The sequence below is a fragment of the Lutibacter holmesii genome (genome assembly GCF_042679665.1).
GTDB classification, from domain to species: domain Bacteria; phylum Bacteroidota; class Bacteroidia; order Flavobacteriales; family Flavobacteriaceae; genus Lutibacter; species Lutibacter holmesii.
The window spans coordinates 115,344-173,014 of record NZ_JBHTMV010000006.1 but is presented as its reverse complement, the minus strand read 5'-3'; the positions used below and the strand labels follow the sequence as shown (position 1 = coordinate 173,014).

Annotated in this window: 61 protein-coding genes (2 of these 61 cut by a window edge); 26 read left to right on the top strand and 35 right to left on the bottom strand. The window is 30.5% G+C overall.

What is annotated here, in order from left to right; all coding sequences use genetic code 11:
* From ACFQ5N_RS12465 to ACFQ5N_RS12445, 5 genes are all read right to left on the bottom strand, one after another.
* Nucleotides 1–292, bottom strand: partial view of a glycosyltransferase family 4 protein gene (locus ACFQ5N_RS12465; protein ID WP_386809925.1) — the 5' portion only. It extends 986 nt beyond the left edge of the window; only the first 292 of its 1,278 coding nucleotides appear in the window; it begins with the start codon at nt 290–292; its stop codon lies beyond the left edge, outside the window.
* Nucleotides 293–296: 4 nt separating this feature from the next.
* Complete coding sequence (locus ACFQ5N_RS12460; RefSeq protein WP_386809924.1) at nt 297–1,478, bottom strand: glycosyltransferase; 1,182 nt, start codon at nt 1,476–1,478, stop codon at nt 297–299.
* A 5-nt stretch (nt 1,479–1,483) separates the two neighbouring features.
* Nucleotides 1,484–1,999, bottom strand: a complete 516-nt coding sequence (locus tag ACFQ5N_RS12455; protein ID WP_386809923.1) for a methyltransferase — start codon at nt 1,997–1,999, stop codon at nt 1,484–1,486.
* A gap of 97 nt (nt 2,000–2,096) precedes the next feature.
* A complete protein-coding gene (locus ACFQ5N_RS12450) occupies nt 2,097–4,529 on the bottom strand; it encodes a YfhO family protein (protein WP_386809922.1) in 2,433 nt (810 codons plus the stop codon).
* Nucleotides 4,530–4,532: 3 nt separating this feature from the next.
* Nucleotides 4,533–4,799 (bottom strand): DUF4834 domain-containing protein, encoded by a 267-nt coding sequence (locus ACFQ5N_RS12445; RefSeq protein WP_386809921.1) that lies wholly within the window; start codon nt 4,797–4,799, stop codon nt 4,533–4,535.
* A 103-nt stretch (nt 4,800–4,902) separates the two neighbouring features.
* Here ACFQ5N_RS12445 and ACFQ5N_RS12440 point away from each other — a divergent pair, with 103 nt between their 5' ends.
* From ACFQ5N_RS12440 to ACFQ5N_RS12415, 6 genes are read left to right on the top strand one after another with little or no spacing between them, the layout of a single operon-like run.
* The gene (locus ACFQ5N_RS12440) at nt 4,903–5,877 is read left to right on the top strand and encodes a transporter (RefSeq protein ID WP_386809919.1); all 975 of its coding nucleotides are present in this window, start codon (nt 4,903–4,905) and stop codon (nt 5,875–5,877) included.
* A 19-nt stretch (nt 5,878–5,896) separates the two neighbouring features.
* Nucleotides 5,897–7,012, top strand: coding sequence for a GTP cyclohydrolase (locus tag ACFQ5N_RS12435; protein WP_386809918.1), 1,116 nt, complete (start codon nt 5,897–5,899; stop codon nt 7,010–7,012).
* Complete coding sequence (locus tag ACFQ5N_RS12430) at nt 7,012–7,719, top strand: 16S rRNA (uracil(1498)-N(3))-methyltransferase (protein ID WP_386809917.1); 708 nt, start codon at nt 7,012–7,014, stop codon at nt 7,717–7,719. Before ACFQ5N_RS12435 ends, ACFQ5N_RS12430 begins: the two co-directional genes overlap by 1 nt.
* A gap of 4 nt (nt 7,720–7,723) precedes the next feature.
* Complete coding sequence (locus tag ACFQ5N_RS12425; protein WP_386809916.1) at nt 7,724–8,416, top strand: DUF4159 domain-containing protein; 693 nt, start codon at nt 7,724–7,726, stop codon at nt 8,414–8,416.
* Between the two features lies 1 nt (nt 8,417).
* Nucleotides 8,418–9,323: a bile acid:sodium symporter family protein gene (locus tag ACFQ5N_RS12420; RefSeq protein ID WP_386809915.1), complete on the top strand. Its 906-nt coding sequence runs from the start codon at nt 8,418–8,420 to the stop codon at nt 9,321–9,323.
* A 2-nt stretch (nt 9,324–9,325) separates the two neighbouring features.
* Nucleotides 9,326–10,381 (top strand): lysophospholipid acyltransferase family protein, encoded by a 1,056-nt coding sequence (locus ACFQ5N_RS12415; protein WP_386809914.1) that lies wholly within the window; start codon nt 9,326–9,328, stop codon nt 10,379–10,381.
* Here ACFQ5N_RS12415 and ACFQ5N_RS12410 read toward each other — a convergent pair.
* The 9 genes from ACFQ5N_RS12410 to ACFQ5N_RS12370 all read right to left on the bottom strand — a co-directional run bounded on the left by ACFQ5N_RS12410 (nt 10,368) and on the right by ACFQ5N_RS12370 (nt 20,683).
* Nucleotides 10,368–13,289 carry a glycoside hydrolase family 3 N-terminal domain-containing protein gene (locus ACFQ5N_RS12410; RefSeq protein WP_386809913.1) on the bottom strand — a complete coding sequence of 974 codons (2,922 nt, stop codon included), beginning with the start codon at nt 13,287–13,289 and terminating at the stop codon, nt 10,368–10,370. The genes ACFQ5N_RS12415 and ACFQ5N_RS12410 overlap by 14 nt on opposite strands.
* Before the next feature lie 21 nt (nt 13,290–13,310).
* Nucleotides 13,311–13,799 carry an ABC transporter ATPase gene (locus ACFQ5N_RS12405; RefSeq protein WP_386809912.1) on the bottom strand — a complete coding sequence of 163 codons (489 nt, stop codon included), beginning with the start codon at nt 13,797–13,799 and terminating at the stop codon, nt 13,311–13,313.
* A gap of 2 nt (nt 13,800–13,801) precedes the next feature.
* A complete protein-coding gene (locus ACFQ5N_RS12400; RefSeq protein ID WP_386809911.1) occupies nt 13,802–14,620 on the bottom strand; it encodes an exonuclease domain-containing protein in 819 nt (272 codons plus the stop codon).
* 109 nt (nt 14,621–14,729) lie between these two features.
* Nucleotides 14,730–15,578: a PPK2 family polyphosphate kinase gene (locus ACFQ5N_RS12395; RefSeq protein WP_386809910.1), complete on the bottom strand. Its 849-nt coding sequence runs from the start codon at nt 15,576–15,578 to the stop codon at nt 14,730–14,732.
* A 14-nt stretch (nt 15,579–15,592) separates the two neighbouring features.
* Complete coding sequence (locus tag ACFQ5N_RS12390; protein ID WP_386809909.1) at nt 15,593–16,756, bottom strand: sigma-54-dependent transcriptional regulator; 1,164 nt, start codon at nt 16,754–16,756, stop codon at nt 15,593–15,595.
* 91 nt (nt 16,757–16,847) lie between these two features.
* Nucleotides 16,848–17,678 (bottom strand): mechanosensitive ion channel family protein, encoded by an 831-nt coding sequence (locus tag ACFQ5N_RS12385; RefSeq protein WP_386809908.1) that lies wholly within the window; start codon nt 17,676–17,678, stop codon nt 16,848–16,850.
* A 3-nt stretch (nt 17,679–17,681) separates the two neighbouring features.
* On the bottom strand, nt 17,682–18,998 hold the full coding sequence (locus tag ACFQ5N_RS12380; protein WP_386809907.1) for an ABC transporter permease: 1,317 nt from the start codon (nt 18,996–18,998) through the stop codon (nt 17,682–17,684).
* A complete protein-coding gene (locus ACFQ5N_RS12375; RefSeq protein ID WP_386809906.1) occupies nt 18,991–19,920 on the bottom strand; it encodes an ABC transporter ATP-binding protein in 930 nt (309 codons plus the stop codon). Before ACFQ5N_RS12375 ends, ACFQ5N_RS12380 begins: the two co-directional genes overlap by 8 nt.
* A gap of 70 nt (nt 19,921–19,990) precedes the next feature.
* Complete coding sequence (locus tag ACFQ5N_RS12370; RefSeq protein WP_386809905.1) at nt 19,991–20,683, bottom strand: hypothetical protein; 693 nt, start codon at nt 20,681–20,683, stop codon at nt 19,991–19,993.
* A gap of 128 nt (nt 20,684–20,811) precedes the next feature.
* Between ACFQ5N_RS12370 and ACFQ5N_RS12365 the strand changes: the two genes are divergently transcribed.
* The 5 genes from ACFQ5N_RS12365 (at nt 20,812) to ACFQ5N_RS12345 (ending at nt 27,240) form a co-directional block, all read left to right on the top strand.
* Nucleotides 20,812–21,264 (top strand): MarR family winged helix-turn-helix transcriptional regulator, encoded by a 453-nt coding sequence (locus tag ACFQ5N_RS12365; RefSeq protein WP_386809903.1) that lies wholly within the window; start codon nt 20,812–20,814, stop codon nt 21,262–21,264.
* Nucleotides 21,265–21,276: 12 nt separating this feature from the next.
* Entirely contained in the window at nt 21,277–23,676 is a 2,400-nt protein-coding gene (locus ACFQ5N_RS12360; protein ID WP_386809902.1) for a 3-hydroxyacyl-CoA dehydrogenase/enoyl-CoA hydratase family protein, read from the top strand.
* 3 nt (nt 23,677–23,679) lie between these two features.
* On the top strand, nt 23,680–24,864 hold the full coding sequence (locus ACFQ5N_RS12355; RefSeq protein ID WP_386809900.1) for an acetyl-CoA C-acyltransferase: 1,185 nt from the start codon (nt 23,680–23,682) through the stop codon (nt 24,862–24,864).
* A gap of 18 nt (nt 24,865–24,882) precedes the next feature.
* The gene (locus ACFQ5N_RS12350) at nt 24,883–26,676 is read left to right on the top strand and encodes an acyl-CoA dehydrogenase family protein (protein WP_386809899.1); all 1,794 of its coding nucleotides are present in this window, start codon (nt 24,883–24,885) and stop codon (nt 26,674–26,676) included.
* Nucleotides 26,677–26,835: 159 nt separating this feature from the next.
* Nucleotides 26,836–27,240 carry a hypothetical protein gene (locus ACFQ5N_RS12345; RefSeq protein ID WP_386809898.1) on the top strand — a complete coding sequence of 135 codons (405 nt, stop codon included), beginning with the start codon at nt 26,836–26,838 and terminating at the stop codon, nt 27,238–27,240.
* Nucleotides 27,241–27,259: 19 nt separating this feature from the next.
* Here ACFQ5N_RS12345 and ACFQ5N_RS12340 read toward each other — a convergent pair whose 3' ends face one another.
* Nucleotides 27,260–27,811 (bottom strand): hypothetical protein, encoded by a 552-nt coding sequence (locus tag ACFQ5N_RS12340; RefSeq protein ID WP_386809897.1) that lies wholly within the window; start codon nt 27,809–27,811, stop codon nt 27,260–27,262.
* Nucleotides 27,812–27,889: 78 nt separating this feature from the next.
* On the opposite strand from ACFQ5N_RS12340, the gene ACFQ5N_RS12335 reads away from it, so the two are divergent.
* Nucleotides 27,890–28,660: an MBL fold metallo-hydrolase gene (locus tag ACFQ5N_RS12335; protein WP_386809896.1), complete on the top strand. Its 771-nt coding sequence runs from the start codon at nt 27,890–27,892 to the stop codon at nt 28,658–28,660.
* On the opposite strand, the gene ACFQ5N_RS12330 is transcribed toward ACFQ5N_RS12335, so the two are convergent.
* Nucleotides 28,657–29,928 carry a DUF2851 family protein gene (locus ACFQ5N_RS12330; RefSeq protein WP_386809895.1) on the bottom strand — a complete coding sequence of 424 codons (1,272 nt, stop codon included), beginning with the start codon at nt 29,926–29,928 and terminating at the stop codon, nt 28,657–28,659. The genes ACFQ5N_RS12335 and ACFQ5N_RS12330 overlap by 4 nt on opposite strands.
* A gap of 116 nt (nt 29,929–30,044) precedes the next feature.
* Here ACFQ5N_RS12330 and ACFQ5N_RS12325 point away from each other — a divergent pair, with 116 nt between their 5' ends.
* From ACFQ5N_RS12325 to ACFQ5N_RS12275, 11 genes are all read left to right on the top strand, one after another.
* Nucleotides 30,045–30,677, top strand: a complete 633-nt coding sequence (locus ACFQ5N_RS12325) for an NAD(P)H-dependent oxidoreductase (RefSeq protein ID WP_386809893.1) — start codon at nt 30,045–30,047, stop codon at nt 30,675–30,677.
* A gap of 20 nt (nt 30,678–30,697) precedes the next feature.
* A complete protein-coding gene (locus tag ACFQ5N_RS12320; protein WP_386809892.1) occupies nt 30,698–32,155 on the top strand; it encodes an aminoacyl-histidine dipeptidase in 1,458 nt (485 codons plus the stop codon).
* A gap of 121 nt (nt 32,156–32,276) precedes the next feature.
* Nucleotides 32,277–33,059, top strand: coding sequence for a ParA family protein (locus ACFQ5N_RS12315; RefSeq protein WP_386809891.1), 783 nt, complete (start codon nt 32,277–32,279; stop codon nt 33,057–33,059).
* On the top strand, nt 33,043–33,942 hold the full coding sequence (locus ACFQ5N_RS12310) for a ParB/RepB/Spo0J family partition protein (RefSeq protein ID WP_386809890.1): 900 nt from the start codon (nt 33,043–33,045) through the stop codon (nt 33,940–33,942). Before ACFQ5N_RS12315 ends, ACFQ5N_RS12310 begins: the two co-directional genes overlap by 17 nt.
* Nucleotides 33,942–34,520: a DUF5683 domain-containing protein gene (locus ACFQ5N_RS12305; RefSeq protein ID WP_386809889.1), complete on the top strand. Its 579-nt coding sequence runs from the start codon at nt 33,942–33,944 to the stop codon at nt 34,518–34,520. Before ACFQ5N_RS12310 ends, ACFQ5N_RS12305 begins: the two co-directional genes overlap by 1 nt.
* Before the next feature lie 66 nt (nt 34,521–34,586).
* A complete protein-coding gene (gene dapB, locus ACFQ5N_RS12300) occupies nt 34,587–35,291 on the top strand; it encodes a 4-hydroxy-tetrahydrodipicolinate reductase (protein WP_386809887.1) in 705 nt (234 codons plus the stop codon).
* Between the two features lie 18 nt (nt 35,292–35,309).
* Nucleotides 35,310–36,839, top strand: a complete 1,530-nt coding sequence (gene lepB / locus ACFQ5N_RS12295) for a signal peptidase I (RefSeq protein WP_386809886.1) — start codon at nt 35,310–35,312, stop codon at nt 36,837–36,839.
* A gap of 59 nt (nt 36,840–36,898) precedes the next feature.
* Nucleotides 36,899–37,513: a WbqC family protein gene (locus tag ACFQ5N_RS12290; RefSeq protein ID WP_386809885.1), complete on the top strand. Its 615-nt coding sequence runs from the start codon at nt 36,899–36,901 to the stop codon at nt 37,511–37,513.
* Nucleotide 37,514: 1 nt separating this feature from the next.
* On the top strand, nt 37,515–37,829 hold the full coding sequence (locus ACFQ5N_RS12285; RefSeq protein ID WP_386809884.1) for a DUF6122 family protein: 315 nt from the start codon (nt 37,515–37,517) through the stop codon (nt 37,827–37,829).
* Nucleotides 37,830–37,977: 148 nt separating this feature from the next.
* Entirely contained in the window at nt 37,978–38,535 is a 558-nt protein-coding gene (locus ACFQ5N_RS12280) for a YiiX/YebB-like N1pC/P60 family cysteine hydrolase (protein WP_386809883.1), read from the top strand.
* Nucleotides 38,536–38,545: 10 nt separating this feature from the next.
* Nucleotides 38,546–38,950 carry a hypothetical protein gene (locus ACFQ5N_RS12275; RefSeq protein ID WP_386809882.1) on the top strand — a complete coding sequence of 135 codons (405 nt, stop codon included), beginning with the start codon at nt 38,546–38,548 and terminating at the stop codon, nt 38,948–38,950.
* A gap of 74 nt (nt 38,951–39,024) precedes the next feature.
* On the opposite strand, the gene ettA is transcribed toward ACFQ5N_RS12275, so the two are convergent.
* From ettA to ACFQ5N_RS12250, 5 genes are all read right to left on the bottom strand, one after another.
* On the bottom strand, nt 39,025–40,716 hold the full coding sequence (ettA, locus tag ACFQ5N_RS12270) for an energy-dependent translational throttle protein EttA (protein ID WP_386809881.1): 1,692 nt from the start codon (nt 40,714–40,716) through the stop codon (nt 39,025–39,027).
* Between the two features lie 50 nt (nt 40,717–40,766).
* Nucleotides 40,767–40,943: a CAL67264 family membrane protein gene (locus ACFQ5N_RS12265; protein WP_386809879.1), complete on the bottom strand. Its 177-nt coding sequence runs from the start codon at nt 40,941–40,943 to the stop codon at nt 40,767–40,769.
* A 233-nt stretch (nt 40,944–41,176) separates the two neighbouring features.
* Nucleotides 41,177–41,617, bottom strand: coding sequence for a MarR family winged helix-turn-helix transcriptional regulator (locus ACFQ5N_RS12260; protein WP_386809878.1), 441 nt, complete (start codon nt 41,615–41,617; stop codon nt 41,177–41,179).
* Between the two features lie 2 nt (nt 41,618–41,619).
* Complete coding sequence (locus ACFQ5N_RS12255; protein ID WP_386809877.1) at nt 41,620–42,150, bottom strand: NADPH-dependent FMN reductase; 531 nt, start codon at nt 42,148–42,150, stop codon at nt 41,620–41,622.
* A 2-nt stretch (nt 42,151–42,152) separates the two neighbouring features.
* On the bottom strand, nt 42,153–42,521 hold the full coding sequence (locus tag ACFQ5N_RS12250) for a DoxX family protein (protein WP_386809876.1): 369 nt from the start codon (nt 42,519–42,521) through the stop codon (nt 42,153–42,155).
* 133 nt (nt 42,522–42,654) lie between these two features.
* On the opposite strand from ACFQ5N_RS12250, the gene ACFQ5N_RS12245 reads away from it, so the two are divergent.
* The 3 genes from ACFQ5N_RS12245 to ACFQ5N_RS12235 all read left to right on the top strand — a co-directional run bounded on the left by ACFQ5N_RS12245 (nt 42,655) and on the right by ACFQ5N_RS12235 (nt 45,443).
* Nucleotides 42,655–44,283, top strand: a complete 1,629-nt coding sequence (locus ACFQ5N_RS12245; protein WP_386809875.1) for an acyl-CoA carboxylase subunit beta — start codon at nt 42,655–42,657, stop codon at nt 44,281–44,283.
* Nucleotides 44,284–44,391: 108 nt separating this feature from the next.
* Entirely contained in the window at nt 44,392–45,108 is a 717-nt protein-coding gene (locus ACFQ5N_RS12240) for a YebC/PmpR family DNA-binding transcriptional regulator (RefSeq protein ID WP_386809874.1), read from the top strand.
* A gap of 2 nt (nt 45,109–45,110) precedes the next feature.
* Nucleotides 45,111–45,443, top strand: a complete 333-nt coding sequence (locus tag ACFQ5N_RS12235) for a hypothetical protein (RefSeq protein WP_386809873.1) — start codon at nt 45,111–45,113, stop codon at nt 45,441–45,443.
* Here the strand turns inward: ACFQ5N_RS12235 and ACFQ5N_RS12230 are convergent.
* The 14 genes from ACFQ5N_RS12230 to ACFQ5N_RS12165 all read right to left on the bottom strand — a co-directional run.
* Nucleotides 45,427–46,506: an AMP-binding protein gene (locus tag ACFQ5N_RS12230; protein WP_386809872.1), complete on the bottom strand. Its 1,080-nt coding sequence runs from the start codon at nt 46,504–46,506 to the stop codon at nt 45,427–45,429. The genes ACFQ5N_RS12235 and ACFQ5N_RS12230 overlap by 17 nt on opposite strands.
* A 27-nt stretch (nt 46,507–46,533) precedes the next feature.
* Nucleotides 46,534–47,493 (bottom strand): CPBP family intramembrane glutamic endopeptidase, encoded by a 960-nt coding sequence (locus ACFQ5N_RS12225; RefSeq protein ID WP_386809871.1) that lies wholly within the window; start codon nt 47,491–47,493, stop codon nt 46,534–46,536.
* A 3-nt stretch (nt 47,494–47,496) separates the two neighbouring features.
* Complete coding sequence (locus tag ACFQ5N_RS12220) at nt 47,497–48,534, bottom strand: o-succinylbenzoate synthase (RefSeq protein WP_386809869.1); 1,038 nt, start codon at nt 48,532–48,534, stop codon at nt 47,497–47,499.
* A 64-nt stretch (nt 48,535–48,598) separates the two neighbouring features.
* Entirely contained in the window at nt 48,599–48,871 is a 273-nt protein-coding gene (locus ACFQ5N_RS12215) for a zinc ribbon domain-containing protein (RefSeq protein ID WP_386809867.1), read from the bottom strand.
* A 3-nt stretch (nt 48,872–48,874) separates the two neighbouring features.
* Complete coding sequence (locus tag ACFQ5N_RS12210) at nt 48,875–49,399, bottom strand: SRPBCC family protein (RefSeq protein ID WP_386809866.1); 525 nt, start codon at nt 49,397–49,399, stop codon at nt 48,875–48,877.
* A 38-nt stretch (nt 49,400–49,437) separates the two neighbouring features.
* A complete protein-coding gene (locus ACFQ5N_RS12205) occupies nt 49,438–50,118 on the bottom strand; it encodes a metal-dependent hydrolase (protein ID WP_386809865.1) in 681 nt (226 codons plus the stop codon).
* A 105-nt stretch (nt 50,119–50,223) separates the two neighbouring features.
* Nucleotides 50,224–52,494: a TonB-dependent receptor domain-containing protein gene (locus tag ACFQ5N_RS12200; protein WP_386809864.1), complete on the bottom strand. Its 2,271-nt coding sequence runs from the start codon at nt 52,492–52,494 to the stop codon at nt 50,224–50,226.
* 236 nt (nt 52,495–52,730) lie between these two features.
* Nucleotides 52,731–53,117 carry a hypothetical protein gene (locus tag ACFQ5N_RS12195; RefSeq protein ID WP_386809863.1) on the bottom strand — a complete coding sequence of 129 codons (387 nt, stop codon included), beginning with the start codon at nt 53,115–53,117 and terminating at the stop codon, nt 52,731–52,733.
* A 52-nt stretch (nt 53,118–53,169) separates the two neighbouring features.
* Nucleotides 53,170–54,081 carry a 1,4-dihydroxy-2-naphthoate polyprenyltransferase gene (locus ACFQ5N_RS12190; protein ID WP_386809862.1) on the bottom strand — a complete coding sequence of 304 codons (912 nt, stop codon included), beginning with the start codon at nt 54,079–54,081 and terminating at the stop codon, nt 53,170–53,172.
* Nucleotides 54,082–54,107: 26 nt separating this feature from the next.
* Nucleotides 54,108–54,887 (bottom strand): (Fe-S)-binding protein, encoded by a 780-nt coding sequence (locus ACFQ5N_RS12185; RefSeq protein ID WP_386809860.1) that lies wholly within the window; start codon nt 54,885–54,887, stop codon nt 54,108–54,110.
* A 15-nt stretch (nt 54,888–54,902) separates the two neighbouring features.
* Nucleotides 54,903–55,349 (bottom strand): LNS2 domain-containing protein, encoded by a 447-nt coding sequence (locus tag ACFQ5N_RS12180; RefSeq protein WP_386809859.1) that lies wholly within the window; start codon nt 55,347–55,349, stop codon nt 54,903–54,905.
* Nucleotides 55,350–55,378: 29 nt separating this feature from the next.
* Nucleotides 55,379–56,683, bottom strand: coding sequence for a 4Fe-4S dicluster domain-containing protein (locus ACFQ5N_RS12175; protein ID WP_386809858.1), 1,305 nt, complete (start codon nt 56,681–56,683; stop codon nt 55,379–55,381).
* Nucleotides 56,684–56,692: 9 nt separating this feature from the next.
* Nucleotides 56,693–57,298 (bottom strand): carboxymuconolactone decarboxylase family protein, encoded by a 606-nt coding sequence (locus tag ACFQ5N_RS12170; protein WP_386809857.1) that lies wholly within the window; start codon nt 57,296–57,298, stop codon nt 56,693–56,695.
* An 8-nt stretch (nt 57,299–57,306) separates the two neighbouring features.
* Nucleotides 57,307–57,671, bottom strand: partial view of an MlaD family protein gene (locus tag ACFQ5N_RS12165; RefSeq protein WP_386809856.1) — the 3' end only. 601 nt of this gene lie beyond the right edge of the window; the window shows 365 of its 966 coding nt (coding positions 602–966); the start codon falls outside the window, past its right edge; it ends in the stop codon at nt 57,307–57,309.

Below are 57,671 nucleotides of genomic sequence, written 5' to 3'. Positions count from 1 at the left end.
TGCCCACAAAAGTAGGGTTCGGATTTAAAAAACCAGCACTTTCTGTTTTCTTCTTTCCAAATAATGACAGCAAATTGTTAGGTTCCCAAATTGGCTGTTTTATAACTTTTACACCTTTCGGAATTTCATTTTCTAGTGAAGTATCAATTATTGGGTAATTTGGTTTTTTAACCGTATAAACAATTGGCTCTACACCAAATTCCCTAAAGTATTTTACAAATTTTAACCAACGCTGTACACCAGAACCTCCGGCGGGCGGCCAATAATAAGTTATAACAAGTACTTTTTTCATTTGCTTAATTATGGTATAAAGCTATTAATTTTTTGGAAGTTAACTCCCAACAAAACTCGTTTTCAATAAAGGTCTTTCCATTTTCACCTAATTCTTTTTGCAAACCTAAATTATTAAAAAGCTCTAAAACTTTTAAACTAAAATCATTACTATTTTCAGCCTTGTGAACCAAACCTGCAACGGCTTTTTCAACAATATTTTGTTGTGAAATAGCGTTGCTAACCAACAACGGTTTTGCAAAACTCATATATTGAAATATTTTATTTGCATACGTTGTATCATGGTGTAAATTACGCTTTAACGGTGAAATACAAATGGAACTTGCTTTTATATATGATGGAAATAGCGTTTCATTTTTCCAACCTTCAAAATCAACAAAAGCTTCAATTCCTAAATTTTTAACCTGATTTTTTAAAACACTATCAGAAGAATTACTGCCTACAATAACTAATTTAATTGAAAGTATTTTATCTTTTACTAATGAAATACTTTCTATGGCTGTTTGTAAACCTCTTCGTAAACCAGTGTCTCCAACATATAATAACACAAAATTAGATTTATATTTCTCTATAATTTCTGGCTGAAGATCCGCGTTTTCAAAATATACCTTGTGCACTGTATTTGGCACTACTACAATATTTTTTGAAGGCTTTCCTACCCTATTTATAAGCTCTAATTTTGCTTCTTCTGTAACCACAACCACATTGGTGGCTTTTTTTACAAACCCCTCTTCTTTGCGCTTCCACTTTTTTGAGGAGATTAAAAATTTCCCAGGCAATTTTTGCAAATGAGGATAAAACTTCATTATTTCTGGTCGGTTTTCATGTAAATCAAGCGTAGTTTTTAATTTCAACTTTTTGTTTGCCTTAAAAACTGCACTAGCAATTTGAATGTCGTGCATATGAATAACATCAATACTATTGAACTTTAAAAAATGTTCAATTTTTTTTGACATTATTGAAGAATAAAAAGGAAGCGTATACGCTAAAGCTGATAATTTATATAATAATTTTGAAGACTTGTATCGCTTTACCTGAATACCTTTTATAGTTTCATTTGTTTTTTCGTTTTGGTATTTTAAACAAAATAAGAAAACTTCGTGCCCATTTTCAATTAATGATATAGCTTCATTTGCCACTCTGGGATCAGGTGGAAACGTTTTGTCTAAAATCATTCCTATGCGCATAGCAATTATTTTTCTGCGTAAATAGCGTAATAGCGTGGTGTAAATTTTCGTAAAATTGGACGAAACCCTATTTTATTAATTGGGCTAGTCCATTTTTGTTTTCTCTTAATTGTCCAATTTGTTTTTTCAACTAACCAATCAAATTGCCAATCTTCAAATTCATGATAATGCCTATCACGCATATCGGTTTTACTTCTATATGCAGATGCAAACCATAATTTTAACGGTATTGTAGCTATTAATTTGGGCGCTTCAATTTCTTTTAAAACTTGATATGGCGCCAATAAATGTTCAAAAATTTCAAACGCAGTAACTGCATCAACTTTATGTTTTTTTACAATTTCTGGAACCTCATCTAAATCTTCACCCAACGTATTAAAAACAGTGTACCCATTTTGTTCCATTATTTCTGAAAATGGATTGCGAACACCTAAATCTAAAATAGTAGCAGGCGCAGGCAACACATCTTGCAAAAATGCTAAAGTATGCTGATATCTTTTTTTTGGTAATTTATTATACATAAATACTATTGATAATTTTTGTTGAACTCTTAATTAAACAATTTATTTTGCTGAATAAACGTCAACAAACATTACTTTACATTTGCAATTAAATAGCCTATTTCTTTTCCTTTTTTCTTTGAGCTACAAATAAACCTATTGGAATTAATAGCATTAATAAATATGATGCCAATGCAATTGTACTTCCTTGTTTTATAACTGTTGGTTCAAATTTAAACTCAACATTATGTTTTCCCTTAGGAATTTCCATTCCTCGCAACACGTAATTTACATTGTAATAAGGTGTTAAAACTCCATCAACATAAGCGTTCCAACCATCTTTATAATAAATATCTGAAAATACAGCAAACTGATCTTCATTAGCAGAAAACTCATACTTTAATACATTTGCTTTATATGATACTAATTGAATGGTTGCTAAAGAATCAATTCTATAAGTGGTTTTAAAATCACTTGAAACCGTATTCGCATTTATTACCGCAGTTGATTTTGTATTTAAATTATTTAAAGCTGTTATTTCTTCATTTGCAGAGTCTACCACATTAATTTCAGCTACAAACCATGCGTTTCCGTTCGCTTCATCATTTACAGTTAAATTATTTTTCCCTGATTCATCTGGAGTTATTAAATATTTTGTATTCAACATATTAAATACTTCCATATTCCCTTTTGCTAACTGAAAATCGTACAACTCTTGATAACGACGAGGTTTTGCCGCGTGATATCCTCCTACTGAATTATGAAAATATGACGTAGAACCATCGGCCATTATATTTTTAGATAAATCAGCAACTCTGTAATAGCTTTTGTCTTTTAAAATTTCTTTGTCAATTGCAGAAGCTTTAAAAGGCTTGTCTACATTTCTTGCCGAAGTAAAATAGTCGTTATTTACGTAGCGCTTATCAACATTTACCAAATCAAATAAAACAATAGCTCCAAAAGAAATGATTAAAACTATACGCTTTATTTTTTTATTTAAATATGCATAAATAATTGCTGCAAAAAGGGAAACAATAATTAATGAACGTACACTATCGCCAAAAAACAAGCTTTGCCTGTCTGCAACAACAGCATCTAAATAACCCGCAATTTGTTCATCTATTTGCAAATCCATTTCAGTTTCAAATGAAAACAACCCTGTCCCTGCAACAGTAAATAGCAACGCCAAACCACCAACAATAATAGTTGACCATTTTAACGCATGAAGTTTTGTTTCTTTGGTTATTTCTGAATTTAAAATTTCTTTCAAACCTAAAATTCCTAATAAAGGAATGGTCAATTCAGCAATTACCTGGATTGAAGAAACCGCTCTAAATTTATTGTACATTGGCACATAATCAATAAAGAAATTGGTTAAAACCTCCAAGTTTTTTCCCCAGCTTAATAAAATTGAAAATATAGTAGCAGCAAGCAACCAATTTTTCAATTTCCCCTTCACTAAAAACAGCGCTAATACAAATAAGAAAATAAATAACGCACCAATATATGCCGGAGCAGCCACAATAGGTTGATCTCCCCAATACATAGATGATATTTGCATTAAATAATTGGCATCATTCGCACTTAAACCTTTACGAACAGAAGCTTGTAAAAAGTTACGCAGTTCACTATCTTCAACAACTTCATGACGCGTACCTCCTTTAAATCTAGGAATAAACAAATTAAAAGTTTCACTTTTTCCGTAACTATATTCTGTAATATAATCTTTAGATAAACCGCTTACCGCTTCTTTAGGCGATCCATCTGCATTAATAGTTAACTCACTTTTACTACGCGTACTGTGTTTTGCATATTCTTGTGTAGCCAACAAACCTGTTGCATTTACACCAATTGCTAAAACAACAGCAACCGTTAAAATGGCTATATTTTTAAAGAACAATGGTATTTCTTTATGCTTAACAGCTTCAATTAATTCTACAATTCCAAAAATTAACACTAAAAACAACAAATAATATGTCATTTGAATATGACTTGCTGCTATTTCCAACGCCATTGCCAAAGCAGTTACAATAAAACCGCTTAAATACTTTTTTTGAAACACCAATAAAATTCCAGATAAAACCAATGGCATATAGGCTATTGCGTGCGCTTTTGCATTGTGACCAACACCTAAAATTATAATTAAATAGGTAGATAACCCAAAGCCGAGTGCTCCAAAAACTGCCAACTTCCAATCAACTTTTAACACCAAAAGAAGTACAAAAAAACCTAAAAAGTATAAAAACAAGTAATTTGCCGGATGCGGTAAAAAACGTAACGCTGTATCTATTTTTTTGATAAAATCATTTGGGTAGTAGGCGCTTACTACATAGGCAGGCATTCCTCCAAATGTTGCATTTGTCCAATAAGGTTCTTGCCCAGTTTCTTTTCTAAAGTCTTTAATTTCTTTTGAAGAACCTATAAATTGTGTAATATCACTTTGCTGAATTTTCTTCCCTTCTAAAACAGGAGAAAAATACGCTAAAGACACAAAAATAAACGAGGCTATTGCAATTATATAAGGTACTACTTTTTTAAATGAAAAACTCATAAATTAATCTTCTTTTACCTCTTCAAAATCTACATATTCACCAACTGTTTTATTTCCTTCTTTTTGATTTGAAGGTTTTTTTGCAATTACAGTTTCTCCTACTTTTCCGTCTGTTGCTGGATTTTGATATTGCTCTTGTTGCGCTTTATATTTTTTTTCTACATTACTAATTACCTTTTTCAAGAAAATTGGAGCAATATATCTGCTAAAAAACTTGAAAGCATAATAAATAATGATAAATATTGCGATTGTTTTTAATAATCCTACCAAAATAAAATATGTTTTTATATAATTTTCAAAAATAACAATTTGACAGTAACTAAAACGTTTAATTATATAAAATCTTATATTTACACCATAATAAACGCAATTTATGAAAAGAGTTTTTTTTGCATTCCTTATTTTAATTAGCTTTCAAAATATACATGCACAATACACTGATATTATTAACTCTAAAAGACCAGGTTTTTCAGAAAGTCCGTATAGCGTTGGTACAAACGTTTACCAATTTGAAACAGGACTTTTTTACCAAGACAGCAATACCAAAAATTTACTTGAAAGCACCAATACTTTTGGTGGTGAACTTTTTTTTAGGTTTAGTAAATTTATTGAACGTTTAGAAGTAAACTTACATGTAGCTTATCAAAAAGATGATATCAATAACTTAAAAGATATTGTTTCACATATTGACCCGTTAGAAGAATTTAATAATAGTACTCCAAGATTCACAAGCTCAATTAAAGGAATTAGCAGGTTTACAATTGGTGCAAAATATTTAATTTACGAACAAATATTTGAAGATAAATCTAAAGAAATTAGAAGCTGGAAAGCTAGAAATGCCTTTGATAAAAAACGCCTAATTCCATCAGTTGGTATTTATGGTGGTGTAAACACTAACTTTTTAAGCGATGATTATAAAAAAGAAGGCTTAACGTTTAAAGGAGCCGTTTTATTACAAAACGACTTTTCAGATAGACTTGTTGTACTTACCAATTTAATTGTTGATGATATTACTGCAGAAAACATGTTGTATTCATACATTGTAACTATGACTTATGCCATTAACAGAAATTGGTCTTTTTTTATTGAAAACGTAGGAGAATATCAAAACACATTTTCACCAAATTATCAAATAGGAACTGGTGCAGCCTATTTATTTTCTCCAGATTTACAAATTGATGCTTCTGTACGTACAAATTTGTTTCAAGAGTACTCGTATGTTTTTGCTTCTGCAGGAATTTCATGGAGATTAAACAAACATCAAGATGCATTAATTGAAAACAATTCGCCAAATTATAAAGCAAAAAACAAAAAAGGATTCTTCTCTAGATTATTCGGGAAAAATTAATAAAATCACAAAAAGTAGCATGATTACAATTAAAGAAATGGTTACAACAAAGGAAATGAAAGCATTTGTAAAATTTCCTTTTAAATTATATAAAAATAACCCTTATTGGGTTCCACCATTAATAAACGGACAACTAGATGCCTTTGACAAAAACATAAATCCTGTTTTTGAAAGTTCAACAGCTCGGTTTTTTGTAGCGCTTAAAAACAATGAAATTGTTGGTAGAATTGTTGTTATTATCAATAGTTTAGATTTAAAAGAACAAGTTAACAAAGTACGTTTTGGCTGGTTTGATTTTATTGATGATATAAATGTATCACAACTATTGCTACAAAAAGCCAAAGAAATTGGTAAAGAAAATAACTTAGAATATATGGAAGGTCCAATGGGTTTTTCAAATCTTGATGAAGTTGGTTTTTTAACTAAAGGATATGAAGAAATTGGCACTATGGCTTCTTGGTATAATTTCCCGTATTATATTGACCATATGAATAAATTGGGTTTCACTGTGGAAAAAGAATATGTTGAAAACAGGTTTTCTTTTGAGAATGTTGAAAACAAAAAACTTAAAAGAGTAAGCGCAATGGTTGAAAAAAGATACGGATTTAAACCACTTAACTTTACTCGTACAAAAGATGTGATGCCGTATATTGATGAAATGTTTGATGTATTTAACGAAAGTTATGCTTCATTAGAATCCTTTGTTCCAATTACACCAAAACAAAAAGAATATTTCAGAAAAAAATACATTCAATTTATAAACCCTGAATTTATAAAATTTGTAACAGATAGTGATGATAAATTGATTGCTTTTGCCATAACAATGCCCTCTTTTTCAAAAGCTTTACAAAAAGCTAAAGGAACCTTATTTCCGTTTGGATGGTACCATTTATTAAAAGCAAAAAACGCTAGTAAAGACATGTTATTCTTTTTAATTGGAACGGTTCCAAAACACCACAACAAAGGAGTTCCGTCAATTATTTTTAATGAATTTTACAAAACCTTTAAAAAGTTAAATGTAAAAAACTGTATAAGAACGCCTGAACTTGCAAATAATAGTGCTGTAACAGCATTATGGAGCGGCTTTGGACAAGAAACATATAAAAGACGATGTACATTTAGAAAAGACATTTAATGCAGTTATTTTTTAATTCAAACATAGAGCCAACCACGCAACAGTTTACTTTTGATAAAACCGAAAGTAGACATATTGTACGCGTACTAAGAAAACAACAAGGTGACACGGTATTTATTACCAATGGAAAAGGAGAACTTTTTACTTCGGAAGTACAAATAGCAAATGACAAAAAGTGTTTGGTTAAAATTATAAAGGTTGAATCTCAAAAAAAACCTTGGGATTATTATCTACACATAGCAATTGCTCCCACAAAATTAAATGACCGGTTTGAATGGTTTTTAGAAAAAGCTACTGAAATTGGAATTGATGAAATAACTCCCATAATTTGTGCACATTCTGAAAGAAAAGTGATTAAAAAAGATAGAATGGAAAAAATAATTCATTCAGCAGCCAAACAATCATTAAAATATCATTTTCCAAAGTTGAATGATTCCATTACTTTTAAAGAATTTTTATACTCAAATTTTGATGGTCAATTATTTATTGCACACTGCGAAGAAACCGATAAAAAATCTTTAAAAAACGAATTACAACCCAACAAAAAAACAACTGTACTAATTGGTCCAGAGGGTGATTTTTCACCTAAAGAAATTGAGCAAAGTTTGGTTCATAACTTTATTCCTGTATCTTTGGGACAAAGCAGATTGAGAACTGAAACTGCCGGAGTTGTTGCAGTTCATAGTGTTGCATTTGTAAATGAATGAATTGATGAAAATACTTCATATATTAAAATTACCACTTCTTAACAAAACCAATACAAAAGCACTATTAATGTTGGTGTTTTGTATTTTAGGAATACACCAAATAACAGCGCAACAAGTAGCTGTTTTAAAATACAATGGTGGTGGTGATTGGTATGCAAACCCAACAGCTTTACCCAATTTAATTGAATTTTGTAATGACGCTATTCATACTTCAATAAAAGAAAACCCTGAAACTGTTGAAATCAACAGCATAGATATTTTTAACTACCCTATTGTTTTTATGACAGGGCACGGAAATATTGTTTTCTCAGAAGAAGATAAAACTAACCTGAGGAATTATTTAACTGCTGGTGGATTTTTACATGTCTCAGATAATTATGGCTTAAACACGTATTTAAGACGAGAAATGAAATTGTTATTTCCAACATTAGAATTTCAAGAAATTCCACACAATCACCCCATTTTTCATCAAACCTTTTCTTTTGAAAATGGAGTACCAAAAATTCATGAACACGATAATAAAACACCACAAGCTTTTGGGCTTTTTTATAAAGGCAGATTAATTTGTTTTTATGATTATGAAAGTGACTTAAGTGATGGATGGGAAGATGCAGAAGTACATAATGACGATTACGAAACTCGAGAAAAAGCATTAAAAATGGGTGCAAATATTATAGAATACGCCTTTAAAAACTAATATGGAAGAAAATTTAGATTCGCTTAAAATAAATTTTGATACGGAAGGGCTTTGGGCTTTAAACATTACGTTAGCAATAATAATGTTTGGCGTTGCTTTAGGAATAACAACTAATGATTTTAAACGTTTATTCAAAAACCCTAAAATACTATTTACAGGAATTATTTCTCAATTTATACTACTGCCGTTGGTGACATTTATTTTTATAAAAATAATAAACCCAATGCCAAGTATAGCACTTGGAATGATGATGGTTGCCGCGTGCCCAGGAGGAAATATCTCAAATTTCATGACGCAATTAGCAAAAGGAAATGCAGCGCTTTCTGTTAGCCTTACAGCTTTTGCCACACTAGTTTCATTAGTAATGACACCTTTTAACCTACATTTTTGGGGAAATTTGTACGCGCCAACAGCTCAAATATTACAAACTGTTGAATTAGACCCGTATGAATTAATAAAATTAGTTTTGTTAATATTAGGAGTTCCTTTAATTCTAGGTATGTATGTAAGAAAAAACAAACCTAATTTAGCAGATACGTTAATGAAGTTTTTAAAACCACTTTCATTAATTATTTTCTTAATTTTTATAATTGTGGCTTTTTATGATAATTTAACCATTTTTAGTAAATACATTCATTATGTATTACTAATTGTAATTGCTCATAATATTTTAGCTTATTTAACTGGGTTTTACTTTGCCAAAACAATGAAACTTTCATACAAAGATCAAAAAACATTAGCGATAGAAACCGGAATTCAAAACTCAGGACTTGGTTTATTGTTAATTTTCAGTTTTTTTAATGGCTTAGGTGGTATGGCTTTATTAGTTGCTTTTTGGGCAATTTGGGATATATTTTCAGGAATAGCTTTGGCTACATTTTGGTCTAAACAAAAAGTAAAAGAATAGCAATGATAAAAACAATTTGGTATCAATTTGTAAAAGGTTACGTAAAAGTTGGACTGTTTTTTCTAATGAAAAAAATTACAGTTTACGGAAAAGAAAACATACCTAAAAAGGGAGCAGTTATATTTATTGCAAACCATCAAAATGCGCTTATTGATGCTATTTTAATTCCAACTACAAACAATAGAAACACTCATTTTTTAACAAGAGCAGCTGTTTTTAAAAACGATAAAATTGCCAAAATTTTTGACTCATTAAACATGCTTCCTATTTACAGAGTACGAGATGGACTAAATACCATTGAGAAAAATTTAGCCATTTTTGAAAAGTGTTTCAACATATTAAACAAAAAAAAGGGACTCGAAATTTTTGCTGAAGGTGAACACCATATTGAAAGAAGAATTATTCCTTTAAAAAAAGGCTTTGGAAGAATTATTTTAGGAACACTACAAAAACACCCTGATTTAGAAATTCAAATTGTACCTGTAGGCTTAAATTTTGATTCGCATTTAGTTTACCCGTGCAGTGCTACTATTTACTATGGAAAGCCAATAAGAGCAAATGATTATTTAAATGTTAAAAATCACGATAGCAAATTCTCAGATCTTATTTCTGTAGTTTCAAAAGCAATGAAACAACTAACTTTACACGTAGATGATTTTAAAAATTACGATGCAATTATTGAAAAGTTAGAAAACAATAATGTTGATTATTTGAATCCTACAGCTGCAAACGAACTTTTAAAAAATATTGATGCATTGCCTGAAAAAGACTCACGCAAAAAGCAACCAACTAACTGGTTTTATCCGTTGCAATTATTATTTAAAATAAATAGTTTTATTCCGCTTTTTATTTGGCATAAATTAAAAGGAGGCATTAAGGACGTATTGTTTACAAACACATTTAGGTTTGCATTAATTACAACATTATTTCCTTTAATTTATTTGCTTCAAGCAATAATTGTTTATTTTATTTTTGATTTAAAATACGCACTTTATTATTTGGCTGCTTGTGTTTTTTTAGGCGTTGTTTCAACAAAAACCACTCCTATTCCTCAATAATAGCGTCTTGAATAAATTGTTGAATATCTGTTCTAATATTTTTTCTTACCAATCCCATATTGCTGGCTGTAGGAAAAATTCTATTTGATAAAAACACATACACAATTTCTGACTCAGGATCAGCCCACGTGTAAGTACCCGTAAAACCACTATGCCCAAAACTTGAATCAGATACACAACCACAAGTTGCTTTTTCTTTTTCTTTTATTTGTGGCTTATCAAAACCTACACCTTTTCTAACCTTGTTTTCTGCATAATACCGATGATTAAACTTATCTATTGTCTTAGGTTGAAAATAGCGTTTCCCTCCGTAATAACCTTTTTGCAAATACATTTGCATAATTTTAGCAATATCATTCGCATTTGAAAATAAACCTGCGTGGCCTCCAATTCCTCCTTGCATTGCAGCGCCCATATCGTGCACATAACCATGTACTAATTGAAATCTATAATAATCATCTTTTTCAGTAGGGACAATTTCACTTTTTGCAAATTTATTCAACGGTAAATACGTTGTTCTATTCGCACCTAAGGATTTATAAAAATGAGACTCTGTAAGTTTTGCTAAATCTTTTTTATAGTAACCCTCTAAATAATCTTTAAAAATATAATACGACAAATCACTGTACTTGTACCCTATTTTTTTTCGTTGATCTTCTTTTGCAATAATATTTAGAATTGTGTCTTTATAATCACTTCTTAAATACAAGTGATCAGCAACTTTTAACGCATAATTCTTTGACCTTTGCTCACTATAATATTCATGAGAAGGCTTTTTTGAGATACTATCTAATGTATGAATATAAAAAGGAATCCAAGCGTGTAAACGACCATAATGAGACAATACTTCTTTCACCGTTAGTGTATCCTTATTAGTATTTTTAAACTTAGGTAATAACTGCCCTATGGTACTTTCTAAAGAAATAGTTTCTTGCTCTTCTAACTCCATTATTAAAGGTAATGAAGCCAAAATTTTTGTTAAAGATGCAATATCATAAACATCACTATTTTTAACTAAAGTTTTCTTTTCTAAAGTATGATATCCAAAACTTTTATTATAAACTACCTTCCCTTTTCTGGCAACCAACACTTGCAAACCGGGAGCCATTTCATCCTTTAAAACAATATTTGCAATAGAGTCTATTCGTTTTAACTTTTCACTACTAAGCCCAACATCTTCTGGAATAGAATATCCTAACCTATTTAATGATAATGATGTGAGTCCGTGACCTTCAGAAAAAGATTTTTTTATAGAAACCGGTAACTTACCTTTAGCTTCAACAGCACCAAAAATCATTTGTGCTGAAATTTCTTGCGAAACCTTACTATTTTGATAAGACACTACTAAACCTTCAATATTTTCAAAGGTTTTTATTTGCAACAAACTATACGGACTTGCAAAAACATCTAAAATTATATTATTTGATCTGGCAATTTCTTGCAACCATACTAAGTCACGATCTTTAAATTTATAATTTTTCCAAGGATTTTTATTAGACTTATGAAAACCAACAATTACTAAATTATACGGTTCTAATTTTACAATTAGCTCATCTAAATTAGTTGCTGTAACAACGTCAACTTTTTCATAATTGTTTAACATTGTTACAAAAGAATCATTATCAGCATCACCCAACTTTACATAGGCAATCTTTTTTTTATCTAAATTCTGAACAGGAAAAATAACTTCCTCATTTTTTAATAAAGTAATTGAATTTTCGACCAATTCACGGTGTAACAACTCATCTTCTACTGTATTTAAATCTTCAATTAAATGTTCAATTTCAATAGGTTTATAATTGTTTAAACCGGCCCAATATTTTGTTTTTAAGATTTTTCGAACAGAATGATTTAAGCGCTCTTCTGTTAATTCACCTGAAGCCAATGCTTTTTTAAAACGCTCAACAGTTTCAGGAATATTTAAAGGTACATCTAACAAATCATTCCCCGCCAAAATAGCTGCTAAATTAATTTCTTGTGATGATGAAAAATTTGCCGACGCTTTCATATTCATAGCATCAGTAATCACCAAACCATTAAAACCTAATTCCTGTTGTAATAAACCTGTAACAATTGGTTTAGATAGTGATGAAGGCAATGCCTTATTTGGCTCTAAATTTGGAACACATAAATGCGCCACCATAATTCCTGCAACACCTTCATTAATAATTTGTTTAAATGGATATAATTCTACAGAATCTAACCTTTCTTTTGTGAAATCAATTACAGGTAATGCCAAATGCGAATCTGTTTCTGTATCTCCGTGTCCAGGAAAATGCTTTGCACTTGCCAATACATTTAAACTTTGTAATCCTTTGCTAAAAGCAATTGACTTTTGCGCAACATTCTCTGGGTTTTCACCAAAAGAACGATTTCCAATTATTGGATTGTTTGGATTGATATTTACATCAACAACCGGTGCAAAGTTCATATGAATTCCCATTCTGTTACAATGCTTTGCAACTTGAACACCAAAATCTGTGATTAATGAATTGTTTTGCACTGCGCCTAAGGTCATATTCCAAGGAAATCTAAATGTGCTTTTTAAACGCATATTTAATCCCCATTCTCCATCAATTCCAACCAATAAAGGATATTTTGATAACGCTTGGTATTTATTGGTTAGTTTTGCCTGTTTTAAAGGCTGATCTTGAAAAAAAATAAGTGCACCAATGTGGTATTTTTTTATCAAGTTTTCAATGAATTTTTCATGTACTACATCTTTATTTGAATAGGCTGCAACCATAAATAATTGTCCTATTTTTTCTTCAACAGTCATTGAATCAATAATTGAATTTACCCATTGTGTTTGGGCAATAGAATCTAATGTTTTTAAAGGATCAACATTTTGAGCCTTTAAAAAAACACCATTCAATAAAATGATTAAGAATAGAAATTTTTTAAACATGAAAAAATAAACTTATTTATATTAAGAAATTAAAAATCGTTTGTGCCAACTTTTATTAGCTGGAACTTCCCAAGTTGACTCAAATTCACTTTTAGTTTGTATCATATTGTTAAAAACAATGGTGTTTGAATTTATCTTTTCAAGCTTGGCATATTTTTGAAAATCGGCCATTGGCACCACATTTATATTGGCAGCATCTTTAAACGAAATATTTAACTTATTTGTTAAATCAACCGAAAATTCGGTCTCAATATTTTTTATAAAATTTACTGAAGCATCAATAGAACACCCTGAAACATTTTGAAATGTTTCATCAACAGCAAGTACAATAAAATGATTGTATTTTATACAAAATGAAGCTTTTAAATCATCACCGTGACGTTGCCAATTTTCAACAAAATCTTTTAATTTTAAACTAATATTTTTCACTTCATTTTCAGAAAACTCTCTATTTGATTGGTAAATCCAAACTCTTGCTGCACCATCTAAATTTTCAAAATTAACAAACATACTTATATTTTTTGATTGAATTTATTTTGCAAATCTGCCAATGAATTTTCTGTTTTTCTAGGGAAAACCTTTTCTCTAATTTCTTTCAATACTTTTTTAGTATACAAAGGGAAATCGGCATTTTGAATCCAAGAAAAATACCCTTTATCTTTCTTTAAAATTTCAGCAACTTTTTGACCTTTGTATTTTCCAAAAGTAAAAATTTCATCTTCATCATCATCAAACTGAATAAAACCGGCAAAATCTGCTCGTTTTTTAAATGTTGAATACTCACTTAAAAAGTTAACATTATTTTCAACATCATCATATTTTTCTAATTGCGCCTTTAAAATTTCATAGGTAGCCATCGTATCAGCTTCAGCTGAATGGGCATTTTCTAAACTTTTTCCACAATAAAATTGATAACCTGCACTTAAAGTACGTTCTTCTTTTTTATGAAATATTACTTGCACATCAACTGCAACTCTATTTTTCATATCAAAATCAACATTGGCACGTAACATTTCTTCAGCTAACAATGGAATATCAAATCTGTTTGAGTTAAAGCCTGCTAAATCACAGCCTTCAATCATTTCACTAACTTTAACTGCTAATTCATTAAATGTAGGTTCTGTTACTACTTTTTCATTAGTAATTCCGTGAATATCTGAAGCTTCTTTTGGAATTTCCATTTCAGGATTTACCAACCAAGTTTTACTTTCTTTATTACCGTTTGGTAACACTTTTAATATTGAAATTTCTACAATTCTATCTTTAGCAATATTAATTCCTGTAGTTTCTAAATCGAAAAAAATAATTGGTTTCTCTAACTTTAATTCCATAGTTTTTTAAATAAATTTAAGCTGTAAATATACAACTTGTAATTTACGATTTATGGAATATTATGAGAGTTTTTCTTTAATTTTTAACAAAAATTTAAAGCTAAAAATATTACTCGTTTTCTAGTTGAGAACGGTATTCATTTAAATGAATTTTGTATTTACTTGGTAATTCAGGTTCTTTAAAATTGTATTTTTTTAAATTTTCTAAAATAATTTCAGCAACTCTTAAACGCGCTGTAGGCTTATCATCGGCCGGAATTACAAACCAAGGTGCATGTTCTTTTGATGTTTTATTTAACAACTCTTGATAGCAAAACTGATATTGACCCCATAATTTACGTTCTTTTAAATCTCCTGCTGAAAATTTCCAGTTTTTTTGCTTTAAACGCAATCTTCTTAACAATCTGTTTTTTTGTTCTTCTTTTGAAAGGTTTAAAAAGAATTTTAAAACTATGGTGCCGCTATTAACTAAAAACGATTCGAAATTATTAATTTCTTCCATTCTATTGTTATAGAAATCATTATTTAAATCTTCAACACTTTTAATTGATGGAATATTCTCACTTAATACAAACTCTGGATGCACGCGCGTTACCAAAACATTTTCATAGTGAGTTCTATTAAAAACACCTATTTTTCCCTTTGCAGGTAATGCAATATAATGTCTCCACATATAATCGTGACTCAACTCTTCTTCAGTAGGCACTTTAAAACTGTGCACCTCAACTCCACGAACATTTACTTGTTTAAATACCTCACGAATTAAACTATCTTTCCCGGCAGTATCCATACCTTGTAAACAAATTAAAGCAGCATATTTACCTTCAGCATACATGGTATCTTGAAGTTCTCCTATTTCTTTACGAAGCTTTTTTAACTTCTTTTTTGCTTTTTGGTCAACTTCTTTTGTGATAGAAGTACTTAAATCAATTGTATTTGTTACTTGGTATTTATTCATTTTAATAGCTTTATTTATTTACTTGCAAACATTTGCACATCAGACTGTGAAACTTGTTTTTCACCTAAAATAATTAAACGTTCAACTACATTTCTTAATTCTCTAATGTTACCTGTCCAATCATAATCTTGCAACAATTTTATAGCTTCATTTGAAAATGTTTTTATTGCTATTCCTTGTTCTTCGGTTATTTGTTTTGCGAAAAAATTAATTAAATGTGGAATATCACCACGTCTATCATTTAAGGCCGGTACATGAATTAAAATTACAGCCAATCTATGGTATAAATCTTCTCTAAACCTACCTTTTGAAATTTCCTCTTTCAGGTTTTTATTAGTTGCCGCAATAACTCTAACATTCACTTTAATATCCTTATCACTTCCAACTCTTGAAATTCTATTTTCTTGTAAAGCTCTTAACACCTTTGCTTGAGCTGACAAGCTCATATCTCCTATTTCATCTAAAAAAATAGTTCCGCCGTTTGCTGCCTCAAACTTTCCTGCTCTATCTTTATTCGCTCCGGTAAAAGAACCTTTCACATGTCCAAACAACTCACTTTCAATCAATTCTGAAGGAATTGCCGCGCAATTCACTTCAACCATTGATGCTTTTGTACGTTCGCTTTTTTCATGCAACCAATGTGCAACCAATTCTTTACCAGTACCATTTGGACCCGTAATTAAAACACGAGCATCAGTAGGAGCAACTTTTTCGATCATATTTTTAATATGAGTTATGGCATCGCTTTCACCAATCATCTCATATTTTTTACTTACTTTTTTCTTTAGTAATTTATTCTCAACTACTAACTCTTTTCTATCTAAAGCATTTCTAACCGTATTTAGTAATCTATTTAAATCTGGTGGTTTTGAAATATAATCAAATGCTCCTAAACGCATTGTATTAACAGCTGTATCTAAATCTCCATGACCAGAAATCATAATAACCGGAATCTCAGGTTTTAGTTTTTTAATTTTTTCCAACACCTCAACACCATCCATTTTGGGCATTTTAATATCGCATAAAACTAAATCGTAATCAGATTTCGAAATTTTCTCCAAACCTTCTAAACCATCTACAGCTTCTTCTAACTGATACGACTCATTTTCTTCTCCAATTATTTTTACTAAAACTCTACGAATAGCAGCTTCATCTTCTATTATTAATATTTTTGACATTTATTTTATTTTTGGCTTTTGATATATGAATTCTATACTTCTACTCACATTCAAAAAACGTTCCAAGTTTTATTTAAAATTGTTTTAGTTCTTATTCAGTTCTTTTAAAAACATGCACATCTCTTTGTGGAAAAGGTATTTGTATTTTATGTTCTCTAAATTTTTTATCAATTTCAAAACGCAAATCGCTTTTAATTTTTAATTGAGTAAAGCTATTATTTATGTTAAAAATCAATCGGAATTGTAATGCGCTATCAGCAAATTCCATAAACAACACATCTGGTTTTGGATGTTTTAAAACTCTTGGATGCTGCTCAGCAACTTCAATTAATAATTGCTTTACTTTTTCAACATCAGAACCATAAGCAACACCAACGTTTAAAGCTTCAGTAGTTTCTATTCCATTTTGTGTCCAATTAAATAAACTATGTGTTAAAAATATGTGATTAGGAATAATTAGCACTCTATTATCAATTGTAACTGCACGTGTTGTTCTTAAATTAATCTCAAAAATTCTTCCAATTTTTCCGTCAACTTCAATAATATCATGAACGTGTAACGACTTATCTAACAAAATAAAAATACCCGAAATTACATCTTGAAACAACGTTTGAAGCCCTAAACCAAGACCAACCAATAATGCAGCAGAACCGGCTAATAAAACACTAACTTCAATACCTGAAGATTCTAATGTTATTATAATTACAAAAACATAAATGAAGTATCTTAAAAAAGTAAATACTGTTTTAAATTTACCTTTATCATTTTCTTCTAGCCTTTTATTAATTATTTTTCGAATAAGTCTCAATAAATTATTCGTTATAAAAAAAGCAAAAATAACAACTAGAATTGCTTTTACAGAAATATGAACTTGATCGCTAAATTCAAATGTATAATTTAATATGCTATTAATTTTTCCCAAATCTTAATACTTTAACCATTTATACAACTCTTTATAACTTGGTTTTTTACCATACATTAAAATTCCAACTCTATAAATTTTTGCTGCAAACCATACAATACCAATAAAAGATACAATTAATAAAAGCATTGAAATTGCTATTTGCCACCAAGGCACACCAAAAGGAATACGCATTAACATTACAATTGGAGAGGTTAAAGGAAAAATTGAAAACCCAATTGCAATAGGACCATGCGGATTTTCAATTACAGAAAAACCAACATAAATTGCTATAATTAAAGGCATCATTACCGGTAACATAAATTGCTGCGTATCTGTTTCACTATCAACCGCTGCACCTATTGCTGCATAAATAGAACTATAAATTAAATAACCACCTAAAAAATATACAATAAACGAAAAGAAAATGGTTAAAATAGGCAGATTTTTCATTTCTAAAAAAGCAATTTGCAAATTGCTATTTGCTGTTTGTTGAACCTGATCTGCCATTTCAGAAGCTACACCAACTCCTTGCACTTGAGAAATATCTGTTGCTTCAACACCAAAAAACATTGAAATAGCAAACATTAAAAATCCCGCTGAAATTGACCAAATTATAAATTGTAAAACACCTGCAAAAGCGTTCCCCAAAATTTTTCCCATCATTAATTGAAATGGTTTTACTGATGAGATTATAACTTCAATAATTCGGCTATTTTTTTCTTCAATAACACTGCGCATTACTGATGTTCCGTAAATAATAATAAACATAAAAATTAAATACCCAAAACCTCCACCTGCTGCCATTCTTAAAGCACTCCCGATTTTTGAAGACTTTTCACCTGAAAAATTTTCTGAAGCTATATTAACTTCTGTTTCTGTTGCTTTTATTTGCGCAATATCTACTTGAAGGTTTTCAATTTTAAGGTCTCTAATTTTACGTTCTAGTTTATTTTCAATACTATTTATAATGTTAATACTTGGAGCATCTACAGAGTAAAAGGCAATTCCTTTTGAAAGATTATTTAATGAATCAGCCTTTGGAATATAAACCAAACCATAATAAAACTCTTCTGTTTTTAATTTGGCTTCGTCTAAACCTAAATTGGTTAAATTAATATATTTTGTAGCTTCAGTATCTTTAAAAACAGATGCTAAAACTTCCGATTCATCAACAACAGCAATTGTTCTAATTTCTTCACTGTTTTTTTGATTTAAAAAAATCATTAACATAATAAAACCAACCATTAAAAGCGGACTTAAAATAGTCATAACTATGAATGATTTATTTTTAACTTTTGCTAAAAACTCTCTTTTTATAATTAATTTCAACTTATTCATTGTTGGCAACAGCTTTTAAAAATATATCATTTGCACTAGGAATCACTTCGGTAAAATGAGTAATTTGCGCTTTGTTATTTAGAAATTGAATTAAATCATTAGATGATTCATTTTCTTTTAAACTTACCTTTAACCTAAGATCTTCATTAAATAAAATTTTAGGTGAATTTTCTGCTCTAAATTTTGAATTAATATCAAGCAAAAGCGCTTCTTTATCTTGGCAAGCCAAACCAACTTCAAATTGATTTGTTTTAAACTCTTGCTTAATATCATTAAGCTTGCCATCTAAAATTTTGTTTGATTTATCTATAAGCGCAATATAATCACATAATTCTTCAACAGATTCCATTCTATGCGTTGAAAAAATTATGGTAGCACCTTCATCTCTTAATTGTAAAATTTCATCTTTAATTAAATTGGCATTTATAGGATCAAATCCACTAAAAGGTTCATCAAAAATCAATAATTTAGGAGCGTGCATAACCGTTACAATAAATTGTACTTTTTGCGCCATTCCTTTTGAAAGTTCTTCAATTTTTTTGTTCCACCAATTGGTAATTTCAAATTTCTCAAACCAATATTGAAGTTTCTTTTTAGCTTCATTATAAGGCATTCCTTTTAATTGCGCCAAATAAATAGCTTGCTCACCAATTTTCATACGCTTATATAAACCGCGTTCTTCTGGTAAATAACCAATATCTAAAATATGATGTGGTTGTAGGTTTTCACCATTCAACAATATTTTACCACTATCAGGTAACGTTATTTGATTGATGATTCTAATTAATGAAGTTTTCCCTGCTCCGTTTGGTCCTAATAACCCAAATACGCTTCCTTTGGGTACCGAAATTGAAACGTTATTAAGTGCTGTAAATTTCCCATAGGCTTTACTTACACCTTCAACGCTTAAAACATTTTCCATGTACTATATTTTATTTCTATAAACGAAAATAAACTTACTTTATGAGTAATCCTTGATTTTTTTACAATTTTTACTGTAATTTTTCAATATATTTTTGTTGAATTAATTGTAAACTTTCTAATGAATATTTTGGCTTAACAATTCTTAAAACTTCTTTAACGCCTCCGTATATATATACAATACCTTTGGCAATATCATAGTTTTTATCGGTAATATTATTTTTAATTTCAAAAGTAATTTTTCTAAACTCTTCCCAACTCATATACCTTGGTATTACAGCGTAATAAACATCATCTTCAATATTTGATTTAAAAATACCTTCGGCTAACTTATCAACATTAAAAAATCTATTAATACGAATTAAAGCATCGGTTTCTTTAAATTTCTCGCTTTTTGCAAATTCATATCCTTCATCACTATAATATTGTTGTATTTTTCCAATTTCAGTATATCTATTAATTCCTTTTACACGAATACCGTCTAACTTTCTTGACCCTATTTTTACTTCGCATTTTGCACCATCTAAATTAAGCCCATACTTTTTATTAATGCCAGCCGTAACTCTTAAAATTTTCTCAAAAGAATTAGGTGTTTTTGTTACAAAAATAATGGAATCGGGTTTTACAACATCTGTAAATCTTGAATAATAAGATTTGTGAGGATTTGGAACATTGATAACAAAAGTTCTTGGTAATTTATTTTCATCAACAGTATCAATATTTTCTTGCTTAATAATTTTTCCAATATATTCTAGTGAAGCCATAATAGTTTAGTTTTAGTTTAGTGTTTTAAACTTATCCTTTTTTTTTTGAAAAAACAAACAAAATAGCTTCAAATAGAAATTTCAATAATTTATTATGCACGCATAGTATTTTTTTATATATTTGGTAAATGCAAAAAGAATTAACTATAGATCACGCACTTAGAGCTACTTGGCAAGCGGTTGCCAAAATGTATAATGAACAAGCTGTTAAGTTTGACAGTACTATGGCCATGGCATTTGTACTTTTAAATATCGATAAAAAAAATGGAACTCCATCTACTTCATTAGGACCTTTAATGGGAATGGAACCTACAAGTTTATCACGTATTTTAAAAAATATGGAAGTTAAAGGCGCAATTTATCGAGAAAAAAATCCAGATGATGGTCGTGGAGTTCTTATAAAGCTAACTGAGTTTGGCCTTATGAAACGAAAAATTTCAAAACAATATGTAATTCAATTTAATGAAGCTGTAAAAAGTCAATTAACAGCACACCAAATTGAGTGTTTTTTTGAAGTTACCAGTACCATTAACAAGCTAGTTAATGAAAAATCAATATTTGAAACTTTACCTACTAAATAAATATACCGAAAAATGAAAAGACCAATTAAAAAAGTTGCCGTAATAGGTTCCGGAATCATGGGATCTGGTATTGCTTGTCATTTCGCAAACATTGGTGTAGAAGTTTTACTGCTAGATATTGTTCCGTTTGAACTGAACAGTACCGAAAAAGCAAAAGGACTAACACTAGAAAATAAGTTTGTTAGAAACAGACTGGTGAACGACAGTTTAAAAGCTTCACTAAAATCAAAACCTTCACCTATTTACAATCAAAAATTTGCGAGTAGAATTACTACTGGAAATTTAGATGACGATTTACAAAAAGTAAAAGATGTAGACTGGATTATTGAAGTGGTTGTTGAACGCTTAGACATTAAAAAATCTGTCTTTGAAAAAATTGAAAAGTATCGTAAACCTGGTACGCTAATAACTTCAAATACTTCAGGAATTCCTATTCAACTTATGAATGAAGGACGAAGTGAAGACTTTCAAAAACATTTTGCTGTAACACACTTTTTCAATCCGCCACGCTATTTAAAATTGTTTGAAGTAGTACCAGGACCAAACTGTTCACAAGATGTTACTGACTTTTTAATGATGTATGGAGAAAAATTCTTAGGAAAAACTTCGGTTTTAGCTAAAGACACTCCTGCTTTTATAGGAAATAGAGTTGGAATTTTTGGAATCTTGAGTTTATTCCACCAAGTAAAAGAATTAGGTTTAACGGTTGAAGAAGTAGATAAATTAACCGGTCCTGTAATTGGCCGTCCTAAATCTGCAACTTTTAGAACTGTTGATGTAGTTGGTTTAGACACTTTAGTACACGTTGCAAACGGTATTTATGAAAACTGCCCAAATGATGAAGCCCATGAACTTTTTAAACTACCAGAATTCATTAATACAATGATGGAAAATAACTGGTTGGGAAGTAAAACAAAACAAGGTTTTTACAAAAAAGTTGTTGAAGGCGGAAAAAAATCTATTCAAGCTTTAGATTTAAAAACGCTTGAATACAGACCTAGTAAAAAAGCCAAATTTGCTACGCTTGAACTTACAAAAACAATTGATAAAGTTATTGACAGATTCAAAATATTGGTGAAAGGAAAAGACAAAGCCGGTGAATTTTACCGTAAGAATTTTGCAGCAATGTTTGGTTACGTTCAAAATAGAATTCCAGAAATTTCAGATGAATTATACAGGCTAGACGACGCCATGAAAGCTGGTTTTGGTTGGGAACACGGACCCTTCCAAATTTGGGATGCTATTGGTGTTGAAAAAGGAATTGAATTAATGCAAGCCGAAAACATTCCGGTTGCATCTTGGGTTACTGCAATGGTTGAAAGCGGACAAAAATCATTCTACACAGTAACTGATGGTTCAAAATATTATTATTCCATTCCTTCAAAATCTCAAGAAAAGATTCCTGGACAAGATAGTTTTATAATTCTTGATAATATTAGAGAAGCCAAAACTATTTGGTCTAATTCAGGTGCATCTATTCAACATTTAGGAGATGGCGTTTTAAATGTAGAGTTTCAATCTAAAATGAATACACTTGGAGGTGAAGTTTTACAAGCAATTAACAAAGGAATTGATTTAGCTGAAACAGAATACGATGCTGTAATTCTTGGAAATCAAGCTGAGCATTTTACCGTTGGTGCCAATTTAGCAATGGTATTTATGATGGCTGTTGAACAAGAGTATGACGAGTTAAACTTCTCTGTAAAATATTTCCAAGATACCGTAATGAGGTTACGCTACTCTTCTTGTCCAACAATTATTGCGCCACACGGCTACACATTTGGTGGAGGATGTGAATTAAGTATGCACGCAGATAAAGTAATTGCTGCAGCTGAAACGTATATTGGTTTGGTTGAATTTGGAGTTGGAATTATTCCTGGCGGTGCCGGATCAAAAGAAATGGCCTTAAGAGCTTCTGAAGGTGTGCTAAAAGACGATGTTAAGTTAAATAAATTACGCGATTACTTTATCAATGTTGCAATGGCAAAAGTGGCAACTTCAGCACACGAAGCATACGATTTAGGATTTTTTAAAGAACATAAAGACATTGTTGTGGTTAATAAAGATCGTCAAATCGCAACGGCAAAACGTCACGCAATTCAACTATTAGAAGATGGATATATGCAACCTGTACATAAAAAAGTACAAGTGTATGGCCAACAAGCATTGGGTATGTTTTTAGTTGGAACTGATAGTTTAGTTAACGGAAAATTTGCTTCAGAACACGATCAAAAAATAGCCAATAAATTAGGTTATGTAATGGCTGGAGGAGATTTATCTGAACCAACATTGGTTTCAGAACAATACCTTTTAGATCTAGAACGTGAAGCTTTCATGAGTTTATGTACAGAACGTAAAACTTTAGAGCGAATTGAGCACATGTTAAAAACAGGTAAACCTTTAAGAAATTAAACAATGAAAACAGCATATATAGTACAAGGATATAGAACAGCGGTTGGTAAAGCACCTCGCGGAGTTTTTAGGTTTAAAAGACCTGATGAATTAGCTGCTGAAACAATAGAACATTTATTAAAAGATGTTCCACAACTAGATAAACATAGAATTGATGATGTAATAGTTGGTAACGCCATGCCAGAAGCAGAACAAGGTTTAAATATGGGGCGTTTAGTTTCATTAATGGGATTAAAAATTGAAGACGTTCCAGGAATGACAGTCAATCGTTATTGCGCTTCAGGACTAGAAACTGTAAGTATTGCCGTTGCTAAAATACAATCTGGAATGGCTGATTGCATTGTTGCCGGTGGTGTAGAAAGTATGAGTTACATTCCTATGGGTGGTTATCGCCCTGTGCCTAATTACAAATCAGCCAAAGAAGGACATGAAGATTATTATTGGGGAATGGGATTAACCGCAGAAGCAGTAGCTCAACAATTTAAAGTTTCGCGTGAAGATCAAGATGAGTTCTCATTTAAATCGCATATGAAAGCTTTGGAAGCACAAGCAAAAGGAACTTTTAATGATGATATTGTTCCAATTACAGTTGAAAATGTTTTTTTAGATGAAAACGGTAAAAAACAAACAAAAAACTACATTGTTAAAGAAGACGAAGGTCCACGAAAAGGAACATCAATTGAAGCCTTAGCAAAACTAAAACCTGTTTTTGCGCAAGGAGGTAGTGTAACTGCAGGAAACTCTTCTCAAATGAGTGATGGAGCTGCCTTTTTATTGGTAATGAGTGAAGAAATGGTAAAAGAATTAAATATTGAACCTATTGCTCGTATGGTTTCTTTTGCAGCCGTTGGTATTGATCCTAAAATTATGGGAATGGGACCTGTAAAAGCAGTCCCAAAAGCATTAAAACAAGCTAACTTAACACTTAATGATATTGATTTAATTGAATTAAATGAAGCCTTTGCATCTCAATCTTTAGCTGTTATGCGTGAGCTAGATGTAAACCAAGACATTGTAAATGTAAATGGAGGAGCCATTGCTTTGGGACACCCACTTGGTTGTACTGGTGCTAAACTTTCAGTTCAATTATTGAATGAGATGAGACGACGTAAAAACAAATATGGTATTGTAACTATGTGTGTTGGAACAGGTCAAGGAGCGGCAGGTGTTTATGAATTATTAAAATAACTAAAATCTATCTAAAAAATGGCAACAATTAAAGGAGGAGAATTCCTAATAAAAGAAATTAAAGCTGAAGATATTTTTATTTCTGAAGAGTTTAATGAAGAACAAAAAATGATGAAAGAGGCGGTTATTGAATTTATAGACCGCGAAGTTTGGCCACATAAAGAACGTTTTGAAGGTAAAGATTATGCACTTACAGAAGAAGTAATGCGCAAAGCTGGAGAAATGGGTTTTTTAGGTGTTTCTATCCCTGAAAAATACGGTGGAATTGGAATGGGATTTGTTTCAACAATGTTGGTTACAGATTATATTTCATCAGCAACAGGGTCTGTAGGAACGGCTTTTGGAGCACACACAGGAATTGGAACTATGCCAATTTTCTTGTACGGAACTGAAGATCAAAAAAATAAATATTTACCACTATTAACTTCTGGAGAAAAATTTGGAGCGTATTGTTTAACTGAGCCTGAAGCAGGTTCTGATGCTAACTCAGGAAAAACAACGGCCGAATTAACTGCAGATGGAAAACATTATAAAATTAACGGACAAAAAATGTGGATTTCAAACGCAGGTTTTGCCGAAATATTTATAGTTTTTGCTCGGATTGAAGACGATAAAAAAATCACAGCATTCATTTTAGAATTCGATAAAGAAAATCCAAACGGTGTAACTTTAGGTGAAGAAGAACATAAACTAGGTATCACCTCTTCTTCTACCCGACAAGTATTTTTTAACGACACGCTAATTCCTGTTGAGAATATGCTTTCAGAAAGAGCTAAAGGTTTTAAAATAGCCATGAACTCTTTAAATGTGGGACGTATTAAATTAGGAGCTGCTTGTTTAGATGCTAGTAGACGAATTATTACGCACGCCGTACAATATGGTAATGAGCGTAAACAATTTAAAACGGCCATTTCTAATTTTGGAGCAATTCAAAAAAAGTATGCTGAAATGTGCACAAAAACTTTTAGTATAGATGCTGCGTGTTATAGAGCTGCAAAGGATATTCAAAATATGATTGACAGTCTTTTAGCTAAAGGAAAATCACACCAAGATGCTGAATTAGCTGCTTTTCAAGAATATGCAATAGAGTGCGCTATTATAAAAGTATACGCTTCAGAAGTTTCTCAATTTGTTTCTGATGAAGGAATTCAAATTTATGGCGGAATGGGATTCTCAAAAGACACACCTATGGAAAGTGCTTGGAGAGATGCTCGTATTACACGAATTTATGAAGGAACTAACGAAATAAACAGACTTTTAACTGTTGGAATGTTGCTTAAAAAAGCAATGAAAGGTGAAATTGATGTAATAACACCAGCAATGGAAGTTGGAAATAGTTTAATGGGAATTCCTTCTTTTGATATTCCTGATTTTTCTGAAGTACTTTCTGAAGAAAAAGCCATGATTGAAAAATTGAAGAAAGCATTTTTAATGGTTGCCGGGAAAGCTGTGCAAACTTTTGGAATGGAACTAGATAAACATCAGCAGTTAATTTTAGCTGCATCTGAAATTATGATTGAAATTTACTTGGCTGAATCTTCAATTTTAAAAGCTGAAAAATTAGCAAAATCAACTTCAGAAGAAGAAGCTAAATGCCAAATTGCAATGGCTCAATTAAATTTATTTAATGCCGTTGAAACTACAAGCAGTTTTGGTAAAGAAGCTATTTTATATTTTGCCGATGGAGATGAACAACGTATGATGTTAATGGGATTAAAACGTTTTACAAAATATACAAATAACCCAAATCCAATTGCATTAAGAAAAATAATAGCTGAAAAATTAATTACTGAAAACAAGTATTGCTTTTAATAAGTAACATTTTATTTTTAACTATTAAAAAGCTGAAACAAATTTGTTTCAGCTTTTTTTTATTCACAATTAAAAATACAATTCATTTTTTTTGTAACTTTAAAGAAGAAATCAGCACCAAGCTTGCATCCCAATTAGTAAATCATAAAAACTACTATCATGAAACAAAAAATTGGAATTTGGATTGACACACGACAAGCATTTATTGTTAAACTTTCAAACGATAAACATACTGTTAAAATAATTGAATCAAATATAGATACCCGAGAAAGAGTTGAAGGTGAATCTAAAAAATACGGAAGATTTGGAGGTCAATATTTAACTTACGAAAAGCACCAACAAAATCGTAAAAAAGAACAAACTAATATTTATTTCAAAAATTTACTAAAGGAAATTCAAACATGTGAAAGTGTGGTACTTTTTGGTCCTTCTCAAATGAAAAACTTATTTGAAAAGGAACTTAAAAACAATATGCAATTTGCATCTAAACTAGTTGGAGTTCACAGTTCAGATCTTTTAACTGAAAACCAAACTATTGCTTGGGTTAAAGACTTTTACAAATAGTAAATAATTATGAAAGCTTTTAAAAATGCTTTGCAATACCTACGGTAAAAGCATAAACATTGTAGCCTTCTTTTATATCCCAAAAGAATCCAACTGGGATTGACCAATCTTGTGCTACGTGAAATGAGTATTCTGTTCCTACCCTAACTACTGCTAGGTTTTCATTTTTTTCAAACTCCATACCTGCACCTGCAAAAACACCCCATTTTGGTAATACTTCATATGCACCAACAGCTAATACCAAAAATGCATTTTCACGCTCAAGATTATCTTTATGCGGAATAATATAATGACCAAGTTGAATATCTAATTTAACACCAACCTCCCATTTTTCAGAAATTTCTCTATAATAATCAATTCCAATACTAGAAACCCAATGCCCTTCTTCTTCATTAACATCACCATGTTCAAACCCCTCTTTTATATGATCAATTCCATAATCAATCGCAATTTTATTTTTTCCATGAGATATGGTGTGCTCTTCTTCGTTATGAGAAATATCTTCTGAATGCTGTGCCAACATTGTAGTTGAAACAAATAAAATACCAAGTAATAATTTAAAGCTTTTCATTTCTAATTTTTTAAAATTTTCATCAAATTTAACTAAAAAAGAAAAAAACACTATATTTAAATGCATTAAATACTCATTATGAAACTTAAAAAACTGATTTACTTACACATAATTTTACTTTGTAGTTTTATTACTTTACAAGCACAAAATAGCAATGTTTACAATTTTGAAACTACAAATGGAACACTTACAATTCAACCAATATTTCACGGAAGTTTAGTTCTAACGTATAAAAACACTACCATTTATGTGGACCCTTATGGAGGTCAAAAATTGTATGCTAATTTAAAATCACCCGACATTGTATTGATGACAGACATACATCCAGATCATTTAAATTTAAGCACATTAGATTCTATAAACACCAAAAACGCATTGTTTATAACACCACAAGCCGTTGCAGATAAACTTCCAGAGAAATACAAATCAACAATTTCTATAATTAATAATAACCAAGCTATTCACAGATTAGGTATTTACATAAAAGCTATACCTATGTATAATTTACCTGTTGATCCACCAAGTAAAAAACATCCAAAAGGTAGAGGAAATGGTTATTTATTAAAAATAGATAATAAAACTATATACATTTCAGGAGATACTGAAGATATTCCTGAAATGAGACAATTGAGAAATATTGATATTGCTTTTGTTTGCATGAATTTACCCTACACCATGACAGTAGATCAAGCGGCAAGTGCGGTTTTAGAATTTCAACCTAAAGTAGTTTTTCCTTTTCATTACAGAGGCGCCAATGGCTATAGCGATGTTGATAAATTTAAAAAATTGGTGAATGATAAAAACCAAAAAATTGAAGTTATTTTAGCTGAATGGTACCCAAAAAATTAATTTTTTAAAATATTTTTTCCAATCTCACATTGTAAACACAACTGTTTGCTACAATATTCATTTTTTAATTGTAATAATGCTTGGGTTTTAAAAGCATTTTCGCTTTTAATTTTAAGCGAATCAAACTTTAAAATAATACTATTTTTCTCAGGTTTCACATCTTCTAGCAGTTGCAATAATGAACTAAAATCTGTTTTACCCATACTTTTCAAATAAGAAAATTTTAATGGAATTATGGTATTTATTAGTAACAAATCTACAAATGACTTTGTTATTTTTTTAGAGCTTTTTTTAGACTCTGTTGCAAAAGTATAATGTGTTTTCCAAAACTCTGAAGTTCCTACATCAAACAAATTATAATAAATTTCAATGGGCTGTATTTCCATTAATTTTGAAAACAAATTTTGATGTAAATGGTACAGTGAAGCTAACTGAGATAAGCGAATAGTAGGGAAATTATTTGGACGTAATCTAAAAAATTGAACTTGACCTGAAGAAATTGGAGTTAATTTAAATTTCACTTTTAAGTATTCATATTCTTTTTTTAACACTTCAAAATACGATGCTTCACTGTTTTTTGTTAACAAACCTGCTTGACCCAAAAACAAAGCTTCAAGTTGCAGAGCATTACTTGACACTTTTCTAACTATTGAAAAATCAAATGAAGCAGCAAAATTCAAAAAAGGTTCAGCATTAATTTTCAAACCAAAATTTTGAGCTAACAATAAAAATAACACAGCCTCCCAATTATTATTTGTAGTTTGTAAAAACTTGTGAATTTTAAGTGATTTTTGTTCTAACCGTTCAATATATAAACGTTCTAAAAAATGTGCAATTACAAAATGATCGATTACAGGAATTTCATTCTCACAATTAATCCATTTTTTATTTTGACTAAAAAGACGCTCATAATTTTGTAATACTTCTTTTGAAATAAAATTTTTAAGCTCTAATGTTGGAATTACTGTATTTGTTTTTCTAAAAACTTCAACATCATGCTCCCAAACAACATGTAAAATAACAGAATCATAATTTTCATCAATCTCATGACGGTGAATATACCAATCTGAAGATTTTACATGAATTTCAACATTTCCTGCCCATAACTGACCATTAATTTCAATTTTCGAATTAAAAAAATCAGGTCCAGAATTAAAATTTTGCAACCCTGCAGACACTACATGAATATTTTCTGAAGTAACTGATTGCAACTTTTTTGATGTAAACAGTTGGAGTTTCCATATAAAATGGAGTAAGTTTTCTTTCATAGCAATTGAATAACTTTGATAAAGTTAAAAATTAACTTTTACTTATAAAAATTCGAATGAAAGGTTGCTTAAAATGTAATCAATTTTAAGTAAATTTGTAATCCAATTTTTATAAAATGAATATAATTAATAGTTTAGAATGGAGATACGCAACTAAAAAGTTTGATGCAACCAAAAAGCTGTCAAACCAACAAGTTGATACTTTAAAAAAAGCATTCAATTTAACTGCTACATCCTTTGGTTTACAACCATTAAAAATGGTGGTAATAAGTAATAAAGAATTGCAAGAAAAAATTTTAGAACACGCCTATTACCAACGTCAAGTTGCTGATGCATCACATCTACTAGTTTTATGTATTGAAAATGACACAACTTCAGAAGATATTAATAACTATTTTGACCTAGAAAAGAAAACTAGAAATATTGAAGAAAGTGTAATTTCAAATTTTAGAAAGCAACTATTAGAGATGTATGCTAACAAATCTTTGGAAGAAAAACAACAATCTGCCATTTATCAAACTTATATTGCACTTGGAAACTTAATGACCGTTTGTGCTGTTGAAAAAATTGACTGCTGCCCAATGGAAGGTTTTGTACCTTCAAAAGTAGACGAATTATTGAATTTAGAAGAGAAAAACTTGAAATCAGTTTTATTATTACCAGTTGGTTTTAGAGCTGATGATGATGTAATGATTGCTATGAAAAAAGTAAGAAAATCGCTGAGTGAAACTATCATAGAAATACTATAAACAACTAATAAAATCAAATTATGAGCAAAGAAGTAAGAGCTCTTGAACCTAAAGTACTTTGGAACAATTTTGCCGACTTAAACGCGGTACCAAGAGGTTCAAAAAAAGAGGAAAAAGTAATACAATTTATGGTTGATTTTGGAAAAAAATTAAACCTAGAAACTATAGTTGACCCTGTTGGAAATGTAATTATTAAAAAACCTGCTTTTAAAGGTTTTGAAAATAGAAAAACCATTGTTATGCAATCGCATTTAGATATGGTTCACCAAAAAAATGCTGATACTATTTTTGATTTTGATACAGAAGGTATTAAAATGAAAATTGAAGGCGATTGGGTAAAAGCTGAAGGAACAACTTTAGGTGCTGATAATGGCTTAGGAGTAGCTGCAATTATGAGTGTTTTAGCTGCTACTGACATTAAACATCCTGCGATTGAAGCGCTTTTTACTATTGATGAAGAAACGGGTATGACAGGTGCTATGGGACTTCAAGAAGGATATTTAGATGGTGAAATTTTATTAAACTTAGATACCGAAGAAGATGATGAAATTGACATAGGTTGTGCCGGAGGTATTGATATTTCAGCAAATAACACCTATAATGAAGTTAACACACCTACAAATAGTACTGGATATTCAATTGCCGTTACAGGCTTAAACGGTGGACACTCTGGAATGGATATTCATAGAGGTTTAGGAAACGCAAATAAAATTATGAATCGCGTTTTGTATGAAGCGCAAGAGTTTCTTCGTATTTCAGAAATTAACGGTGGAAGCTTAAGAAACGCTATTCCAAGAGAAAGTTTTGCTAAAATTGCTGTTTACAATTCACAAAAAGATGCTTTTTTAAAGAAAACTCAAAAAGTTGTTAAAGCTATAAAAGCTGAATTTAAAACCATAGATCCTAATTTAGCTATTAACATTGAGCCAATTGATTTACCTAGTAAAGTAATGACTACAATTAGCCAAACCAATTTATTAAAAGCATTATATGCTGCTCACAATGGTGTTTACCGTATGAGTAATGATATGGAAGGCTTGGTAGAAACTTCAAACAATATAGCAAGAGTAATAGTAAAAGATGAAGACATTACCATTTTATGTTTAACAAGATCATCTGTTGAATCTTTAAAAAATGATTTGGCAAATACATTAAAAGCTACATTTGAATTGGTAAGTTATACCGTTACACAATCTGGATCATATCCTGGATGGAAACCAAATATGAATTCTCCTATTTTAACTGTTTTAAGTGAAAAATACGAAGAACTGTTTGGTGAAAAAGCAAATGTGGTAGCTTGTCATGCCGGATTAGAATGTGGTATTTTAGGAACAAATTACCCAGAAATGGATATGATTTCTTTTGGACCAACAATTCATGGAGCGCATTCACCAGATGAAAGAGCTCACATAAAATCATCACAAAAATTTTGGAAATTTCTGTTAACAATTTTAGAAAATATTCCATTAAAAAACTAAAAATAAGGGTAAAGAGGTTGAATTTTCAACCTCTTTTCTTTTATATCTTTGTTAACAATATTCCCTTTTAAAAACCATAAATAATCGTATTTTTACAGCTTAAATTAATTTAATATTTTTTATGGGTAAAATTATTGCAATTGCCAATCAAAAAGGTGGTGTAGGTAAAACTACAACTACAGTAAACCTTGCTGCTGCTTTGGGTGTTTTGGAAAAGAAAGTATTATTAATTGATGCTGATCCCCAAGCGAATGCATCTTCTGGGCTAGGAATAGCTATTGAAGATGTTGAACACGGTACTTATCAATTATTAGAACACGCTGTAACTGCCAAAGATGCAATTGTTGAAACCAACTCACCAAATGTTTCTTTAATTCCTGCGCATATAGACTTAGTTGCTATTGAAATTGAACTAGTAGATAAAATGAATAGAGAATATATGTTAAAAGAAGCTTTAGCTAAAATTAAAGACGACTTTGATTATATTTTAATTGATTGCGCACCTTCATTAGGTTTAATTACACTAAACGCACTAGTAGCTGCTAACTCCGTAATTATTCCAATACAATGTGAGTATTTTGCTTTAGAAGGTTTAGGTAAATTACTAAATACTATAAAAAGTATTCAAAATATTCACAATGCAGAATTAGATATTGAAGGACTACTTTTAACAATGTATGACTCTCGTTTACGCTTGTCAAATCAAGTTGTTGAAGAAGTAAAAAAACATTTTCAGGATATGGTTTTCAAAACAATTATTCAAAGAAATGTTAGGCTTAGTGAAGCACCAAGTTATGGCGAAAGTATTATTGCCTATGATGCAACTAGCAGAGGAGCCGTAAATTATATTAACTTAGCAAATGAAATTTTAAAAAATCATAATAAGGATGGCAAAAGCAATTAAAAAACAAGCCCTTGGAAGAGGTCTATCTGCCTTATTAAAAGAAACGCCTTCAGATGTAACGTCAGCAAGTGATAAAAACGCTGATAAAGTTGTAGGAAACATACTTGAAATTGAGCTAGACTTAATTGAAGTAAACCCATACCAACCAAGAACTTATTTCAATGAAGAAGCGTTACAAGAATTAGCCAGTTCTATTAAAGAATTAGGAGTTATTCAACCAATAACTGTACGTAAACTAGAAGGAAACAAGTTTCAATTAGTTTCTGGTGAACGTAGGTTTAGAGCTTCAAAATTAATAGGAAATAAAACTGTTCCTGCTTATATAAGAATTGCCAACGACCAAGAAATGCTAGAAATGGCATTGGTTGAAAACATTCAACGTAAAGACTTAGATCCTATTGAAGTTGCCCTTTCATACCAACGATTAATTGATGAAATTGATTTAACTCAAGAACAAATGAGTACGCGTGTTGGTAAAAAACGTTCAACAATTAGTAATTACTTACGTTTATTAAAGTTAGACCCAATTGTACAAACAGGAATGCGCGACGGTTTTTTATCAATGGGGCACGGAAGAGCTTTAATTAATATTGAAAACGCTGAAGACCAATTAGGTGTTTACGAAAAAATAATTGAACAAAAACTATCTGTTCGACAAACGGAACAATTGGTTAAAAGTATGAAAGAAGGAGTTCAAACTCCGATACAAAAACCTTCAAAACAAGTTGAAACACCAAAGTTTGTTAGTAAAGGATTAAAAACTTTTAGCGAATATTTTGGGCATAAAATTGATGTTAAATTATCTGGTGAAGACAAAGGTAAAATTATAATTCCTTTTCACTCTGAAGAAGATTTTAACCGTCTAAAAAAACTATTACAATAGTGATAAAAAAGCAGCTATACCTATTTTTAATTATAACTACTTTAAGCGTAATTCAATCATTTTCGCAAGAAGAAGTAACAATTAAAGTTGCGGACACACTCAAATCAAAATCATATGAGTTCAATCCGCTTTCACCTGCAAAAGCAGCATTTTATTCTGCTGTTTTACCAGGAATGGGACAAGCTTACAATAAAAAGTATTGGAAAATTCCAATTGTATATGGAGCCTTAGGAACTGGCGTATATTTTTATGTATGGAATAACGATAATTACGTAAAATATCAAGAAGCATACAAGCTAAGAATAAACGGAAAACCAGATGATTTTGATGGTTTAAACGGAAATCCATATTTATCTGAAGACACATTAATATCTGCACAAGAAAGGTTTAAAAGTGATAGAGATTTATCATTATTAATTACCATTGGTATGTATGTATTACAAATTGTTGAAGCCAGTGTAAATGCACACTTACTTCAACATAATGTAGATAATAATTTATCTTTTAGACCTAAATTAATTAAAAATAATGTAACCAATAAATCTGTATTTGTTGGTTCTATAAACTATAATTTTTAACGTGTTTGAAAGCACTTATTAAAACAAGACTGCAATCGCGTATAAAAACATAAAACACAAAATTAAATGAAAATAGCATTACTTGGTTATGGCCGAATGGGTAAAACAATTGAGCAAATTGCACTTAATAAAGGGCATGAAATTGTTTTAAAAGTAGATGAAAACACTGTAAATTACGATATCACAATTGCTGATGTTGCTATTGATTTTAGTATTCCTTCAGTTGCATTTAATAATATTTCAACTTGTTTAAAAAATAATGTGCCAGTTGTTAGTGGTACAACAGGTTGGTTAGACAAATTTGATGACGCTGTAGCACTTTGTAAACAACACAACGGTGGATTTATATATGCTTCAAACTTTAGTTTAGGAGTAAATATATTTTTTGAATTGAATGAGACTTTAGCCAAAATGATGAAAAATTTAGAGCAGTACCAAATTTCAATGGAAGAAATTCATCATACCAAAAAATTAGATGCTCCAAGCGGAACTGCAATAACACTTGCTGAAGACATTATTAAGCATAGCAATAAAAGTAATTGGGCTTTAAATGTAACAAAAACTGATACTGAAATACCTATAGTTGCAAAACGTATTCCTGATGTACCAGGAACACACACTGTAGAATATAGCTCACAAGTAGACACCATTGAAATTAAGCATACAGCACATAACCGTGATGGTTTTGCCCAAGGTGCAGTTGTTGCTGCTGAATGGCTAGTTGGTAAAAAAGGGTTATTTACAATGAAAGACGTTTTAGGCTTAAAATAATATAAAAAAATAGTTATTATGACATTAATGGGATGGTTCATTTCTTTTCTAGTAATTCAGCTTATTCATTTTGCTGGAACTTGGAAATTATATAGCAAAGCAGGAAGAAAACCTTGGGAAGCAATTGTACCTGTTTACAATGCAATTGTATTAATGAAAATTATTAATCGTCCAACGTGGTGGGTAATTTTACTTTTTATACCTGTTATAAACCTGTTAATGTTCCCTATAATTTGGATAGAAACAGCACGTAGCTTTGGCAAAAACTCTAATGTTGATACAATTTTAGCAGTAATTACTTTAGGCTTTTATAACTATTATTTAAACTATGTTGCTGATGTAAATTATATTGAAGACAGAAGCTTAAAACCAAGAACTGAATTAGGTGAATGGGTAAGTTCTATTGCTTTTGCAATTATTGCAGCAACTTTGGTACATACCTACGTGATGCAACCTTATACTATTCCAACTTCATCATTAGAAAAATCATTATTAATTGGTGATTTCCTATTTGTAAGTAAGTTTCATTATGGTGCAAGAGTTCCTATGACTCCAATTGCGGCTCCTATGGTTCATGATTCACTTCCTTTTATTGGTACAAAATCATACTTGAACAAACCGCAACTTCCTTATATGAGAATTCCAGGTTTTCAAGACATAAAACGGAATGAAATAGTTGTGTTTAGTTGGCCTGTTGATACTGTTCAACGCTTTTTTGATAAATCAAATATTCACATTCAAAAACCAATTGATAAAAAATCAAATTACGTAAAACGTTGCGTTGGTATCGCCGGAGATTCCTTAGAAATTAGAGATGGCTATATTTATATTAATGGAGAAAAAACAGTACTTCCAGACAGAACAAAAACTCAGTATATTCATAAAGTAGAAACAAATGGTCAATTAAGTGCTACAACTTTAAAAAGATACAATGTTACTGAAGGTAGCAATATGGGTGATTTTTATTACCTAAATTTAACAGATGAAAACGCTGCAAAATTAGCAAAGAATCCATTAGTTAAAAGCGTTGTAAAACAAATTGAACCTGCAGGAAATTATGATGCTGGTGTTTTTCCACATGATTCAAGATATGCTTGGTCTAAAGATAATTTTGGTCCAATTTACATTCCTGAAGAAGGAAAAACTGTTGAATTAAATGCTGCTTCACTTCCTTTTTATAAAAGAATTATTGAAGAATATGAGCATAACGATTTAACTGTAAATGGTAATGAAATATTTATTAATGGTAAATTGGCAACTTCATACACCTTCAAACAAAATTATTATTGGATGATGGGTGATAACCGTCATAATTCTGAAGATGCTCGTTATTGGGGTTATGTACCTTTTGACCACGTAGTTGGAAAACCTGTTTTTATTTGGTTTAGTTGGGACACCAACGGACAAGGTATAAAAAACAAAATTAGATGGGAACGCCTATTTACAACAGTACACGGAAGCGGTGAACCAGTTTCATATTTGTATTACTTTTTAGCTGCACTAGCAATTTGGTACGGAGTAAGTACTTATAGAAAACGTAGAAAATAAATAACAAATACACAATCGCTTTTTTGATTCATTTCAAAAAAGCGATTTTATTTTAACTTATGATTTTAATTCAACCAACTTATTTCTCTCCTATAATACAGTATGTTGGTATAGTAAATGCTAACAAAATAATTTTTGAAGTTGAAGACAATTTTCAAAAACAAACGTATAGAAATCGCTGTTATATAAACACAGCAAACGGCAAGCACTTATTAAATGTTCCTGTACAGCATAATAAAGGTATTAAACAGAAGACAAAGGATGTTAAAATTGATTATAAAGACAGTTGGAATAAATTACATTTAAAAACGCTTCAAACAGCTTATAATTCTTCTCCATTTTTTGAATTTTATATTGATGATTTACTGGCCGTTTTTGAAAAACAAACTACTTTTTTATTAGACCTCAATTTAAAGTGCCACAACTTTATTATGGATTGTTTACAAATTGATATTGCAACACATAAAACAACAGCATATTCAGTTGAAACAACAAATACCGATTTAAGAAAATTAGCCATAGCAAAAGGTGAAAAACCTTTTCAATTAGAACGTTACATTCAAGTTTTTGAAGAAAACAATGGCTTTATTCCAAACCTAAGTATTTTAGATTTAATATTTATGGAAGGTCCAAATACATTAAATTACTTAGAAAGTCAACAAATTACATTTTAAATTGGAAGTACTAAGGTTTATAACGCATTACGGAATGCATTTTTTAGTTCCTGGTTTAATTGCCTACGTATTCTTTAAAAAAGAATGGAAAAAAGTTTGGCTCATATTTGCGCTAACTATGTTAGTAGATTTAGATCACCTTTTTGCGTCACCATTATTTGACCCTAACAGGTGTAGCATTAATTTTCATCCGCTACACTCCTACTACGCAATTGCAATTTATACTGTACTTTTAATTCCTTCAAAAACAAGAATTGTTGCAATAGGATTATTGTTTCATATGATTACTGATTTTGTAGACTGCCAATGGCATTAATTTTGTTTTATCAACTTTTTTTGATTTTATTCAATATTTCTCATTTATAATTTATAACTTTAATAGCCTCAAAATCATATACTAAAATTTAATTTTTAGAATAATAATCAAAAAAACAGGACGCTATATTCTTACTATTTCAACAATTTTGTTTGTTGCATATGGCTTGTACTTTAAAATCCAAAACAACATCACTGAAATTGATTATTCCTTATTAAAAAATGGAGACTTAGTTTTAAGGTGCGGAAAATCTACAGAAAGTTATGCCGTTCATATAGCTGATGCTACTTCTGAATTTACACATATTGGAATTCTTATTTTTGAAAACAACAATCCATATGTAATTCATGCTGTTCCACATAAATTAAACACTGTAAAAAAGGATGCATTCACAGATTTTTGCAGCCCTAAAAAAGCATCAAAAATTGCTGTTTACCGAAGTTCGTTAACCAATAGTAAAATTCAACATATTTGTAATGAAGCTATACGTTTTTATAATGAAAAGTATGTATTTGATTCAAAGTACGATTTAAAAACTAACAAACAACTGTATTGTACAGAACTCATTTTAAAAGCATTTAAAAACTCAGGTATTCAACTCCACCTTCAATCAAAAGAATTCAATTATATGTTTGGGAAACACGCAATTATTTTCCCTTCTGAATTCACAAAACTCCCCTTTAAAAAAGTAAATATTAATAGTTAAATTCTATATTATGAAACATTTTAAAATTTTATCAATTGTACTCGCATTATTTGCAATAACATTTACTTCTTGTTCAACTGGCTCTTCGCCAGGAGATGTGATTGTAAAATCATATGATTTAATTAAAGCGGAGAAATATGAAGCTGTTTCCAAACTTTATGTAAAAAAAGGTGGTGAAAAACTATCAAAAGATGAAGCAAAAAAAGTGGAAGGACTTTTTGGAATGGCTGCTTCTGAAATGGAAAAAAAAGACGGCTATAAAAGTATTACCATAAACAATGAAGAAATTTCAGAAGATGGAAATTCTGCCCACGTTGAATACACAATTGAATATAAAAACGGTGACAAAGATGAACAAGATAGCCAACTTTTAAAAGTAGACGGCAATTGGTTTATTTTATTTTCAATGAATTAATTTAATCCATCAAAAATTAACATAAAAAAACCAGCTAAATAGCTGGTTTTTATTTTATAAACGATTAAAAATATTTATCTAATCAATTTTTTATACTTAATACGTTTTGGCATTAAATCACCGCCCAAACGTTTTTTCTTATTCTCTTCATATTCAGAGAAAGAACCTTCAAAGAAATATACTTGAGAATCTCCTTCAAAAGCTAAAATATGTGTACATATTCTATCTAAAAACCATCTATCGTGACTAATAACTACTGCACAACCAGCAAAGTTTTCTAAACCTTCTTCTAATGCTCGTAATGTATTTACATCTAAATCATTTGTTGGCTCATCTAATAACAATACGTTTCCTTCTTCACGTAACGTCATTGCTAAATGCAAACGGTTACGCTCACCACCAGAAAGTGTATTTACTTTTTTGTTTTGCTCGCTTCCTGAGAAATTAAAACGACTTAAATAAGCACGTGAATTTACTTGCTTTCCTCCCATTAAAATTAACTCTTGTTCATCAGCAAAGTTTTGCCAAATTGTTTTTTCAGGATCTATATTTGAATGACTCTGATCTACATAGGCAATTTGAGCAGTTTCTCCAACTTTAAACTCTCCTTTATCTGAAGTTTCTTCACCCATAATCATTTTAAAAATAGTAGTTTTACCAGCACCATTAGGTCCAATAATTCCTACAATTCCTGCTTGTGGTAAATTAAAGTTTAAGTCTTCATATAATAATTTATCTCCAAATGCTTTTGAAACTCCTGTAGCTTCAATAACATTGGTTCCTAAACGCGGACCATTTGGAATGTAAATTTCTAATTTCTCATCCAATTGATTTTGGTCTTGACTCATTAATTTGTCATAGTTTTTCAAACGAGCTTTTTGCTTAGTTTGACGACCTTTTGCTCCTTGTCTAACCCATTCTAACTCTCGTTCTAATGTTTTTTGACGTTTTGAAGCTGTTTTAGATTCTTGTTCTAATCGTTTTGATTTTTGATCTAACCAAGTTGAGTAATTTCCTTTCCAAGGAATACCTTCACCTCTATCTAATTCTAAAATCCATCCAGCAACATTATCTAAGAAATATCTATCGTGCGTTACCGCAATTACGGTTCCTTTATATTGTTGTAAATGGTGTTCTAACCAGTGTACAGATTCTGCATCTAAATGGTTGGTAGGCTCATCTAACAACAAAACATCTGGCTCTTGCAATAACAATCTACACAACGCAACTCTTCTGCGCTCACCACCCGATAGGTTTTTAATTGGAGTATCTCCATCTGGTGTACGCAAGGCATCCATTGCAATGTCTAACTTTGTATCTAATTCCCAAGCATTAGCAGCATCAATTTTATCTTGAAGATCTGCTTGCTGAGCCATTAATTTTTCCATTTTATCTGGATCAGAATACACTTCTTCTAACCCAAACATATCATTTATTTTATTGTATTCATCTAAAATTGCTACTGTTTCAGCAACTCCTTCTTTAACAATATCAATAACTGTTTTATCCTCATCTAACTTTGGTTCTTGAGATAAGTAACCAACAGAATATCCAGGAGCAAAAACTACGTCACCTTGATAGTTTTTTTCTATCCCTGCAATAATTTTTAACAAGGTAGATTTTCCCGAACCGTTTAAACCTAAAATTCCAATTTTAGCTCCATAAAAAAAGCTTAAATAGATATCTTTTAATACTTGTTTATTTGCCCCTTGGTAGGTTTTACTTAAGGCGGACATTGAAAAGATTACTTTCTTATCGTCTGACATATTTTTTATTCTAATTTTTTAAATTTATAAATATTAGGTAATACTTTTAATTACATTCTGCCTTTTAAAGCATTAAACACCCAAGCATTGGCAAAAAAACCAACTCCAACAGCTGCAAAACCCCATCCTGCAACATCATCATATCTAAATGCACCTAATGCAATTAACAAAAGCCCCATAAATATCATTATAAAAGTAGCCCAAGCTAGTACTGTATTTTTATTCATTTTATGTATTTGTTTTTATTAATATCCTTAAAAAGGATAATCAAGTTCGCAAATATCGTAAAATTATGATGAAATAAACAAAAAACACACTTTTGTGAGTGTGTTTTAACAAAGTAACCTTGATGATTTTAAATATAAATTTTCATTTTTAATTATAATGATTAGCCTTTTTAAAAGGAATTATCCAATTTTAATAGGCGATTTTGATAAAATTAACTTTAGAAATTACAATTTTATGCATTTCTAAACTTATCTAATAATTCATTTAATAATTTTGCTTCTTTGGTTGAAATAGATGATGCTACCTTTATTTCATCTATCTTTATTTTGCTTAATAAATCTAAACCTTTTTCATTAATCTCAACATAAACAACACGCCTATCATTTTCACATCGTGTGCGTTCAATGAAGCCTTTTTCGTATAATTTATCCATTAATCGCGTAGAATTAGGCGATTTTTGAACCATACGCTCTTTTATAGTTTTAACTGTTATTGCTTTTTTTGCGCCTTTTAAAATTCTAAGAATATTATATTGCTGCTCTGAAATATTAAATGGTTTAAAAAATGTATTACCAATATTATCTAAATGATTTGCTGTAAACTTTATATTTAGCAATGCCTTAATTTGTTCATTTGGAAATTTAGAATTGATTTCTTTTGAAAACTCAGCCATTTCTAAACCGCTTTTTGAAAATCATTAACCAAGTTTAATAAAGCCGTTTTTAAATCTTTATTTATTAACTCATTATCTTTAAAATTATCAAAAAATGAAGGTATTGCTAGGCTTCCAATTATTTCACCTCCATTAAAAGGGAATCTTGCCTTAGCAATATCTAAAACTGTTTGCCCGCCTCTCTCTCCTGGTGAAGTAGCTAATAATAACATAGGTTTATTTTGCCATACTTTTCCATCAATTCGTGACAACCAATCAAACACATTTTTAAAAGCTGCAGAATAAGCTCCATTATGCTCAGCAAAAGAAATTATAAAACCATCAGCTTTTTTAAAAACAGCTTGTAAATCATTTGCTAATGTTGGTATTCCCTTTTCATTTTCAATATCAATTGAAAAAATAGGCATTTCGTAATTGTTCAAATCAAGCTTTAAAAGTTCCACTTCGTTTAATAAACTTCCAGTATATTCAGCCAATATTTTATTGATAGAATTTTTACTAGAACTTGCTCCAATTGTTATAATCTTTTTCATTTTTAAATTGTTTTAGGTTCAACTAGCTTTTTTCCGAAAAAATAAGACACCAACAACAAAACCATTGCTATTACAGCACCTGTTTGTTCGCCATCATTTATCATTATATGTGCAAAAAACGCCAAAATAAACTCAAAAAATAATGCTGAATACGCCCATTCTTTAATTTTTGACTGACCTTGCGTTATTAATACCACTACAGCCGCTACTTTTAATACTGCCAAAGGATAAATAATATAAGTAGGATACCCAAAGCTAGTAAACATACCTTGTACAGCTTCGTTATTAAATACATACATTCCTGCAGACATTAGTAATAAAGCACTTAATAACCCGGTTGCTGCCCAATAAATAATTTTGTTTGTCTTCATTTTAATTAGTTTTTAGTTTTGCCAAATGTACAAAATATAATTTTATTTACCTAGGTATTTATTGTTTGGGTATATATGTAATGTTTATTAACATTCATTTTGTACTTTAGCTGTCAATAAATGGTAAACATAAATGGACATTAACTTCAATAAAAACGAAGATTTTAACAAGCTTCAATTAGCTGCATTAAAAAAGAAACTTTTAAAAGTTTATAAAGGAGGTGGCGATGCTAGAATTGAAAAGCATAAAGCAAAAGGGAAATTAACTGCTAGAGAAAGAATTGAGTATCTATTTGACAGCAACCGTGATTCTATAGAAATTGGTGCTTTAGTTGGAGATGAAATGTACAAAGAACATGGTGGATGTCCTTCTGGAGGTGTTGTTGTAAAAATTGGCTATATAGAAGGAAAACAATGTATTGTAGTCGCCAATGATGCTACGGTAAAAGCTGGTGCTTGGTTTCCAATCACAGGAAAAAAGAATTTACGTGCGCAAGAAATAGCTATTGAAAATAAAATTCCAATCATTTATTTAGTAGACAGTGCAGGTGTGTACTTACCTATGCAAGATGAAATTTTTCCTGACAAAGAACATTTTGGAAGAATTTTTAGAAATAATGCCGTTATGAGCAGTATGGGAATTACACAAATTTCTGCTATAATGGGAAGCTGTGTTGCAGGTGGTGCTTATTTGCCTATTATGAGTGATGAGGCTATGATTGTTGACAAAACTGCAAGTATATTTTTAGCAGGAAGTTATTTAGTAAAAGCTGCAATTGGAGAAAGTATAGACAATGAAACTTTAGGAGGCGCCACAACACATTGTGAAATTAGTGGCGTTACAGATTATAAAGCAGCTGATGATAAAGATGCTTTAGATAAAATAAGAAAAATTGTTAGTAAAATTGGTGATTTTGATAAAGCTGGTTTCAATAGAATTGCTTCCATAAAACCAAAAGAAAACGAAGAAGATATTTTTGGTATTTTACCAAAATTAAGAACAGACCAATACGAGACTCGTGAAATTATAAAACGTTTGGTTGATAATTCTGAATTTGAAGAATATAAAAAAGACTACGGAAAAACTATTATTTGCGCGTATGCAAGAATTGATGGTTGGGCAGTTGGTATTGTTGCCAATCAACGTAAAGTTGTAAAAAATGGCAACAAAGAAATGCAATTTGGCGGTGTTATTTATTCTGATAGTGCCGACAAAGCAACTCGTTTTATTGCTAATTGTAACCAAAAGAAAATTCCGTTAGTTTTTTTACAAGATGTGACTGGTTTTATGGTTGGTAGTAAAAGTGAACACGGAGGCATTATAAAAGATGGTGCCAAAATGGTAAACGCTGTTAGCAACTCAGTAGTGCCAAAATTTACAATTATCACTGGAAATTCATACGGAGCAGGTAATTACGCAATGTGTGGAAAAGCTTACGATCCGCGCTTAATTGTTGCTTGGCCTTCAGCTAGACTAGCAGTTATGGGAGGTTCTCAAGCAGCCAAAGTTTTACTGCAAATAGAAACCGCATCTTTAAAAAAACAAGGTGAGCTAATTACACCTGAAAAAGAAAAAGAAATATTGGCTACAATTGAAGAGAAATACAACGCACAAACTTCACCATATTATGCCGCTGCAAGACTATGGACAGACGGCGTTATAAATCCGTTAGATACCAGAAAATGGATTAGTATGGGAATTGAAGCTGCAAACCACGCACCTATAAAAAAACAATTTAATTTAGGTGTAATTCAAGTTTAAAAATACCGAATATAAACAAGCGTATAAAATTAAAATAAGGTATTTAATAAAATTGTAAAACTTCAACCTATTAATTACTTTTGCATCACTTAAATAATATAGAATAACATGGGAAGAGCCTTTGAATTTAGAAAAGCAAGAAAAATGAAACGTTGGTCAGCAATGGCAAAAACATTTACTAGAATTGGTAAAGACATTGTTATGGCCGTTAAAGAAGGAGGTCCAAATCCTGAAACTAACGCGCGTTTAAGGGCTGTAATTCAAAACGCTAAGGCAGCTAACATGCCTAAAGACAATGTTGAAAGAGCTATTAAAAAAGCTTCTGATAAAGATACTGCCAACTATAAAGAAGTGCTATTTGAAGGTTATGCACCACACGGTGTTGCTGTTTTAGTTGAAACTGCAACAGATAACAACAACCGTACAGTAGCAAATGTTAGAGCAGCTTTTAGCAAATGTGATGGTAATATGGGAACTTCAGGTTCTGTTGCATTTATGTTTGATCATACTTGTAATTTCAGAATTAAAACTGAGGATTTACAACTAGATTTAGAAGAGTTTGAACTAGAACTTATAGATTTTGATGTTGAAGAAGTGTTTGAAGATGAAGATGGAATTATGGTTTACGCTCCTTTTGAACAATTTGGAGCACTTCAAAATTACTTTGAAAAAAATAATATTGAAATTTTATCGTCAGGTTTTGAAAGAATTCCTACTACAACAGTAAAACTTGGTGAAGAGCATCAAGCTGATGTTGAAAAACTACTAGAACGTTTAGAAGAAGATGATGATGTACAAAATGTATATCACTCAATGGAAATGTAAACATGTTTTTAGCTGGCTTAAAAAAATCTGAATTAAACTGCAAAACGGTTTCAAAAGTAACATGCCCAAATTGCAAAACAAACAATAATACCGTTGTTTTTGTTTTTGGGTATTACAAACATTTACTGCAAATTCCCTTTTTAGCTGGTGCTAAATTTGGAAAATCTGTTTGTAGCAATTGCAATCAAACATATGAATTTGATGAAATGCCAGACGCCATAAAACTAGCTTATTTTGAATTGAAAGAAATTACTAAAACTCCGTTTTGGTTTTACATTGGAGCCATTATAATTAAAGTTTTAGTTATCATTAAAATTATTAGCAAGTACTACTAATAAGCTTTATTGTTTTAATTCTGTTTATTTTTTGAGTAGGCGTTTCAATAAATTTTTGAAGAAAAAATACATTTTTAGGAATTTCAAATTTCGATATTGTTTTTAATTGCGAAATTTGACCCAATAAATTTTCTTGCTTTTCACCTTCTACAAACAGCACTAATTTTTCGCCTAAAATTGCATCAGGAATTCCGGCCACAAAAAACCGATTAGCCAGTAATTCTGATATTTTAAGTTCAATTTGTTCAGGAATTAATTTAATTCCTCCAGAATTAATAATGGTATCAAACCTTCCTAACCATTTAAATTCATCCTCTGAGATAATTTCAACCAAATCATTGGTTACAACTTTTTCATAGGAAAGTTTTGGTGCGTTTATTACCAAACAACCTCTTTGATCTAAGTTTATTGAAATGTTAGGAAGCAATTTATAAAAAGACTGAATCTCTCGCTTTTCAGTAGCTTCAGTAAAGTTATTTAATTTTTTAACCGCAATATGTGTAATAGTTTCTGTCATTCCATACGTTGCAAATATGCTTGTAGGTATGCTTTGAATTTTATGTTCTAATTCTTTTGATACCACACCACCACCAACAATTAACTGCTTTACTTTATGCATCTCATTTAATGAATTATGCATTTGTAAAGGTACCATAGCACAAAAATCATACACTGTATCAATTCCATTTATAGGATTTGAAACAGGAGCAATTACATCTAAACTCCAACCTAAAGTAAGTGCTCTAACCAACATCATTTTACCGGCAATATAATTTGCTGACATACACAAAAGTGCCTTTGTTCCACTATTTAAATTAAAAAAGCTACCGGTAGCTTTAGCACTATTTATCATATGTGCCTTTTGAAGTTGAATTAATTTTGGTGCACCTGTTGTAGAACCTGACGTTTTAACTTCAACATACAAGTTATCATTAAACCAATCAATTAAAAACGCGTGAATATCTTCTGAAATAGATTTAGAAAATACAATTAACTCATTTACCGAATAAAACGATTTACGTTGAAGTTTAAATGCAGAATGAAATGGTTTTGAAACGTTCATTTTAAGTTTATTATTAACCAATAAATTTTAAGCTATAAACCTATCTTCATCAAATACAACAGGTTTTCTTATTACGCCAAACATTTTTTCTTTCCAATTTTTCCATCCATACTTTTTTGAAAACACATAAATAATAATTGGATATAAAACAATTACTGGAAGAAACAATACAATATCTACCTGAGGTTCAGAAATATCAATAAATAAAGCTTCTGTTTGAAATGCTGCCCAATCTGCCGTTACCAAAACAGCAGCAAAAATATTATTAGCCGCATGAAACCCCAAAGAAAGTTCAATTCCTTCATCCATTATTGCAAAAATTCCTAACAACAAACCAGTTCCAATATAAAAAACCATCGTAATGTAACCTAACTTTTCAACTTCAGGATTTGCACTATGTAATAATCCAAAAATAACTGCTGTTAAAACCAAAGCTATAAAACCTCTTTTAAACCAAGTACCAAAACCTTGTAGTAAATAACCTCTAAACAAAACTTCTTCCATACTAGTTTGTAAAGGCAATAATAAAAATGAAATTAGCACTAAAATGGTAAAAGGAACCAACTTAAAATTCAAAACATAATCTTCAGGAAAAACCAAATAACCAATTAAAAAAGAAACCAATCCCATTGCTCCCCACGTACAAAATGCGAACATAACTCTGCTCCAATCAATTTTAGATCTACTTGTAATTACAGTTAATATAGCGCGTTTATGAATAAATTTTACACCAATTAACAAAAACACCAAGCCAGCAAAAAAGGTGAAAATCATTAAAATTAAATACAAATTAGAATTAATTCCCAAGGTCATAAAACTATCATTTGCAGCGTTTAAAAACTCGCTCATATTTTCAGAATGATTGTAAGCAACGCCAACTAACGGAATAATCCCTATTAATTGCCAACCAAAAAACATTAAAAATATGGTAGCTATATATGCCAACCAATCATTATTTCCGTTATAAGCTTGTTGTATAAATTTCATAAATTATAAAATATTAAACCTCCAATTTTTACTGTTATTATAAATCAAACATCCGTTTTCAACTTGTAAAGGGCTCTCTACATTATTTGTAAATAAGTTTCCTGTTCCCAAACCTTGAGGCATACCGTTGTTTAATGAATAGGTCCATTGTGCAATTGCATTTAAACCAATATTACTTTCTAATGCTGAAGTTATCCACCAGCCAATTTGATGTTTTTGTGCCAATTCAATCCACGCTTCACTTCCTTTAATTCCTCCAACTAAACTAGGTTTTAAAATAATATACTGCGGATTAATTATTTGTAGTATTTCTTGTTTTTTTGTTACATCAAATACCCCAATTAATTCTTCATCTAAGGCAATTGGTAAAGGTGTTTTTGAGCATAAATTAGCCATTTCTTCTACTTGACCTTGCCTTATTGGTTGTTCAATTGAATGTATTTCAAATTCAGACAATCGCTTAAGTTTCTCTAATGCTTCTTTAGGATGAAATGCTCCATTTGCATCAACTCTCAATTCAATTTCTTTGGAAGAAAAATGAGCTCTAATACTTTTTAGTAATTTTAACTCTGCATCAAAATCTATAGCACCAATTTTCATTTTTATAGTTGAAAAACCTGCTTCTAACTTTTGTTGAATTTGCTCTTGCATAAAAGCCTCCGTTCCCATCCAAATTAAGCCATTAATTTCAATTGGCTTTTTAGATTCAGTGAATTCAGAAGGAAATAATTCGAAAGGATCGACACTTTTAAAGGATAATAAAGCTTGTTCTAATCCAAATTGAATGGAAGGAAACTCTTTGAGCGCTTCTAATAAATCAAACTTATTTTTATGAATATTCTTGCAAAGCCATTGTAGCTTTTCTTCATAATCTGGTCTATCATCAACGCTTAAACCTTTAAAAACAGCACATTCACCAATTCCATAAGAACTACCATCTTCAATTTTTAAAAAATACGTTTCTTTCGTTTTTAATATTCCACGTGATGTTCCGCTAGCTTGTTTAAAAATTAAACTGTATTTTTTGAATGTTGCTTTCATTATAATTTAAAAGTCGAAAATTACAACTATTTAAAAATTTGATCACCATAAAGTGTTGAAAACTCTATTTCTTTTTCCATCGTTCCAATTTTGGAATTCCTTTTGAAAATACACCTGCAAACAATTTCATAAAACCTCCCATTTCTTTTAACTGTTGTTTTACAAAAGCTTGCATTTCTAAAGCGGTTATATTTGGTTGTATAAACTCACCATCTTCGTAACAATAACTACAATACTTATAGCTTAATGTACCGTCAGCATTTTTACCACCACCTTTTCCTTTAGGATCTTTGTTTAAAGGCATTGCGCAACTTTGACAGTTTTTAAATGTTTTCATATGTTAACCTTCTAAAATTTCTTTTAATTTATTTAAACCGTACTCAAAATCTTTACCTACAGATTTGTCCATATTCATAAACAACATCATGATACTTATAGGAAATTTGTTTTCACCTGAAAAACCCCAAACTACTTTTGTGCTACTTTCAGCTTCAAAAACCTTTAAATAAGCATTTGAAGTAGACTTAAATGGCTTTAAAAATCGTAACTCTGATTTTACTTCTTCATTTTCAATAACAGCTGTAATTTCTTGTTCTCCCTCTCCAACTTCTTTATTTCCAACCCAAGCAGATACAAAACCAACTTCACCATCGGTTCCTGTAAACGTTTTTTTCATAGCTGGATCCTTTGCTGCCCAAGGCGACCAATTATCTTGATTTTTTAATAATTTTAAATAGGCATACACTTCAGGCAATGGTTTTTCAATAATAATACTTCTGCTTACATTGTAATTTTTAGGTGCTATTATTGCTAAAATAAGTACCAGTAAAATTAAAATGATAAGGATGTAAAAAAAGGTAGTCATAATTATATATTTTTAGTTAGTAATGTTTTTATTAAAAGCTAAATTTTAATATTACCTCCTATTGGTAATAAAATCAATTCTTTTTTTGCTTTTGAAAACTGCTCAATAGCAGTGTTATGATCAATTTTTATATAGCCAAAAGTATCAAAATGATATCCTAAAACTTTACTACAATTTAAAAATGTACTTGCTTTTAAGGCTTCTTTAACTCCCATTGTAAAATTATCTCCAACAGGTAAAACGGCTAAATCTAATTCTCCAATAATATCAGGTATCAGTTTCATATCATAGGTTAAAGCAGTATCTCCTGCTATATATAATCTATGATGGCTGGTTTCTATTACAAAACCTCCAGGCTGCCCACCGTAACTTCCGTCAGGAAAAGAACTAGAATGTATTGCGTTTGTATAATGTACAGTCCCAAAATCAAAATCCCATTTTCCTCCGTGATTCATTGGGTGACCTTCAATACCTTTTGCTCCAAAATAACTTACAATTTCGTAATTTGAAATTACTTTAGCACCTGTATTTTTTGCGATTGTCTCTACGTCTAAAATATGATCTTCGTGTGCGTGTGTTATTAAAATGTAATCGGCTTTTAATTTTGTTATATCAATTTCTGAAGCCAATTCATTTCCTGTAATAAACGGATCTACTAACAAGGTTTTATCTTTGGTTTCTATGCTTAAACTTGCGTGCCCTAAATAAGTGATTTTCATAATGATGTTTTTTTAGAATGGTACAAGCAATTTAACCAAAATATTTCACAAAAAAAACCACGGAAAAATTGCTCTTTCCGTGGCCAACAAACAACTAAGTAACAATTAAAAACTGTACTTAACAAATACTGTAAAGTTTCTTCCTGGTTCGTAAATTTTACCTGAAAGTGTGTTTGAATTTGCATATGAGTAATTTAAATGCTCATAATAAGCTTCATCAAATATATTTAATAAAGAAGCTCCTATTGAAAGGCCTGCAACTGGTTCATATCCTGCTCTAAGATCTATGGTTGTAAATCCTGGGCTTTCTTCTTCCATAAATGATGTTGAAACTCTATTTTGTTTTGAAACCAACCTAGAATTTAAAGCAAAAAAGTAATTACTTTTTTCATACTTTAATCCTAAAATTGCCATAAATGGAGGTATTTGAGGTAGCGGTTCATCTAAATCTTTATTTTGAGCATATGTGTATGATAAATTTGAAGTAAACATTAATTTATCTGTTAGGTTAACATTTACAGTTAACTCTGCTCCTGTTTGCATAGCTTTGTCAAGATTGATAAACTGTTTTGCCACCACAGGTGGAACCGAAGGCATAAATTTACGTGGAATATCAGGATTCACAACTGCTGAAATATAATCTTGTAAAAACGAATAAAAAACAGAAGCACCTAATTCAACAAATGTAAAATTTTTCATAAAAGATAATTCAATTTGATTATTTACTTCTGGCTTTAAATAAGGGTTTCCAACGTACTCATATGCATCTGACCCAACATTAAAATGATTGATATAACGTTCAATCATAGATGCCGTACGCACACCTCTTCCTAAAGCAAATTGTGCTTGAAAATCGTTTTTTTGATATTTTAAAGATGCATTTCCACTAATATTTACTTCATTTTGATCTTTTATATTTCCACCATATAAGGCTTCAAAATCGGCTGCTGGATCATCAATTCCTGTTGTAATAAAATCACTTCTAACACCGGTTGTTAAAACTAAATTATTGGCAACTTTAAAATTACCTTCAACAAAAACACCAAAATCATTTAACCTAGCGTCTTGCCAAATTTTATCAACAAACGTTTTTGGAGTTGGTAACACATTTCCATTCATTACTTTAACAACTCTAGTTCTATTTCCTTCTCTTCCAATTAAATTTGCATCAACTCCAGCGTAAATTCTAGTTTTTTCAGAAGGACGTAAAACTAATTCCATTTTCCCTCCAGAAGTCCAAGATTCAACTGGTGAACTTGCATCTGTCATTTTAAAACTAGGACGATCTTCATTGGTCATTAAATGATCTACATACGAGTAAAATACCTTTACTGAAAAGCTTTCTATTTTGTTTGAAATTTCTTTTAATTTATAATCAATTCCTCCTAATAAACTATTATCGTACGGCGAATCCATTGGCAAACCAGCGTGCATAATATCACTTGCAAAAGATTGTCTCCACGTAAATTGTATACGTTGGTTTTTAGTTGGGTCAATACCAATTTTTGCTGAATAATCAACAGTTGTAAAAGATGAAGGTACTTCAGTACCGTTACCATCTTCATAATTTCCAAAATCTCTATATGAACCGTTCACGTGCACATCAACTTTATTAGCGAAATATGAAAATGAGACTCCGCTTACCAAATTTCCTCCATTTGATTCATATCCAGATTGTAAACTTCCAAAAAATCCATTTTCAGAAGTCCCTCTGGAATTGGTTACTATATTTATTACTCCACCAAAATTTTGACCAAAACGAACCGTAAAAGGTCCTTTTACAATTTCAATTTTCTCAACTTCTTCAGGAATTACATGTGTTGTAATAGGATCCATTCTATTTGGACAAGCATTTAAAATTTTCATTCCTCCATCGTATTGCACATTCAATTGCTCATATTTAAAAGAACGAAAAACAGGCTCAGAAGCGTAAGCTCCACGCTTTACAATTCCAAATCCTTTAATGTCTTTGAATAAATCTCCAACACTTCTAGGTTGAGTTACACGTTTAATTTGATCTACAATAACAACAGATTGTGAAATATCTGCAAGCGGGTTCGCAGAAACTATAATTTCATTCAATTGTATTTGGCTTGGTTGCAGCTTAACAACAACACCGGTTTTTAAAACTAATTTTACAGGTACATAACTTAGGTGCGTAACTTCAACCTCATCACCTTCATTAGCCATTAGTTCAAACTCTCCGTTTGCATTTGAAACTGCAAATATTTTTGTGTTTAACAACTTTATAGTTGCAAATTCTATTGGTGTATTTAATTTTTCATCAACAATTCTCCCTGTAATATTTTTTGTTTGTGCGTGTGTTATCCCCACAATTAAAAATGCTAAAATAATTAGCAATATATATTGTTTCATTTTCTAATATTAAAATTTGATTTTTAAAGGCTTTCTAGTTATTTAACTTCTATTTACGCAAACACACCCCATTTTAAGAGCTATAAAATTTTATAAAAAGAAGAAAAAACACAATTAATTACCACAATGCATAGCACATTTTTATTGAAACAAAACTCTAAACTTTTGTCAATAACAATTATAATTGAAGTTCAAAATCTTGAAGTTCAACAACTACGTAGTTAGGTAATATTTTTTTAAGAAAGTAACCGTGGAGGTTTAAAAAGTGAATTCAAATATTCTTGCGAATTTTGATTTAAAGGTAACATAATATTTTTATACCCTATAACATCAAAATCTTTTACATTATATGTAAACTGCCCTAATGGACTAACTGGGTAATCATCAAAATTAATTTGCGGAATGGTAGAATTATGATCGTGAGAATCATGAGTTACTTTTTTTAGCTGCTTTTCTAAATAACATTTACCATTACACGCTAAAAAAGGTTTATCTCTATTTTCGCACAATACTGTAGCAATATAATCATAATTTGCATGGTATTCTATAATAGGAATTATTGGCCTAATCATAGCCAACAAATACAATAAATAAAATAGTATACCAAAAAATTGATTTTTCATTAGTGCGCTTATTACAGCAAATATAGTTTTTTAGTATGACTCATTCTATAAATTACAACTCAAAAGAGCTTAACAATAAACCTAATCCAAAAAGTATTGAAAATAAAAATGTACTTAAAGCTAATTTTTTAAGTTCTGGATCTAATAATTTAGGGAATTTATTATAAAAAACTACTTGAAAATGCTTTGCAATAGGAATGTAAGCCAATAAAAACAAAAATTGAAATAGCGATTTGTATTCAATCATTATATACAATAAAGCAACTAATAATGAAGCAATTAATAAATAGTAATGATAATACTTCCCAAATTCAGTACCTATTTTAACAACTAATGTGTTTTTCCCTGATTTTATATCAGATTCTCTGTCTCTTAAATTATTTAAATTTAAAACACCCACACTTAACAAACCTACTGAAATAGCTGGTAAAAAAACAGTATAATTTATGTGCTTTGTATATAAATAATAACTTCCACAAACACTTAACAATCCAAAAAACAGAAACACAAATACATCTCCAAAACCACTATATCCATATGCTTTTTTTCCCATTGTATATTTAATGGCTGCAACAATGCTCATTATTCCTAAAATAAAAAAAATGAATAAATTTAGAAAGTCATCTTTTCCAAAAGAAGTATAGATTAAAGCTAAAGCTAAAACAAATGTGATTCCAATACTAATTTTTATAGCTGAAAGCATTTGATTTGGTGTAATTGCTCCACTTTGTATTGCACGTTTTGGACCAATTCTGTCGTTATTATCAGTTCCTTTTACACCGTCTCCATAATCATTAGCAAAGTTTGAAATAATTTGAAAACCAGTAGTAGTACACAAGGCTAACACACAAATTATCCAATTAAAAAAACCTTCAGATGCAGCAATAAAACTACCAACAATAATTCCTGAAAGAGATAAAGGTAACGTTCTTAAACGCGCAGCTTCAATATAATTTTTAATCATAAAAAAATAACACTATGAATTTACAATTACAAATCTTCTGCCTTAGCAATTAACTCTGCAATATCTAAAACTTCAATACTTTCTTCTTTGTCTGTTGCTTTTACGCCGTCAGTCATCATAGTATTACAAAACGGACAACCAGTTGCAATAATATTAGGTTGTACATCAATAACATCTTCGGTACGCTCAACATTAATGTCTTTATTCCCTTTTTCAGGTTCTTTAAACATTTGAGCACCTCCAGCGCCACAACATAATCCGTTTGTTTTACAACGCTTCATTTCAACTAATTCAACATCTAATTTTTGAATTAAGTCACGCGGAGCTTCATAAATATCATTTGCTCTACCTAAGTAACACGGGTCATGAAAAGTAATACGCTTTCCTTTGTATTTTCCTCCTTCAATAGTTAATCTTCCATCATCTAATAATGATTTTAGCAACTCTGTGTGGTGCACCACTTCGTATGTTCCACCTAATTGAGGATATTCGTTTTTAATGGTGTTAAAACAGTGAGGACAAGCTGTTACAATTTTTTTTATTTCATATCCATTCAACACTTCAATGTTAGCCATTGCTTGCATTTGAAATAAAAATTCATTCCCAGCACGTTTTGCGGGATCTCCTGAACAGCTTTCCTCAGTACCTAAAACAGCAAATTCTACATTTGCTTTGTTTAAAATTTTAACAAAAGCTTTTGTAATTTTTTTAGCTCTGTCATCAAAACTTCCAGCACAACCTACCCAAAATAATACTTCGGGATGTTTTCCTTGTGCTGACATTTCTGCCATAGTAGGTACTTTCATATTCTGTTTGTTTTATTATTCGTGTTTACCGTCGTCAAAAACTTCAATAGTTACTTCTTTGGCAACTAAATCTGTAAATTGACCTCTATATCTTGTTGCTTTTACTAAATGATTGTCAATCCAGTGGTAGTTTCCACCACGAGGTTTCCCCATTAATAAACTATGGAATTTAAATCCGTGTTTATTTAACCATTCTACAGTTACCTCTCTGTGCTCTTCGGTTCTTGACGTAAAGAAACAAATAATATGTCCTTCATCAAACCATCTGTTTAAGGTTGCTAAAGCATCAGGAAAAGGCAAGCAAGTAGACATTCTTTCTGGCTCTTCGTTTGGAACATCTTCTGTGATGGTACCATCAATATCAATTAAATAATTTTTAATTCCTTCAGGTAAAATAGGACTAATATGTAATCCATCTTCAACTTTATCACTTAAAAGTTTTTCAACATCTTCTTTTTTCATTCTAATTGTTTTTAATTTTTATAGTTATGTTATTCGTCTTTCCAATTTAATCTATCCATTTGGTTGTATTGCCAAGGAGCTCCATTATTTTCAATATTGGTCATCATCATATTCAATTCTTGTGGTGCAGCTGATTGTTCCATTACCAAATACCTACGCATATCAACAATAATTGAAAGCGGATCAATATTTACGGGACACTCTTCAACACAAGCATTGCAACTTGTACAAGCCCATAATTCTTCTGGTGTAATATAATGGTTTAGTAATTGTTTTCCATCATCTTTAAATTCACCATTTTTATCTATATTTTTTCCCACCTCTTCTAACCTATCACGTGTTTTCATCATAATAGCTCTAGGAGAAAGTTCTTTACCGGTTTGATTTGCAGGACAAGCTGAAGTACAACGACCACATTCTGTACAAGTATATGCGTTTAGTAATTGCACCCAATTTAAATCTGTAACATCACTTGCGCCAAATTTTTCTGGAATGTCATTTTCAGAACCTTCAGGAGCTGCCGCAAACGGATCGGCACTTGGATCCATCATTAATTTAACTTCATTGGTAACAGATTCTAAATTTGTTAATTGTCCTTTTGGATTTAAATTCGCAAAATAGGTGTTTGGAAAAGCCAAAAGTATGTGCAAGTGTTTTGAATAGTATAAATAATTTAGAAATATTAAAATCCCTGCTATATGCAACCACCACGCTGTGCGCTCCATATAAAAAAGTGTTGCAGCATTAAAGTTTTCAAAGAAAGGAACTAAAAATTGACTTATAGGGTTTCCTGTATCTATTTGCTGAAAAGGAACATCTGTTGCATTCATAACTAAAAACAAAGACATTAAAACCATTTCAAAATATAGAATATAAAGTGCATCATTTTTTGGAAAGCCTTTCATTTCCTTATTCCAAAAACGAGGAATTCTAAGCACCATTCTTCTAATCCAAAATATGGCTACAGAAACCAGCACCAACAATGCTAAAATTTCAAAAGAACCTATTAATATTCCGTAAAAGTCACCCAAAACTCTTAATACACGATGCGTACCAAAAAGCCCGTCAATAATAATTTCAATTACTTCAATATTAATAATTAAAAAACCTACATATACAATTATATGCAATATACCTGCAATTGGCCTTTTCACCATTTTTGATTGCCCTAAGGCAATCATTAGCATATTTTTTAAACGATCATCCTTTCTGTCGGTCCTATCTATACTTTTACCAAGTTTAATATTTCGACTTAACTTTTTAATATTTCGAACAAAAAATCCAACTCCTAAAAAAAGAAGAACTGCAAACAGTATGTTATCTATATAATTCATACAATTTAATTATTGATGGTTCCAATTATTTTCTTCTGAACTATTATTTGGAGAAAGTCCTAAAATATCACCTTCAGTAGTTACACCTAAACCTAAAACAGTTCTATTTGCATAATTAAAATATGCTGTTACTTGGTTTATTTCTAACACTTCGCCACTTGTAAAACCTTCTTTTAATAACAAGTCTATTTCATTTTTTGAAACCAAAAACGGATTTAAAGTGAGCAATTTAGCGTAATTTAATGCCATCTCATATTTGTACTCAAATATTTCACAAAATTGTTCAGATTGTAAATTTAACTGAATTTGGTTAAACTTTTGATTATCATTAAGTAATCTTTTTAAACCTTTAGAATGATGCGCTACACAATAATCACATTTATTAAGTATACTTACATACACACCTATAGTTTCTAAAAACCATTTTGGCAGCGTATTATTACTATTATGTAGTACGTTTTTATAAAGTGCCATATGACCAGACATAGTGTGCGGACGTAAACTATGCGCAAGCATAATATTATCTACATTATTGTTTGGCCCTTTTACTCTATTGTATAATTTTTTGAGTGTACCTGAAGCTTTGTTGTATGGAATTACATCAATCCAACTCATAAAAACAGCTATTTTTCTATAGGTTCATCCTCTTCTGGAACATAACCTTTATCTTTTTTTCCGAAAACTGAAAAATTCACAAAACGTTTAGGATGTAATTTTACTTCACGCAACAACTCTTCTAATTCTTTTGAAGCGTTTGTTAAATTTATATACATTTCATCATCCGTTAATAGTTTTCCCATTGAACCATCACCTGATTCTAAATTTGTTAAAATAACATCTAAACTTGCAATAGACGATTCTAAATTTTTAATGGTAGTTCCAAAATTAGCATTAACCAATGTATCAGATAATTTTGCCAAGTTATTTGTCATAACCTCAGCATTTGTTAAGGTACTTTCTAATTGATCTCCATTTTTTTGAATCATAT

What these genes read in the sequence shown, in the direction of transcription:
- ACFQ5N_RS12460 (WP_386809924.1), bottom strand. Translation starts at nt 1,478, where the DNA reads ATGCGCATAGGAATGATTTTAGACAAAACGTTTCCACCTGATCCCAGA.
- ACFQ5N_RS12455 (WP_386809923.1), bottom strand. Translation starts at nt 1,999, where the DNA reads ATGTATAATAAATTACCAAAAAAAAGATATCAGCATACTTTAGCATTT.
- ACFQ5N_RS12450 (WP_386809922.1), bottom strand. Translation starts at nt 4,529, where the DNA reads ATGAGTTTTTCATTTAAAAAAGTAGTACCTTATATAATTGCAATAGCC.
- ACFQ5N_RS12440 (WP_386809919.1), top strand. Translation starts at nt 4,903, where the DNA reads ATGAAAAGAGTTTTTTTTGCATTCCTTATTTTAATTAGCTTTCAAAAT.
- ACFQ5N_RS12435 (WP_386809918.1), top strand. Translation starts at nt 5,897, where the DNA reads ATGATTACAATTAAAGAAATGGTTACAACAAAGGAAATGAAAGCATTT.
- ACFQ5N_RS12430 (WP_386809917.1), top strand. Translation starts at nt 7,012, where the DNA reads ATGCAGTTATTTTTTAATTCAAACATAGAGCCAACCACGCAACAGTTT.
- ACFQ5N_RS12425 (WP_386809916.1), top strand. Translation starts at nt 7,724, where the DNA reads ATGAAAATACTTCATATATTAAAATTACCACTTCTTAACAAAACCAAT.
- ACFQ5N_RS12420 (WP_386809915.1), top strand. Translation starts at nt 8,418, where the DNA reads ATGGAAGAAAATTTAGATTCGCTTAAAATAAATTTTGATACGGAAGGG.
- ACFQ5N_RS12415 (WP_386809914.1), top strand. Translation starts at nt 9,326, where the DNA reads ATGATAAAAACAATTTGGTATCAATTTGTAAAAGGTTACGTAAAAGTT.
- ACFQ5N_RS12410 (WP_386809913.1), bottom strand. Translation starts at nt 13,289, where the DNA reads ATGTTTAAAAAATTTCTATTCTTAATCATTTTATTGAATGGTGTTTTT.
- ACFQ5N_RS12405 (WP_386809912.1), bottom strand. Translation starts at nt 13,799, where the DNA reads ATGTTTGTTAATTTTGAAAATTTAGATGGTGCAGCAAGAGTTTGGATT.
- ACFQ5N_RS12400 (WP_386809911.1), bottom strand. Translation starts at nt 14,620, where the DNA reads ATGGAATTAAAGTTAGAGAAACCAATTATTTTTTTCGATTTAGAAACT.
- ACFQ5N_RS12395 (WP_386809910.1), bottom strand. Translation starts at nt 15,578, where the DNA reads ATGAATAAATACCAAGTAACAAATACAATTGATTTAAGTACTTCTATC.
- ACFQ5N_RS12390 (WP_386809909.1), bottom strand. Translation starts at nt 16,756, where the DNA reads ATGTCAAAAATATTAATAATAGAAGATGAAGCTGCTATTCGTAGAGTT.
- ACFQ5N_RS12380 (WP_386809907.1), bottom strand. Translation starts at nt 18,998, where the DNA reads ATGAATAAGTTGAAATTAATTATAAAAAGAGAGTTTTTAGCAAAAGTT.
- ACFQ5N_RS12375 (WP_386809906.1), bottom strand. Translation starts at nt 19,920, where the DNA reads ATGGAAAATGTTTTAAGCGTTGAAGGTGTAAGTAAAGCCTATGGGAAA.
- ACFQ5N_RS12370 (WP_386809905.1), bottom strand. Translation starts at nt 20,683, where the DNA reads ATGGCTTCACTAGAATATATTGGAAAAATTATTAAGCAAGAAAATATT.
- ACFQ5N_RS12365 (WP_386809903.1), top strand. Translation starts at nt 20,812, where the DNA reads ATGCAAAAAGAATTAACTATAGATCACGCACTTAGAGCTACTTGGCAA.
- ACFQ5N_RS12360 (WP_386809902.1), top strand. Translation starts at nt 21,277, where the DNA reads ATGAAAAGACCAATTAAAAAAGTTGCCGTAATAGGTTCCGGAATCATG.
- ACFQ5N_RS12355 (WP_386809900.1), top strand. Translation starts at nt 23,680, where the DNA reads ATGAAAACAGCATATATAGTACAAGGATATAGAACAGCGGTTGGTAAA.
- ACFQ5N_RS12350 (WP_386809899.1), top strand. Translation starts at nt 24,883, where the DNA reads ATGGCAACAATTAAAGGAGGAGAATTCCTAATAAAAGAAATTAAAGCT.
- ACFQ5N_RS12345 (WP_386809898.1), top strand. Translation starts at nt 26,836, where the DNA reads ATGAAACAAAAAATTGGAATTTGGATTGACACACGACAAGCATTTATT.
- ACFQ5N_RS12340 (WP_386809897.1), bottom strand. Translation starts at nt 27,811, where the DNA reads ATGAAAAGCTTTAAATTATTACTTGGTATTTTATTTGTTTCAACTACA.
- ACFQ5N_RS12335 (WP_386809896.1), top strand. Translation starts at nt 27,890, where the DNA reads ATGAAACTTAAAAAACTGATTTACTTACACATAATTTTACTTTGTAGT.
- ACFQ5N_RS12330 (WP_386809895.1), bottom strand. Translation starts at nt 29,928, where the DNA reads ATGAAAGAAAACTTACTCCATTTTATATGGAAACTCCAACTGTTTACA.
- ACFQ5N_RS12325 (WP_386809893.1), top strand. Translation starts at nt 30,045, where the DNA reads ATGAATATAATTAATAGTTTAGAATGGAGATACGCAACTAAAAAGTTT.
- ACFQ5N_RS12320 (WP_386809892.1), top strand. Translation starts at nt 30,698, where the DNA reads ATGAGCAAAGAAGTAAGAGCTCTTGAACCTAAAGTACTTTGGAACAAT.
- ACFQ5N_RS12315 (WP_386809891.1), top strand. Translation starts at nt 32,277, where the DNA reads ATGGGTAAAATTATTGCAATTGCCAATCAAAAAGGTGGTGTAGGTAAA.
- ACFQ5N_RS12310 (WP_386809890.1), top strand. Translation starts at nt 33,043, where the DNA reads ATGGCAAAAGCAATTAAAAAACAAGCCCTTGGAAGAGGTCTATCTGCC.
- dapB (WP_386809887.1), top strand. Translation starts at nt 34,587, where the DNA reads ATGAAAATAGCATTACTTGGTTATGGCCGAATGGGTAAAACAATTGAG.
- lepB (WP_386809886.1), top strand. Translation starts at nt 35,310, where the DNA reads ATGACATTAATGGGATGGTTCATTTCTTTTCTAGTAATTCAGCTTATT.
- ACFQ5N_RS12290 (WP_386809885.1), top strand. Translation starts at nt 36,899, where the DNA reads ATGATTTTAATTCAACCAACTTATTTCTCTCCTATAATACAGTATGTT.
- ACFQ5N_RS12275 (WP_386809882.1), top strand. Translation starts at nt 38,546, where the DNA reads ATGAAACATTTTAAAATTTTATCAATTGTACTCGCATTATTTGCAATA.
- ettA (WP_386809881.1), bottom strand. Translation starts at nt 40,716, where the DNA reads ATGTCAGACGATAAGAAAGTAATCTTTTCAATGTCCGCCTTAAGTAAA.
- ACFQ5N_RS12265 (WP_386809879.1), bottom strand. Translation starts at nt 40,943, where the DNA reads ATGAATAAAAATACAGTACTAGCTTGGGCTACTTTTATAATGATATTT.
- ACFQ5N_RS12260 (WP_386809878.1), bottom strand. Translation starts at nt 41,617, where the DNA reads ATGGCTGAGTTTTCAAAAGAAATCAATTCTAAATTTCCAAATGAACAA.
- ACFQ5N_RS12255 (WP_386809877.1), bottom strand. Translation starts at nt 42,150, where the DNA reads ATGAAAAAGATTATAACAATTGGAGCAAGTTCTAGTAAAAATTCTATC.
- ACFQ5N_RS12250 (WP_386809876.1), bottom strand. Translation starts at nt 42,521, where the DNA reads ATGAAGACAAACAAAATTATTTATTGGGCAGCAACCGGGTTATTAAGT.
- ACFQ5N_RS12245 (WP_386809875.1), top strand. Translation starts at nt 42,655, where the DNA reads ATGGACATTAACTTCAATAAAAACGAAGATTTTAACAAGCTTCAATTA.
- ACFQ5N_RS12240 (WP_386809874.1), top strand. Translation starts at nt 44,392, where the DNA reads ATGGGAAGAGCCTTTGAATTTAGAAAAGCAAGAAAAATGAAACGTTGG.
- ACFQ5N_RS12235 (WP_386809873.1), top strand. Translation starts at nt 45,111, where the DNA reads ATGTTTTTAGCTGGCTTAAAAAAATCTGAATTAAACTGCAAAACGGTT.
- ACFQ5N_RS12230 (WP_386809872.1), bottom strand. Translation starts at nt 46,506, where the DNA reads ATGAACGTTTCAAAACCATTTCATTCTGCATTTAAACTTCAACGTAAA.
- ACFQ5N_RS12225 (WP_386809871.1), bottom strand. Translation starts at nt 47,493, where the DNA reads ATGAAATTTATACAACAAGCTTATAACGGAAATAATGATTGGTTGGCA.
- ACFQ5N_RS12220 (WP_386809869.1), bottom strand. Translation starts at nt 48,534, where the DNA reads ATGAAAGCAACATTCAAAAAATACAGTTTAATTTTTAAACAAGCTAGC.
- ACFQ5N_RS12215 (WP_386809867.1), bottom strand. Translation starts at nt 48,871, where the DNA reads ATGAAAACATTTAAAAACTGTCAAAGTTGCGCAATGCCTTTAAACAAA.
- ACFQ5N_RS12210 (WP_386809866.1), bottom strand. Translation starts at nt 49,399, where the DNA reads ATGACTACCTTTTTTTACATCCTTATCATTTTAATTTTACTGGTACTT.
- ACFQ5N_RS12205 (WP_386809865.1), bottom strand. Translation starts at nt 50,118, where the DNA reads ATGAAAATCACTTATTTAGGGCACGCAAGTTTAAGCATAGAAACCAAA.
- ACFQ5N_RS12200 (WP_386809864.1), bottom strand. Translation starts at nt 52,494, where the DNA reads ATGAAACAATATATATTGCTAATTATTTTAGCATTTTTAATTGTGGGG.
- ACFQ5N_RS12195 (WP_386809863.1), bottom strand. Translation starts at nt 53,117, where the DNA reads ATGAAAAATCAATTTTTTGGTATACTATTTTATTTATTGTATTTGTTG.
- ACFQ5N_RS12190 (WP_386809862.1), bottom strand. Translation starts at nt 54,081, where the DNA reads ATGATTAAAAATTATATTGAAGCTGCGCGTTTAAGAACGTTACCTTTA.
- ACFQ5N_RS12185 (WP_386809860.1), bottom strand. Translation starts at nt 54,887, where the DNA reads ATGAAAGTACCTACTATGGCAGAAATGTCAGCACAAGGAAAACATCCC.
- ACFQ5N_RS12180 (WP_386809859.1), bottom strand. Translation starts at nt 55,349, where the DNA reads ATGAAAAAAGAAGATGTTGAAAAACTTTTAAGTGATAAAGTTGAAGAT.
- ACFQ5N_RS12175 (WP_386809858.1), bottom strand. Translation starts at nt 56,683, where the DNA reads ATGAATTATATAGATAACATACTGTTTGCAGTTCTTCTTTTTTTAGGA.
- ACFQ5N_RS12170 (WP_386809857.1), bottom strand. Translation starts at nt 57,298, where the DNA reads ATGAGTTGGATTGATGTAATTCCATACAACAAAGCTTCAGGTACACTC.